Here is a 57671-nt window from a genome sequence, read left to right as displayed (position 1 = left end):
CGCGCTGGCGCTATGCTCGCTGTTGCTCGGCCTTCTGCCTTGGGAGGCGTATCTACCGATCGCGCAAGGCATCCCATCTTACCGGCTTGGCCCCGAGGCGGTATCCAAGACGCTGTCCAAGGTGCTGTTACCCATCCTGGGAGGCACGGTGGTCGCGACTTTGCTGGGTCGCTGGGGGCCTCCGCCTGCACATATAACCTCCTGGAAGCCTCCTCTCGCGGTAGTCGACCCAATCCGACGCATCGGCCTCGCCCTGGGCGACCTCATTGAAAGGAGTGATGGTTTTCTCCGCCAATGGCCTGTGGCAGGCGTGACCCTCCTTGTGCTGGTGCTGCTGTTCGGCGGCTGCAATGCTGATGGGCTCGTGATGCGAATGCAAGCGCGGCCAGCGTCAGGGCGCCACCAGCTCTTTGCGTAGCGGACCAGTTCAGCCGTCGACGACATCCGGAGCTCGCGCATTGCCGACACACGATGCGTTTCGACCGCCTTGACTCCCCTCGAGCAATGCCTCCGGAACCATGCTTGTCGGCCTGTTGAGGCCGACAACCGCACAAGGCCGTTCTGATCGGCTATGCCTCGCCGTTGTGGATACGCAACGAGGCAGCCCTCACGCCACAGCCACTTTCTCATGGTCCTGCCTGAGCTGATGAAACGGAAGCGTCGGCGGCTTCCTTCCCCCCGAACCAGGTGACATACAAGGTAGGTAGAAGCACCAGCGTCAGAATGGTCGCGACCAACAGGCCGCCCATGATCGCAAAGGCCATCGGCCCCCAGAACACCGTTGGAGCGATGGGTATCATGCCGAGGATCGTGGACAGGGCCGTCAGCATGATCGGACGGAACCGGGAGCTGCTGGCATCCACGGCAGCCTCCCACGGGCTTTTCCCCCCGGCGCGCTCCGCGTCGATCTGGCCGATCAGGATCACCGCGTTCTTGCTGATCATGCCGAGCAGTGCGAGGACGCCGAGAATTGCGACGAAGCCCAACGGGCGATTGGACACCAGCAGTGCCGCAACGACTCCAATCAGACCGAGAGGCGCCACGGTGGCGACCATGAACAATCGTGAGAAGCTTTGCAGTTGCGCCATGAGAATGGTGAACATGGCGAGCAACATCAGGGGGACCACGGCCATGACGGAGGCCTGCGACTTCCTGCTCTCCTCCACCGTCCCGCCGACGACCACATCGTACGATGCAGGAAGGGTCTTTTTGAGGTTCTCGATGGCCGGCGTGAGCGAGCCCACCACCGTGTCCGGCAGTGCGTCGCCGGCGAGAGCAGCCTGGACGGTCAGGGTCGGAACGCGGTCGCGCCGCCAGATCAGGGGAAATTCCTGTTCATATTCGAAGCTGGCAAACTGGCTGAGCGGAACCGTTTGCCCGCCCGGCAGCGGCACCTGCAGCGTACGCAGACCATCAAGCGAAACACGCTGTTCGTCGACTGCGCGCGCCACCACGTTGACCAGGTAGATATCATCGCGAACCTGAGTGATGGGTGTTCCGGATATTACGGTGTTCAGGACAGAGGCTATCGCCTGCGAGCTGAGACCGAGAAGGCGGGCTTCATCCTGATCAACACGAATGCGCACCTGGCGGTCGGGCTCCATCCAGTCGAAATTCACCTGCCTGGCCCTGGGGTCGGTGGCAACGATCTGCGCCACCTTGAGCGCGATTTCACGCACCCGCGCGAGGTCGGGACCGCTCACGCGATATTGCACCGGCCATCCAACCGGCGGCCCAAGCTCAAGCGGAGCAACGAACGCGATGGCGTTTGGGATTTCCTCCGCGAGGAATTTCTCCAGTTTCGCATGCAACCGTTCCCGTGCCGTGACATCCTTTGCAACGATGACCGCCTGCGTGAAAAAATCGTTTGGCAACTGGACATTGAGGGGCAGGTAGAAGCGAATTGCGCCGTGTCCCACATAGGTGCTCCACCGCGCGACATCCGGATCACCGGTCAACGCCGCGTCCAGGCGTTTTGCGGCCGTTTCGCTCGCATAGATCGATGAGTTCTGCGGCAGGCTGAGATCAGCGAGCAGTTCCGGTCGATCGGACGACGGAAAGAACTGCCGCGGGAGCAGAGGCATCGCGAGCATGGATGCGATGAAGAGCATGAGCGAGGCGAGGATCGTCAACCATTTTGCGCGCATCGCGAAGCTAAGGAAGCCTCGATATAGGAGGAAAACCCTGCCCGGAGCAGCGTCGCCCGTCTGTGTTGGCGGAGCGAGAATGAGAACTCCCAGCAGCGGCGTGAAGATGACCGCAACGAACCACGACACGAGCAGCGCGATGGCAACCACGGCAAACAGCGAGAATGTATATTCGCCCGCATTGCTGGCAGCAAAGCCGACCGGTATGAAGCCGGCGATCGTCACCAGCGTTCCCGCGAGCATGGCGAAGGCATGGGTCCGGTATGCGTAGGTCGCGGCCTCGACCTTGCTGTCGCCCTGCGCCAGCCTGTTGAGCGTGGCGTCAGTGGTCGTCATCGCATCATCGACGAGCAGGGCCAGGGCGATGATCAGTGCGCCGAGGGATACTCGCTGCATGTCGATGTTGCTGATTTGCATGACGGGAAATACGATCGCAAGCGTCAAGGGAATCGCGAGCGCGATGATGAGGCCCGGACGAACGCCGAGACTGATGAAGCTCACGGCAAGGATGATGGCGATCGCCTGCAGTAGCGACGTCATGAACTCGCCGATCGCCTTGTCTACGACGGCGGCCTGGTCCGCAACCAGTTTCGGCTCGATTCCGATCGGCAAATCCTCGGTGATCTGCGCCATCGCCTTCTTGATGTTTCTGCCGAGCGCAAGAATGTCGCCACCGTCCCGCATCGCAATCGCGAGCCCGATGGCCGGCTGGCCGTTGACGCGAAACATCGGCTCCGGCGGGTCGGAATAGCCGCGTCGCACCTGCGCAATGTCGCTCAGGCGCAGCATGCGGCCGCCGGCGGCGAAGTTGATGTTTGCGATGTCCTGTTCGGATTGAAAGCCTCCCGACACCTGCAGCGTAATGCGCTCGGTTCCGGTTTGGATCGCTCCCGATGGTCGCACGATGTTTTGTGCTTGCAGCGCTGCAATCAGCGCCGAGCGATCGATTCCAAGGGTGGCGAGCTGCTGCTTCGAGAACTCGATGAAGATGACTTCGTCTTGAGCGCCGAGTATTTCGATCTTTGACACGTCAGGCACAAGAAGCAGCCTAGAGCGAATATCCTCGACACGGTCGCGCAGTTCACGCTGCGTGAAGCCGTCGCTGGTAAAGCCATATATAATACCGAACGTGTCGCCGAAATCGTCATTGAAGCCGGGTCCGACGACCCCGGCAGGGAGCGTGTGACGGATATCGCCGATGTTTTTTCGAACCTGATACCAGGTATCTAAGACCTCCTTCGCGCTGGCGCTTCCTTTCAGGTTCACGAAGATCGTCGTGAGGCCTGCCCGGGTGAAGCTGCGCAGAAAGTCCAGATGAGGCGTATCCTGCAATTTACGTTCGAGCCGCTCCGTCAGCTGCTTCATCGTCTCTTCGACGGATGCGCCGGGCCAGGCGGCCTGAACGACCATAGTCTTGATGATGAAGGCAGGATCCTCGTTCCGGCCGAGCCGGAAATAGGAGAGAACGCCAGCGAGCACCGCAATGATCATGATATAGGCGACGAGCGAACGGCGCTTGAGCGCCCAGTCGGAAAGATTGACGCCGATCATGACCCTGACCCGAGCACGCGGACCTTCTGACCTGGATGAAGGGCCTGGACTCCGGCGGTGACGACAATTTCGCCGGTATCAAGTCCCTGGGAAATGACCGCCTGCGCCTCATCGAATCGCGCGACATCGACGTTGCGTATTGACGCAGTGCTGGTGGACGGATCGACAATCCAAACCGCAGGTTGTTGATTCATCCTGGTCAGGGCCGTCGATGGAATTTCGATCATCGGCCCCGCATTGGTCTGGACCTGCCCCACGACGGTCGCGCCGAGCCGCATTGCCGCGGGGGGATCGGTCAAGCCGACCTTGACCTCAAAGGTCCGGGTTACAGGGTTGGCTTGCTCGGCGACCTCGCGAATCCGCCCCTGCGCCGTGACCTTCGGATCATCCGTCAGGCGTACGGTAATCTGCGGATTGGGCGATGCGGACCTGATCAATTGGGCGGGGACATCGAACACCGCATCGCGACCGTCCTGCCGCGCAATCCTGGCTATCATTTGTCCGGCCTGGACGACTTCGCCGGCGCGGGGACCTGTCGCGGTTATGACACCCGGCGCGTCCGCCTGGAGCTCGGTGAAACTGACCAGGTCATGTGCGGATTTTAGCTGAGCCTCAGCCGCGTCTACCTGTGACTGAGCGGTTTGTTGCGCCTTTGATGCAACATCAAAATTGGCTTGTGTGGTCCATCCCTGTGCGAGCAGGGTCTGCTGACGATCGAAATGGTTGCGTGCTTGCGTCAGCTGGCCTTGCGCGGCGGCAAGGGCAGCCTGCGCCTGGCGCAGCCCGTTCATCTCGTTCTGGGACTCCAACTGCGCCAGAACCTGCCCGGCTTTGACCCGGTCGCCAAGCTTGGTGTCGTTCGCCAGGAGGCGTCCGGAAATCCGGAAAGCCACGCTCACCTCATCCTCGGCTTCGATGCGACCGGTAAACGTAAGCGGCGTACCCGTCTCGCGCTTTACGACGGTTATCGTCCGAACCGGGCGAGGCGTGGGTGCAGCTGCAGTTTCTGTTTCCCTCTCGCAGGCTGCTAGCACCAGGGAAGATGCCACTGCCGCAAGTGCCACAGTGAGCGTCGATCCTGGTAGCATTCGGCCGCCGCGCGTAGCCATGACCAGCCTTTTGAGTTTGAGTTCCGGAAGGCCCGCCGGACAGATCACGATCACAAAATCGACCCGCCCTCAAGACATCCGGCCAAGAGCGCGGTCCGGCGAACCATCGGAACACTCCCTTCCCTAGACTCTCCGCGGATGTCGGGATTGTAACGGAATGATCCTCCCTTTTGCTCAGGGTTTTGTCCGATGTCGCGTCATGCTCTGGCGACCCTCAATGAGGTCATCGCCCGTGGCAAGATGAGCTGGGTGGTCGGCAGTTCGGACGATAGCATAGAAAAAGGGTTCAGGCCACATCCGAGCAGCTCGCCCATCCCCAACCACTCGCCATCGCGCGTCGATCTCACGCGCTTCGATCGGTAAACAATGCTGTCACACGAAGCCGTCGCCGACATCAACGCGGGGCTCCCCCACATGCATAACGACAACAGTCATGTCGAAAGGAGCCGTGCATAGCATGCGGTCCATGCCGAGCTGGACGGAGTACCAGCTCCCCTATGCTGAGTTGACCCGCCGGGTGAATGCCGATGACCGACGGCGCGGTCTAGCGTCGGCGTCGGGCAATTCCGCACCGAGGATACGCGCTCCTGTCATTGCGAGCGCTCCGGCCTGACTGTATGCGAATGGAGATGTCGCCTTGGTGACATCTGCTTTGGTTGCGCACTCTGCCGAGGAGCCACTCCTGTACAGCACTCGGGATGGAACTTTGGTATGCCGACGGTCACCGCCATACTCATATCCGCCCACAAGACCAGCGGCAGAGCTATGGCAGCGACGTGAAGGATATGCTTCATGGTGCTGACCTTTCGGGTTTGTTGACGGTTGAACGCCTTGGCGCAGCGCGTCATTTTCCACTGGTTGCAACGTCGCATTGAGACTGCAGCCTTCGTGGTCCCTATCACAAGCCTTGAGAAGGGAGGATCAGTATATCGGGTACATCGCGGCAGCCATTTTAGCTTATTTGACTGAGCGAGGAATGTCGCCCAAAGCGGCGATCGCGGCCCGTACGCCAGATGTCTGCTTATCGCGGGTATCGGGCTGAAGTTCTCCGACCGTGGAGCGCACGAGCTCGAGGCCAGCTGAGGAATTGCAGGCACTGCAGGACGTCGTCGACACCTTGCAGCAACAGCGCGACATGGCCGAAGAGACGTTGACCAGTTTGATCGAAGCGATGCGACCTCTTTGCGGCGAGCGCACTTTATTCGGGTTTTTGTGAAGCGAGAACGCGCATTGGAAGGTCACGCAAATCGTGCGCGAGCGGCGTTGCCTGCGGCGCTAGGATCTCGAAGGTTCGCTCTTGGTGTGTCGGCGGCGCTGTTACCAAGCGACGGGCTACGGTTAGGAGGGCCAACAGCAGGCCGACGGCAGCCATAAAATAGAACACGCCGTCGATGCTGAACCTCGCCATCAAACTGGTGCCGATCAGCGGGCCAAGGATCGAGCCAAGCCCGCTGACCAGGATGAGCCGGCCGCTCACTGCAATAACCTGATCGGCTGGCATTTGGTCGTGCGCGTTGGCGACACAGACCGGGTAAAGGGTCGACATGAAGCCGCCGAGCAGCGCAGCGGCTGGCAAGATCACCGGGCGCGAGTGCGGCAAATAGACCACCGCGATCGCGGTGGCAGCAAAGCCGAAGCTCAGCATCGATAACACGATGCGCCGGTCGAATTGATCCGACAGTCGACCGATCGGAACTTGGAACGCGAGCCCGCCAAGCACAGCGATCAACATGAAGGTCGCTATCGTCTCGCGTGCGATGCCTTCATCCTGCATCCATGCGGGAACGAGCGAGTAGAAACTGGCGCTGATCAGCCCGCTCACCGTGCAGCCGGCGACGGCGACGGGCGCCGCGCGGAACAATTGGCCGAACGGCAGCGAAGCCGACGCGGTCCCGCGGGGCGGTTCGGCCCGCGTCGTGCTCACGATGACTAGAGCCACAGCGAACAGGACAGCGATTGCATTGAAAGGTTCTGCCGCTTCAACCTTGGCATGGCCGATCAGCAGTTGTCCTAACGCAAGAGCGAGGAACGTGCCGAACATGTAGGTTGAGAAAATCTGTCCGCGCTCAGTTGGCTCCGCCTTGGCGTTGAGCCAGCTCTCAGTGGCGATGAAAAGACCAGAGCAACCAAAGCCGATGACCGCACGCAGGATCAGCCACGACAGTGGGCTCGCCAGAAGCGGCATGGCTGCGGTCGCGGCGACGACCGTTCCTGCGAAGGCGGCATAGGCGCGGATGTGACCAACCGCTTCGATGATCCGTTCGCAACGCAACGCGCCCAGTGTGAAGCCGGCAAAATAGCTGCTGAGCACCAGGCCAGACATAGTCGGCCCAAAAACCTCGATTGCGACACGCAAGGAGATGAAGGTGCCGAAGAAACCGTTGGCGAGTTGGATGATGCTCGTTGCGAGGATCAGCATCCCGATCTGCGCTCGCGGCGACTTCGACAGCATCAGCCTTCTCCCTTGCAACAGTTTCCGACGACTCACGCGCTCAAGCTAGAGCGGTCTTCGGCGATCGGGCGGTGCCGTCGAGTTCGTCGTCGCGCCCGATGGGCCCGGTCCGAAGATCGACAAGAGGTCCAACTTTGCACTTCGCCGACATGACCGGCCAGCAAAGACAGTATTTCGACCATCGGCTCGCGAACCCGAGAGCCTCGAAATTTTCCGCGCGCAATTCCGCGCTTCAAGATAACACGCAGGCGCATTGACGGAGTGGTCAAGTCTGATGGAACCTTGATTATCGATCACGAGAGCGGCGATTTGAGCGCTGCAGCAAATTTGGTGGTTGAATGTCCCATTGGGGTCAAACTGAGAAAGACTCAGCCCGAGCAAATGTCTTCCGTGTTACTGCCGGAAGCGGACACTGCGCGATACAATCGGCGTGTCTCAAAGGGCCAATACGCAACCAACAGACATCGCAATATCATCGCGGCTGATAATGGGTCAGCACCTGTACCATTTCTATCTGCTATCCGCCGTTGAATGTGGGCGGATAAACTCTGCCCTTCCTTCAAACACATCAGGCAACAGCCTGATCATGGAGATAAGAAGCCGAAGGAGAAAAGCCGTGGAAAACAAGCCATCGCTATCCGCCCCCTTACGTCGCAGAGGCGAAGCCGCTGCGCCCGCATCCGCTTGATCTCCTCATCAAGCGCGTCCATCTCCTCATCATGACGATTAGACCGCGATACGGTCGCATCGTCGGCGCGCATCTTGCTGAGCGCCTTCTACGGAGAGTTTTTTTGTTTCGGCCAGGATTTCCGGTCCTCTAAAGCTGTTGGACGGGAATGCCTAGTTATCGAGGTTGGCAAACGCCGTCTCTAGAACGTCGCCAATCGGCTGCCAAGTGCGGCCGTCGAATTGAACCAATCGCATGTGCTTGATTGGCCGGAAATTCAATGGACCGGTGGTGATCTTGATGCCGGGCAAAAGGGCGGAGCTCTGATAGTCCTTTAGCGCTGCAGCCTGCTTCATGACATTCTCACGCGACAAGTCATTGCCAGACTGCCTGAGCACCTGCGCCAGCGTCTCGGCGGCGGCGTATCCGAACATGGCGGCGCTTTCGTCCCCGCCACCGATTCGTTGATATTTCTCCAGAAATGATTGCCAATCAGAGCCGGACTGTCCGACCTTCCAAGCCGGATCGTCAGCGTCCTTGAGGTATGCGGCGGTGATTACACCTACCGCATTGTCCAAGCCGGCAGGTTTTAGAGCCATTGCGATCGACGAGGCCATCTGGTTCAGGATGAAGGTGGGACGCCAATTAATGTCCGCTGCCAGGCGGATCACTTTCGCGGCGTTTGAGGCTACGCCCGCAAAGACAACGACTTCTGCACCTGATCGCTTCAGGATCGATACGTGTGTGTCTAGATGTTCGTCCCTAAGATCGTAGGCGATACCGACCCTGATCATTTGGGCGATCTCTCCTAGCCCATCCTCCAGACCCTTGATGATCTCACGACCGAAGTAGTCATTCTGCCAGAGAACCACGATCCTCTTTCCCGGGTAGAATGCCTGGATGTAATTCGCGTAGATGCGTCCCTCTTCTCGGAACGAAGGCTGCCAGCCCATTGTCCATGGGAACGAGCTTGGATCGCTGAGATGATCGTCGCCGGAAGCAACAAACAGCTGAGGGATCTGTTTTTCATTCAAGTATTTGCGAACGGCGAAATTGCCTGGTGTACCGAAGGAACCAAACATCAGGAGAACATTGTCCTGCTCGACAAGCGCACGCGTCAAGCTCAGGGAGGATGCCGCATCAGATTTATCGTCGTAGGAGATGAAGCGCACTTTGCGGCCATTGATGCCACCGCGCTCATTGAGCATCTCAAAATAGGCCGCCTCGGCCTTGCCGATTGCCCCAAAGATCTCAAGGTTTCCACTATACGGCATGAGATTGCCGATGCGGATTTCGTTGTCGGCCACCTCCTCACGCACGCGCTCCGAGATCGCGCCCAACGAGGCAACAGCAACAGCGATGGTCAGCAGGGTCCGGAGCAGCGTATCCATTGCAAAAACTCGACTAGATGGAGCGCGCTTGCCTAGATTTCAAGCCTGCCGGATTGATTACTTGATCTAGATCAATAGAGGGCTGCTTTGGCGGTGTCAGCGGCGCGGCTGCGGCCGCGAGGTTGTTGTCTTTACTGCGCGCAAAAGTGGCGGGTCAATTTAGCTGACGCAAAAACGATCGGCGTCGCAACGGTATATGTTCGCCCGGAGTGAGCGTCTGCCGGAGCGTGGGCATTTTGACCTTTGACTACAGTGTTCTCCAAGACTTCCATCGGGAAGCGCGTGCGATCTTCCATGCGGCCCCCGCCGTAACTGTCGGTGCACGTATTGAGCATCGAGTTCATGAACTGCTCGAACAGATAGCCGTTGGCTGCATGGAGTTCGACACCATCGAACCCGACCTTCCGTGCATTGGCGGCAGCTTTGGCAAAGGTGCCGACTATGGCCGACACTTCATCCGTGCTGAGGGGCCTCGGCGTCTCCGTAGGCATATAACCCAACCGGCCATCCGGGCCGTGGGCAAACACCGACGAGCCCCCTGCCCGTTGCTCGGTCACGCCCACCGGCGCCTGGCCGTTCGGCAGAATCGAGGAATGGGCCATCCTGCCGACGTGCCACAACTGCAGAAAGATCGTGCCGCCATGACGGTGAACCTCATCGGTCACCAGGCGCCAGCCCTGCATTTGGGCTTCCGAGTGGATTCCGGGTGTCCTTGCGTAACCGTGGCTGGACTGATCCACGTTGGCGGCCTCGGTGATGATCAGGCTCTGGATCTGGGTGGAGGCAAGCGTGACGATACCGCTTGACGTCTGCGCGTCGGTGCCGAGATAGGCGATGACTGCCTTGATAGGCGCGCCCGCAGCGGCGAGCTTCAGGATAGAGCCGTTGAAAGCGCCGCCGAAGTCGATGTCACCGTCACTGCCGCCTGGATGTCCTGAGGGCCACTAATTGTATTGCCGATCCAGTTGAGTTTGACGGGCGCGAGGTATCCGAGATCCTCAGCGAGCTCGGGGTAGAGCACGCGGCCCGACCAGCCCTGATATCGCAGCTCGAGCTTTTCCGGCGCCGGCCCCGGCTGCTTCGGCGCATCCTCCGCACGGAGAAGGCCCGGGGCCGAGACCAGCAGAAAGCAGAAGAGAGTGAAGAAACGCAACGCCTGTTCAGCAGCGAATTTCGGACATTCACAAGCTGCAGCCAGAGTTCGGCCGCCTCCGCTCCCGATCCGCAGATAACAAATACGCATCGACCGTCTCTCCTGGCTGGAGATTGCACGCCGGCGGACGTCTAGAATACGCCGTCATATTCCAATGTGAGGCGGTGGATGCGGCGCGGAGCCTTGCCGTAGTCACGAGTCGCGTAATGCTGGACCTGTCTGTTGTCCCAAATCGCGACGTCACCCTCCTGCCACTCGAAGCGAGCCTGCACTTCGGGCGTCTTGATGAGATCGTACAGATAGTTCAATAAGCTCTGGCTGGCGGTCTTGGAGACGCCGAGCAGATGGCTGGTGTGGGCCTCGTTGACGAAGATCAGCTTGCGGCCCGTCTCCGGGTGCGTCTTGACGACGGGCACTTCGATCGGCGGAAACTTGACGGCGGCATCCCTGACGCGCGCCAGCCCCTCTTCAGCCGTTTCTTGTCCTCCTGCTGCATAGCCCGAGAGAAGATCCGACAGCGCGGCCTTTTTCGGCGAAGCCCAGAAGGTGTTCACTGCCGTCAATTTCTCGAAATAGCGGGCTAGGTCGGGATCGAGCAGATCATAGACAGCGCCGGAAGAAGCCCAGATCGTATCACCGCCCCCGCCGGGAGGCACCTGCTTGATATGCAGCACCGTCGCCTTGGGAGGCTCGCGCTGCCATGAGACATCGACGTGCCAATTGTCGGTTCCGCCCGACTTGGTGTGTTCGTCATGGGCGATGACCTCGATCTCGGGAAACTCGTTCACCGACGGCAGATAGATATTCTTGCGGATGGGGCTGCCGAAGACGCGGGCAAGTTCGACATGCTGGCCGGAGTTCAGCGCCTGATTGCGGATGAAGATGACGCCGTGCTCGATCAACGCACGGTTTAGATCCTGCTTGTTGCGATCGCTGAGCGGCTTGGTCAAATCGACGTTCTCGATCACCGCTCCGATCAGTGGCTTATAGCGACGGACAGAAAGGTCTTGATGTTGCCCTGTATTCCCGACGGCTGACTCCGCCAGCGCAATGCTCATTGTTGATGGCCTCCCGGAAAATTAAAGCGATTAAAATCGTCAGTCTGCGCACAACCGGAGTCAAGCTTGATCGGAAAATAAGTAACTCTATTCGACAAACCGGCGAGCAACACCTCATCCATGTTTTCCTTCATGATCAAACGAAAATTTTGACCTATGGAACATCGGCGCAAGCAAACGAGTCCTGCGAAAATACGACCGTGCGCTCGATGCGGCCATGAATGAAGCCTACGCCCGCTCCCAAGCCAGCGGACCAGCGGATATTTGTTGCTGTTTGCAATGGAAATTTGGAATGGCGAGGTCCGTCCTTTTTTGTATTTTCCTTGTCGCCTCACGTTGGGTGATGCAATGGCTCAGTCACTTTCGATCATTCGACTTCCATAGCCACCACGTCCCGCCTCAATGGCAACTGACAACATTGCGGAATTTTGCGCCGAGCGAGCGCTCACGATGAGAGCGCATCAACACCCGCCTCGTCGATCCCGGCGCGCTGACCGCTGCGATCGATGACGGTGATATCGCCGGACGCGCGGTAAACATCCTGACCGCATTATCCTCGTTCGGGCGCGAGGTATCTGCCATTGACGTGTTAGACAATCGCAAGCGCAGACTTGGAGACGCGGCTGCTAATCCTGCCTCAATTTCCCGGCGTCAGGAAGATCGGCGACGTCCAGATTCTCGACTGGTCCCGCTGCCGCGCGGTGATGAACAGCGGATGCTCGATCCCCGATGTGAGATCGAAGCCGGAGAGATCGATCTCGCCGCTGACATCGCGCGGCAGCGCGACGTCAGAGACACGCTCAACGGCCACCTCCAGCTCGATTCCGCTGAGAGCGAGCGCGCGGCCGCCTGCAAGAAGGTCGGTGCCGGAGATCTCGAGGCTGAACTGCGGCGCATGTACGTGAGGCGACGGACTCAAGGGATCACCGACCTTCACATAGCCCGTAATGCCCCCTCGCACTTCGATCCTGGCACCCGCGAGACCCGACAGGGTCAATTCGATGGCATCCGTGTCTCCATGGGTCGCCGTGACAAATCCCACGGTGGTCGTGTCCTTGCGCCAGGCCCGCTGTTCCGGATGATCGAATCCGACGCCGCGGACATCAAGGATTGCGGCGCCGAGCACCGTGATCTCGCCGCTCCAGTTAGCGGCACGATAGCGATCCCTGATGCGCGCACCGGCGAGACGCACCCTCACCTTGCGCTCGGAGAGACCGGCTTCCGCATTCAGGTCCCGGCGCCAGATCAGGTGGCCGGCATCGAACAGTTCGACGCTTTCCCAGCCCTGATCGCCCAGCAGCCGGTAGGTCAACGGCTCATGCCGACTGACGGCGACAACCTCGCCCATCCAGGCCGCGCCGAGCCGCAGGCTCGCGAAGCTGCGCTCGCCGGTCGTTGCGAAGGTGCGCCGCGCGCGCAGCGCCTGCCCCACACTCGCGCGGTCGAGGCGCTCCGCGAGGACGCCCGTCAATCCACCGCGGGAGCCGAACACGGCCGTGGCCGGCGCACCGCCGCCGCATCGTCCCTGGTGTTCGTCACCCGCAGCGGACGCACCCACGCGATAGCCACGCGCCAACGCGTCGATATAGAACCAGTGGAACTGTCCCCAGGACGACCCCACCTCGACAAGGCGCTCGAGTTCAGGGTGATGCCAATCGAGGATGCAGCGTCGCCCGCCCACATGGGGAATGAGGAGATGCTCCTCCGGGCTATCGGCATACGCCGCATAAAGCTCGTCAACCGGCCACACGCCGGGACGAATGGTGCCGGCCGTCGTCTCGTTCCACTCGAACGAGCGCACTGAATGGCCTTCTGCATCAAACGGAAACCGCGGCTTGCCTTCCCCCAGAAACACAACGTTGCGGTCGCCGCCGGCGCTGGAGTTGCCGCACCACTCGGTCCCCGGATAGCAGACGAACCGGCCCGGCGCGTTCAGCCCGGCAATGATCTCGACCGCCCGCTCCCAGTCGGCCTGCTTGATGTTGAAGTCGTTGACGGTGTACCCGACGATGTCGAGCGCCGCCACGTCGCGGCCATAGGCAAGGTTGTAGAGCGTATCGTTGGTGCCCACGGTGTCATGGGAATGCACATGGAGATCCGCGTAAAGCGGACGCATGTCCTGCGCAAGCGGTTCGACCTGGACGAAGGCAACCGCCGGCGCGGCGAGACCTTCGACCTGCGCCTCCAACCGCCACTCGCCTCTGCGCTCCAATGCCAGTCCGTGGACGCGTGCGACGTTCCATCCCTCGGCAGCGAAGTTGAGTGGCTGCAATTGCACGTGCCCGGCGGGATCGATCAGGCGGAGCTCGCCACGCGCTGCACGGTCGCGACAGGTGTTGCCCCACAGATCGTCCAAGCGAACCACGATGTCGAACAGAGACTGCGGTGCCACCAGCCGCGGCGCCGTCAACACTGGCGACCGCGGCGGCCCGGGCACGATGTTGATGACACAGTCGCCGGGCGCCTCTGCGAATTTCGAGCTGCCGAGCGGGTCGATGAACAGGCGGAAACGAAAGTCCTTCTCGACGAAGCTCTGCACGCGGGTGCCACCGCCGCCCTGCCGGCGGTCGCCGAGCCGGATCACGATGCGGTCTCCAGGGTTGAGATAGCCGTCCACGATGTCGACGATGATCGCCTTCTGGAAGGGCCGCTCGTGCCCTTTCTGGTCGAAGCGCACCTTCAAGCCCTGCACCGTCGACGGGCTTTGCCCCGGCCGCAGCGGTCCGGCGTGATATTCGGCGGACACGTAGTTCGCACCGGCCGGATCGGAGGTCTGGAACAATGCCCAGTCGGAATAGAACTTGAACGCGAGCTTGAGCCAGGCGCCGTCGGCGAGGCCGACCGCGCCGACCTCATAGACCAGCTCGATCTCGGTCCATTCGCCGGCGACGAGCTGCTCGCGATTGCAGCTGACCCGCCCGAGGAACGGCAGGGCCTTGTTCTGCTCGTACAGGCCCTGTGGCGCGACGTAGCGGCCGGCGCGAATGCGCGGATCAGTCTCTGCGGTCATGCGATGCTTTCTATGAGGGCTGTTTCAAAATCATGGGGTGCGCCAGGCCTGGTAGCGGCGCTCGACGCGACGAAACACCAAGCTCTCTGCAAGCCATGCGATCAGGCCGATCAGCACAATTCCAAGCAGCACCTGGCTGGCATTGCCGACCTGGCCACCCATTGCGACCATCCAGCCGATGCCCTGCGACGCTCCGATCATTTCCGCGGCGACGAGTGCGCGCCAGGCCTGGCTGAAGCCGATCCGCAGCGCCGCAGTGACGAAGGGAAGCGATGCCGGCAGATAGACGTGACGCAGCAGTTGCACAGGGCTTGCGCCGAGCGTGCGCGCGGCGCGCACCTGGCCGGCAACAATGCCGAGCACGCCTTCCTGGATGGTGACCGCCATCGGGAATACGGCGGCGACGAAGATGACTACCGCAATGGCGAGATAGCCGAGCCCAAAGAAGATCAGGCAAAGCGGCGCCCAAGCGATCGGTGGAATGGCCATGAACAAGCTGACCAGCGGCGACGCGAAGGCGCGGAACCGCTGCGACAGCCCGCCGGCAGTGCCGATCGCCAGCGCGACGAGCACCGCCATGGCAAAGCCGCCGGCTTCGCGCGCGAGGCTTGCACCCACCTGCCGGCCGAGATCGCCGCTCCGGATCCAGCGCAACGCTTCAATCGCGACATCCCAGGGCTGCGGCAGCACGTAAGGAGGTACCCGGCTCGCGGCCATGCACCGGACCAGCAGCAGAGCCGGCAGCGACGCCCAGCCCCAGGACGGTTTCGGCATACGCATTGAGGACGTCAATTCTGCTCGACCGCGCGCGTCCATGGACCGTCATCGACGAGCTGCTCCACCTTCAGCGGCCGCGCGAGCAGACCTTGATCACGCGAATAGTCCATCAGCCGCTGGATGAAGGCGCGGTCTGACACGGTCAGCTCGTCAGACCAGCCCAGGCGCTTGCGCGCCTCGGCGACAATCGCCTCCGGCAGGATCGTGCTGCCGTCCCGAGCCGTGACCGCCTCCAGCTTGAATTCGCGGGCGATGATCTGATCGGCCTCCGCGGCATGATCGCGCAGAAAAGCGATTGCCCGGCGATGTGCGCGCAACAATTTCACCAGATCGTCAGGACGATCCTTGAGCGTCTTCGCCGGCGCCATCACGACATACCATGGATATCCTGGAATGGCCGCGTTGACGTCGAACACGAGCCGGCCGCTGCCGCGCAGCAGCGCCTGGCTGACGAACGGCTCCCAGGAAAACACCGCATCCACCGTGCCGGTGTCCAGCGCCGCGTTCATGCTGCCGACGGGCAGCTGCGACAGCGCCAGATCGGCCTCGGGATTGAGAGCCGCGGTGTCCTTCAGCACGTAGCCGCGTAGCAGCACATCCATGCCGCTGCCGCGCGCCACGCCAGCGAGTCTGCGGCCACGCAGGTCATCGAGACTGCGGACCGGTCCATCAGCCCGGGCCACGACCGCGGCCTGGCCGTAGTTCACCTTCGCAAGGATGCGGCTGTCGAGGCCACGAGAAAACCACTGATAGACCGGCGGCGCGCCGATATAGCCGACATCGAGCTCGCCGCTGGCCATCGCCTGCTGAATCAACGGGCCGTCGCCAAACGGCTTCAGGTCCACCTTGAGACCTTCCTGGGCATAGAATCCCTTCTGATCGGCGATCAGCGCCGGCGCATTGGCCATGGCAGCAACCCATCCGATGCGCAGCGGAGCCGGTTGGCTCTGCGCCGACGACGGCCCGCTCGCCGCGAGCATCGCGACCATCGCACACAACAGAGATCTGATCATTGGACTGACTCTTGTTCGACAAAGGAAGCGGGCGTCGACCGCGCCTGCATCACACCGGCGATCCGCTGCAACAGCGTGTCGCAAAGCTCGGCGAACCCGGGCAGCACGCGGGTGCGGCGGAGGTCGCGCGGCCGCGGCAGATCGATCGTGACCTCGCTGTCCAGGCCATGGGGAGGGAAGCCGAGGACGAGCACACGATCGGCAAGAAAGACCGCCTCCTCCACATCATGGGTGATGAAGAGAATGGTCTGGCCGAGCGTGGACCACAGCCGCAGCAGCTCCGCGTTCATTGCGCTGCGCGTGATCGCGTCCAGCGCGGCGAACGGTTCGTCCATCAGCAGCAGGCTTGGTTCGAGCACGAGCGCGCGTGCGAGGGCGACACGCTGCTGCATGCCCCCCGAGAGCCGATTTGGCAGCTCATCGGCCACATCAGAAAGGCCGACCAGGTCCAGATACTGCAGCGCCTTGCGCCGCTGCTCGTCAGGATCAAGCTGCCCTGCCATGCGCAGGCCGAACCGCACGTTCTCGCGCACGCTCAGCCACGGAAACAGGTTCGGCGCCTGGAACACGTACCCGAGCTCGCTCATCTCGGGCCTGACCGCGCGGCCGTCGATCGTCACCGTGCCGGCATGCGGCGCAAGAAAGCCTGAAAGCAAGTTGAGCAGAGTCGTTTTGCCGCAGCCTGAAGGACCGAGCAGCGCGACGAACTCGCCGGGCCTCGCCTTCAGTGTGACATTCCGGAAGATGTCCCTCCCCGGCCGGTAGCCAAAACCCATGCCATCAACCATGAACGAGGCGCCGCGACGGGTGGTCGGCGCTGCGGCGCGCGCAAACTGAAAAGGCTCGGTGGCGCGGGCGCTGGTGTCGGAGGCAAGCATGTAATACATTATGATACAAGTTGACGCTGCCGCAACCGGCGCGCAGCGGCCGACCGCAAAACGAAAGATCCGCCCCTGCTTCCGGCTGGAATGAGCACAGAATGTCTCTCGTGAGAGAAAACGCGACAGCTCTCTACCAACAGATCGCCAATCGGCTGCGCCAGGAGATCGCGGCCGGCCGGTTCGAACCCTCCGGCCGCCTGCCCTCGGAAGCCGAGATCGGCGCGCGCTTCGACGTCAGCCGGGTCACCGTACGCCTCGCCCTCGACGATCTGGACAAGGACGGCCTGATTGACCGGAGAAAGGGCAAGGGCACTTTCGTCGCCGGCAAACAGGTGCGCCACGAGCTCAACGTCCTGCGCAGCTTCCACGAGACGTTGCGGCGCCAGGGACTGGAAGCCACCATGCGCGTAACGGCCCTGCGCATGGTCGCAACGCCAACCGGCCTGCGTCCCCTGTTCGGCAAGGCACGCCGCGATTGCCTGCTGCTTCAACGGCTGCACCTGATCGACGCGGAGCCGATCGCGTTCGGCCGCAGCTACCTTCCCGTGGACATCGGCAGCCTCACGCGCGCGGAGGTGGAGCAACAGCCGACCTACTCGGTCATCTCGACCCTTGCCGGCGCCCCCGTGATCCAGGCGAGGATGGAGCTCGGCGCACAGATCGCCAGCAAGGAGCTCGCCGGCAGTCTGCACACGACACCGGGCGCAGCTCTGCTGACGATGGAGCGGACCTCGTACTTCAGGGACGGCAAGTGCGCCGAGCACTCGACCTTCTTCATCAAGCCGGAGCGCTACAAATTCGTGCTGAACGGAATCTTCAGTGAAACGGCATCATGAGGTGCATTGCGAACGGCGTATGAAAACTAGAGTTCCGCGGGCGGGGCAATGGGCGGCCGGCCGGAGACAATCGCCTGCTCCAGCAGATCGAGGCGATCCTGGCCCCAGAACGGTTCGCCGCGATAGAAATTGCCGCAGCTGCGTGGTCACAAGCAGCGACGCCTCGTCGAGCTGAGCACTTCGACATCTCGGACACCGCCGGACTTTGCGAGCCATATCTGCATCGCGATGCGATAGCTGCCGAGATCCGTAGAAGTGGCTTCCCGCTCCGCGCAAAAGCGGCGTACCGCCGCGCGTTGCAGGAGCACGGTGTAGCGCTTTTACGCCGGAACGCTGGACGGCTCCCCCGCCGCTGCATCATGCTCCGCCAAACCACACATGCACATGTAAAGCGAAGCGGCGGCGATCGAAAGCGACATGAGCGCGAGCGTGACCCCGTCAACAGCCGGATATTGCTCCAATTGATCGACATCCAAGCCATCTAAGAAGGGGCGACCTACTAAGGTCCAGGAAATCAGTACCGCAAATCTTATGTCGAGAACATTGCCATAGCGGAGCGCAACCGGCAGCCGCAAGCGTGGGACCACATCGTTGCGCCCGTGATTCCGGAGGGATCGAAATGCAGACCGGCGGCGTACTGACGTTCGAACACAGGACAACGGAAAGCTTGCTCAGCGCCCGGTATAGATTCTGAATGGAGAACCGGAGGGCGAAGTCCGGTGGATGCTACGGCTACCCGTCCACCACCTTACTTCAATTCTGGTCATGGACGAAGAAGGAGCTCGCGACATCAATAAATGCGCTGGAATGGGCCGCCCAGGCCGGACTTGTCGACGCCATCTGGGGCCAAACCGGCCGGGCCTTGCGACCGGCTCCGCACTGAGGCCATCTCGCTCGAAGTGTGATTTGCCCTGCGCGGCGGCCGGGGGTTCGAGTCAGTGGAGCGCTACCGCCTTTCCCCACACGCACCAAACCTACGATATTGCATCCAATCCTTCGCGTGAGGCGGCTCGCGAGCACTATGCAAGAGTGTCTTTAGACGCTTGACGACAGGTGTTGAACGGTCGTGAACCGCAGACCGCGCGAAAGCGGACGATCTCGTAGGAAATAGAAGCGAGCCCCGCCTTTCGATGCATCGTCGTCTCCATTCTAGATTTGCGTCTCAAGCACAAGCTCAGGCGCTTCGTGAGCAACCGTCCGTTCGGCGCCAGTTTCGTACGTGGGAGCTTTGCGTTCGTGGGGAAGCGATCCATCCTCATGGCTTGGATGGATCCTGAACCACGCGACATAAAGCGCCGGCAGGAACAGCAGGGTCAGCAGCGTGCCGACGATGATGCCGCCCATCATGGCGTAGGCCATCGGGCCCCAGAAAATCTCGCGCGCGATTGGAATGAGCGCGAGACTTGCGGCAGCGGCCGTCAGAAGGATCGGGCGCATGCGGTGCTCGGTTGCCTCTACCACGGCATCCCAGGCGGGCCTGCCTTCCTTCTTGAGATTTTCAATCTGCACGATCAGGATCACGGAGTTTCGGACCAGGATGCCGATGAGGGCGAGCACGCCGAGCATGGCGACGAAGCCCAGCGGCGCGCCGCTCGGCAGCATAGCCATGACGACGCCGATCAACGCGAGCGGCGCGACCGCAAACACCAGGAACAGGCGCGAAAAGCTCTGCAGCTGTACCATCAGCACGGTCGCCATCACGAACAGCATCAACGGTACGACCGCGATGATCGGCCCCTGGCTCTTGGCGCTCTCTTCCACTGAGCCGCCGATCTTGATCGAGTAGCCCGCGGGCAGCTGCTTTGTAAATTCCGCCACCCTCGGCGCGAGCTGGTCGACGATCGTCTTCGGCTGAACGTTGCTGATAACGCCGGCCTTCAGTGTGATCGTCGGAATCCGCGCGCGCCGCCAGATCGTGGGCTGTTCCAGCTCGTAGCGCAAATTGGCGACGGCCCCGAGCGGCACCGATTGGCCGCCGAGCCCGGTCATCTGCAAGTCGCGCAGCGTGTCGATCGAGGCGCGTTCCGGTGCGGTCGCTCGTCCCGTGACATTGACGAGATAGATGCTGTCACGCACCTGCGTGATCGGCGAGCCCTGGAGCACCGAGTTCAGAGTGGTGGCAATGTCTTCCGAGGTCACGCCGAGCTGGCGCGCCTTGTCCTGGAGCACATCGACTTTGACGACGCGAGCTGGCTCCATCCAGTCGAACACCACGTTGCCGAGGTCAGGACTGCTGCGAATGACGCCGGCAAGCTTCTGCGAGAGGTCGCGGACCTTGGCAATGTCGGGACCGCTCAGGCGGTATTGCACCGGACGGCCGACGGGAGGGCCGACCTCGAGCAGCTTGACGTAGGTGTCGGTGCCCGGGAAGGTCTTCCTCAAATAGTCGTCGAACTGCGACTTGAGCTTGTCGCGCGCGGCGATGCCGCCTTTGGTCACGATCACCTGCTGGCCGAACCAGGTGTTGGCGGTCTGCAGGTCGAACGACAGCACGAAGCGCGGCGCACCGGTGCCGACATAGGTGGACCAGTGCTCGACCGAATTATTGCCCTGCAACTGCTCGCGCTCGAAGCGCGCCATCTGCGTGTTGGTCTCGGTGATCGAAGCGTTCTGCGGCAGGTTCCAGTCGATCACCAGCTCGGCACGGTCGGACGAGGGGAAGAACTGCTGTTGCACGAACTGCAAGCCGAACAGGGCGAGAAGGAACGCGCCGGCCGTCACGGCGACGGTGCTCCAGCGGTGATACATGCAGAACAGGAGCAGGCGTGCGAACATCTGCGCCAGGCGGCCCTTCTGCTCGTGATGTCCCTTCATTTTGGCCGGCAGGATGGTGACACCGAGAAGCGGCGTGAACAAGACGGCCACGATCCAAGAGACGATCAGAGATACCGCGATCACCACGAATAAGGTGAAGGTGAACTCGCCGGCGTTGCTGCTGTTGAGCCCGATCGGGATGAAGCCGGCCACGGTGACAAGCGTTCCAGTCAGCATCGGGAATGCGGTCGAGGTATAGACGTGGGTTGCCGCCTTCTCCGAGGGATCGCCGATCTCAAGCCGCGCCACCATCATCTCGACCGCGATCATGGCGTCGTCGACCAAGAGGCCAAGCGCGATGATCAGGGCCCCCAGCGAAATGCGTTGCAGCGAGATGCCGCAATAGGCCATCACGACGAAGGTGATCGCGAGCACGAGCGGAATAGCGATGGCGACCACGAGCCCCGCCCGCAAGCCCAGGCTCAGGAAGCTGATACCGAGCACGATGATCACGGCCTCGAACAGCGCTTCGGTAAAGCCCGAAACGGCATGCTCGACCACGACGGGCTGGTCGGCAACGAGGTGGACCCCGACGCCGATCGGCAGGTCGGCGACGATCTTCGTCATCTCCTCTTTCAGCGCCTCGCCGAACTGGAGCAGGTTGGCACCGGACTTCATGCCGATCGCGAGCGCAATGGCGGGCTGAGCGTTGTATCTGAACAGCGTCGACGGCGGATCGGCGTAACCGCGCGTGATGGTCGCAACATCGGTCAGCGGGAAGAAGCGGTCGTTGATGCGGAGATTGACCGCCTTGAGACTCGCCTCGGAGGCGAACTGGCCATTCACGCGGACGCTGATCCGCTCCGGCCCCTCCTGGAACACGCCGGAGGACGCAACCGCGTTCTGCCCTTGCAGCGAATTCATGATGGCGTGGATATCGAGGCCGAGCGCCGCGATCTTGCGGGTGGAGAATTCGAGATAGATCACCTCGTCCTGCGCGCCGAGAATGTCGACCTTGCCGACATTGGGCACCGTCAGCACCTTGGCGCGAATATCCTCGACCTGATCACGGAGCTGTCGCTGGCTCAAGCCGTCGCTCGTGAAGGCATAGACATTGCCGAACACGTCGCCAAAACGGTCGTTGAAGCCGGGTCCGATCACACCTTGCGGGAAATCGCCTTTGATGTCTGCAATCATGTTGCGGACGCGCACCCAGGTCGGCTTGACGTCGGCCGCCTTGGTCGAATCGCGCAGGTACACGAAGACGGTGGTCTGGCCCGCGACCGTCACGCTCTTGGTGTAGTCGAGCGATTCGAGTTCCTCCAGCTTCTTCTCGATCCGATCGGTGACCTGGCGCGTCATCTCCTCGGCGGAGGCGCCCGGCCACTGTGCCTGAATCACCATGGTCTTGATGGTGAAGTCAGGATCCTCCTGTCGCCCCAGCTGGAGATAGGCAAACAGGCCGGCCGCCATGAAGGCGATCATGAAATACCAGACGAGGGAGCGATGGCCGAGCGCCCAGTCAGAAAGGTTGAACGACTTCATGGCTCTTGATCCTGTTCGATGCGGACGTGCTGTCCCGGCTTGAGGCTGTGAACTCCGGCAGTGACGACGCGGGTGCCCGCGGCAAGCCCGCCAGTGACGCGAATGCCGACCGGCTCGGCGACGCTATCAATCTTCTGCAAGGAGACGGTGCCGGCGGATTGATCAACCACCCAGACGAAATCGGCGCCGTCCTTGGCGAGCACAGCTGATGCGGGCAGGCGCAAGTCCTTGCTCTGGTCCTTGCCGAGCTTTGCCGTGACGGTCGCGCCGAGACGGAAGCTTTCTGGCGGGTTGTCGAGCGCAATCCGGACGCGTCGCAGCCGTGTCGCCGGATCGGCTTGCGGCGCGATTTCGCGAATCCTGCCCTCGACCTGAACGGCGGGAAGAAGCTGCAGGCTGACGCTGAACGGAAGACCGGCTTCGAGAGGGACAGGGAGGTCTTCCCCGATATCGACGACCGCCTCGCGAATGTCCGGCCGCGCGACTGTCACCACGGTTTGACCGGGCGAGACCACCTGGCCGACTTCCGCGCCGACGGCGGTGACGACGCCGCCAAAGTCGGCCTTGATCTGGGCATAGCCGAGTTGCTCGATCGCCTTGGTCAGGTTCGCCTGCTCCTGCGCGACGCTTGCTTCGGCGCCGGCGCGGGCCTGCTCGGCGTTGTCCAGCGTCTGCCTGGTGGTCGCATCGCTGGTGATGAGCGTGCGTTGCCGCTCCTCCGTGGCCTTGGCCGTCGCAAGCTGCGCCTCGGCCTTCGCAAGCTGGGCTTTGGCCGCGCGAACGGCGAGATCGAGTGCGGTAGGATCAATCGTCCCGATGATTTGTCCTTCGCTGACGATGTCGCCAACGTAGACCGGACGCGAAGTCAGCCGTCCCAGTACGCGAAAGCCAAGGTTGGTTTTATAGCGCGGCTCGACGACGCCCACGGCAATCGTGCTGTCACCGCTATTCGGCTTGGCCACCATTGAGAGCACGGGGCGCACGGGCTCCGGCGCGTTCGTCTCCTGCTGACAGCCGGTGAGCAACGAAGCCGCCGCGAGCGTGCCGGCGATCATCATGACCTGTCGCTTCATGACCGACCTCCCTCCTCAGTGACCGACTGGCCCAGACTCAGAAGCTTGCCGCCGTCGACGACGACGCGCTCGCCGGGCTTGAGGCCCTCCTTGATCAGCACCTGACCGGCTTCATAGGCGCCGACCGTGACCGGCTTCAGCGACGCTGTCTGCGTTTTCGGGTCGACGGTCCAGACGGCAGGCCTCCTGCCCGCGGCCATCAGCGCGCTCCAGGGCAAGGTGATCTCCTTCTGAGCTTTCGCCTTGACCGTTCCCGAGACGGCGCTCCCCAGCGTCAACGCAGCCGGCGGGTTCTCGATGGACACCTTGACGCGGATCGTGGAGCTCTTCGCGTCGATGGCCGGTGAAATCTCCCTCACCTCACCCGTTGCTGCCACGCTGGGATCGGAGACCAGCGCCAGCGTCACGCGGCGGCTGTCGGTCTGGCCAAGGAAAACTGATTCGTAGACCTCGAAGACCGCATCCCGCTGCCCGTCCTGAGCAAGCGAGAACACGGGTTGGGCAGCCGGAACGACCTGGCCGACCTCGATACTTCGCGCGGTAATGACGCCGTCCGCTTCAGCACGCAGGATGGTATATCCGAGCGCATCTCGCGAGGTACCCAGCTGAGCCTTGGCCGCCTCCAGCACACCCTCTGCGGTTCGCAGACCTTCCTGGGCCTGGTCGTAAACGGTCCGGGTGGTGAAGCCGCTTGCGATCAGCGCTTTCTGCCGCTCGAACGTTGCCTTCGCCACGCGCAGCTGGGCTTCCGCGGAAGCCACTGCCGCCGTCGCAGCATCGACATCAGCCTGTTGCTCGGCGGGATCGAGACGGGCGAGGACGTCGCCCTTGTTGACGTGATCACCGACGTCAACGGTACGAGCGATCACACGTCCGCTGACACGGAACGAAAGATCGGCACGGAAGCGCGCCTGAACCTCGCCCGTCAACGTGATGGCGGCTTGCCGGTCGCGCGGCTGCACGATCGTGGTCCGGACCAGCGTGGCCCGTGTGGCCGTCTGCGCCGCATGATCGTTGCAACCGGTCAACACAATGCTGACGAGCACGGTCGTTGCGGCGAGGGCCTTCCCCACATAAGCCGTTCGAACGGGGCTGGAGAATTGGCTTGTCATGGCGCGTCCGTATGATGGGAAGGTGACAACAGCCCGCCAAGCGCATCGGCGGATTGGCGGGGGACGACCATTTCGTGTTCTTGCTGGCGCAGGAGTCTCGCAAGGGGGTCGGCCTCGACAGCGGGCTCGTGGTGATCGGCCGCCGCGCTTGCGGTGAGCACTGCGTCGTTTGAAGCAATGGCTCTCGTGCGGCGCGGTGCCTTCATCTGGCGCGTCGCAATGGTCCAGTTTGCACCGCGCTCACGCTCGGTCAGCGGGAACGAGAGGACAATCGAGGTGAATTCCGCGCCGAAACCCTGCTCGATCCGGCCGCCGAGCGCCCTCGCGATATCCCTGGCAATTCGCAACTCGCGATCCGAGGCATCCCGGGCGGGACGCGAGCCGTTGTCCAGGATCACGCAGTTCACCAGCGCACCGGTACGCGTCAGCTTGATCCTGATCCGCCCGGCCCGCGCGTCGAAGCAGGCGTGCCGTGCCGCGTGCATCACGAGTTCATGGACGATCAGGCTCAGATGCCAGCATCGCTCCGGCTGAAGCGCGATGAACTGGGTCACGAATGCCAGTTGAATGTCCATCCGGTCCCGCAGCGCCCGGCGCATGCCACAGCCCAATTTGCGAATGTAGGTCGCGGCATGGATCAGCGTGTCGCCCGTTGGCATGGCCAGCGCACGATGCACGTCGGCGTAGCCATGCAGCAGCTCGACGATATCGCTGAGAGCGCACTTGGCTTCCGTCCCCTCGACCCGGATGGCCGCGGCGGAGACAAGGTCGATGGCCAAGGTAACACCGTTGGTGACCCTGCGATTCACCTCGCGCAGCAGCACGCCTTCCTGCAAGCCGGACGGGGCTGGGCTCAAAACAGTCACGACTTTCTCCTATTCGACGCGAACGATCGGGGACGGACGCCCCCACCTTTGCTCCCCCGATCTTTCGGGAGCATTCGCCAAGCCCGTGAAGCGTTGCGGGCTGACGATTTAATAAACTATACCGTATATTTTCTTTTTATTGCCTTTCTTTGCCCGTCGTGTCAAGTCGGAAAGCAATGCGCACAGACTCGTGAATTCGGAGGTCCAAAATGAAGAAGACGAAGCGTGGCAGACCGCCCAAGGATCTTGCCGGCGACGCACAGGCGCGCATTCTCGATGCAGCCCAGCAGCTGTTTCTGGAGAAGGGCTTCCGCAGCGCCAGCATCGACGACATTTCCGAGCTCGCTCCTGCGAGCAAGCCGACGATCTACGCTCATTTCCCCGGCAAGGAAGCGCTGTTCGCAGCCGTGGTCGCCCGTACCATCGAGGGCTTGGCGGACTTCGAGGGCTTCTCGCCCGAGGGCCGCACCATCGAGGACAAATTGCTGAGCCTCGGGACAGCCATCGTCGAGAGAGTGGTCGAGGAATCGCTCGGCATGGTGCGCGCGACGATCGCGGAATCGCAGCGGTTCCCCGAACTGAGCCGCAACGTTCACGATGCTGCGCGTGATCGCTCCCTAAATGCGGTGTCCCAGCTGCTGGACGACGCCACGCAGAAGCTCGCTCGCAACCCGAAGGGCCCTTTCAGCTCCAAACGAAGCCGCGCCACCGCGCAGATCTTTCTCGACCTGATTCTGCTACCGATGCTGTTTCGGTCGCTCGTCGGAGAAACTCAGAAGGACCTGAAGAAGGAGCTTCCCGGCTTCGTGCGCGAGCGCGTCGGCTTTTTCCTGGCAGCCTGCGAGACAGATTGGTCGTACTAGCTGTCTTTTTTAGACGGTTGCCTTAGAAGCATTCGCATTAACCGGCGGCTTTGAGCTGCACGTGAGCTGCCATCTCGGCCGGCTGGAGTGGCGTGCGGCGCAAAGCGCCGGTACAAAATCTCAACATCTCGTCGAAGCTTGGCCGCAGCGTCGCAGCGCCGACCCGCGATGGGTTGATATAGACATCCATGGCTTCCAGCAGGCAGCAGGTCAGCGCCATCGGACTGCCACCCTGCAGTTCGCCCCGTGCTTGCCCGTTGCCGATGATCGGTCGCACCAGCCCTCGGATCCTGTCGTCGTAGGCGAGGACGACCGTCCAGTTCTGCCGGACGGCCAGGGTTACCAAGTCTTGCAATCGTCGATGCTTGGCCGGTCGAGCTTCATTGCAGTCGGCGATGGCCTTCAGGATTGCGGCCAGGCGCCGTAGCACTGGCCCACTGGCGCGGGCCGCTTCGGCCGCGGCACTGACCGTCTCCTCGAGCACCTCCTGCACCACAGCCTCCTCGATCGCCCCCCTCGAGGGAAAGAATCGATAGACGCTTGCCGAAGACATCGACAGGCTCCGCGCGATGTCGGCGACGGTGGTCTTGTTGTGTCCCATCTCGCCATAGAGATGGATGGCGGCCTGCACGATCCTGCGGCGGGCGCTCCTCATTCGGTCGTCAATCTGATCGCTCATAACGTCTCCCACTGCGCCGGAAGGTTCACCAACTCGCGGCGGCAGGCCTCTCCGAAATCGCGCAAGGGATCCATTTCCTCGATGAATTTGGGGAGATCGACGAATGTGCGATTTGGCGAGAGATACGCTTCGATGATCAAGTGCCCGGTTCTCTCGGCGGCCTGAACGACCTCGTTGCTCGACAAGATCCGCATGCGTCCGACCAGCGTATAGAAGCTGACCAGTTGCGGTATTTCGGCCTGATCATTGACCAGCGCGTCGGCATAGAGGCGTGATGCCTCCTCGATGAAGCTATGGTACAATTGTTCGCGCTTCGAAAACGAGCGGGCATGATGACGCTCGCGACGCCTTCGGCGTCCGCTAAACCATCCACTGACGATGGTCGAGACCGCGCCGAACGCAGAGCCGCCGAAGGCAGCCAAGGCCGGGATGTATACCGTGCTCATAAGATCGCTCCTGTCTCCTGTCGCAGTGCGGATGTGGTTCAAGGCAGTGCCTGGTCACATCACGCCGCAACGTCGTTCGTTATCTGCCCCTGACTGATCCGGTGGATGCCTGCTCGAACACAGCCTTACAGCCTTCGCTCAGATCCGATTTCCTGAGGCGCAGACACGCTTCGACTCCCGATGGATCGGGAATGTAGGCACTGCACAGGCGAAAGGCGTCGGGGGTGCAAGCCGCTCGCTGCTCGAGTGTGCCCCGGTTCTCCTGGGCAAAACCTGCTGCGCTGCCAAGCGCGACTACGGCCGCTGCGAATAACGCCGGCATCAATCTCGTCATGTCAGATCCCTTCTCTGCTCGAGGCTTCTGGTTGAACCTGGCGGAGCCTCGCCGCCTTGATCCTGCACACGCGCTTGTGACGCACTCGTCTTGACTCAGGCACTGGCGCGTGATTTATATGAACTATACGGTATATTTTATTAAGGAGGCGCGGAATGTCAACACTGCTGTTCGCGTTGATGCGCGAAAATCCGTTGCCCGGCCTCGCCGCCGCTTCGCTGAACTTCTTTGTCGCGCTCTGCCTCGTGGCCCTGAGCCTGCTGCTTGGCATCACGGTCGCGATGATCGCGTGGGCTCATTGGCTTGCCGCGCGCCAGCCGACCACTATCCGGCTGGAGCGGAGGACGGTCGCATGACACCGGCGCTGCTGATCGCCCGCGACTGCATCATCTACTGGGTCAACGTCTGGACCGCGCCGGTCGAATGCGTGTTCGATTTTATCGAGTGCGAGCTCGCGCGCAGAGGCGTTCACCTCACGAAGTCGACCGCCTCACACACACGGCGTGAGCGAGCACCAGCGTCCTGACATGCTGAACTTCATCGAAGTCTTTGACGGGATGAAAGTGGACCCGACCAGCAGCGAGGTCGTGCGGACTGGTATGACCGGAACACGGAGAGCGCTCCAGCGTGACGGACTCATGATCGATCCAAAGGCCGCAGCCTATTGTCCAACCGAATGGCTCGACGAGCGTGGCTATCTCGACGCCAAACGTGCGCGCCGGCATCTGCGCCCGTGGAGTATCTGACGATGCGACAGAGTAATGCCGTTGTCGGGAGCCGCGTGCCGTGAGCCGACGATCCGTCATGTCAATGCACGCGAGCCGATCGAACGGGACCGCCCTTCCCTTGCGCGACTATTTTCTGTCGGTCGGCGGCGCTCTGCTCTGCTTGCTTTGGGCGAGCGGCTGGGTGCTCCCGGCCCAACCGCCAAGCCGCTTCGCAAAGCCGGATACTGCGCCGCCTCCGATCCGCATCGACTCGGACGTGAAGGGGCCGGAGCGCGTCGTGATCGATACCAGTCACTCGCTGCCCACGCTCTCCGACAAGGAGATCGTCGTCGCTCACACGCCCGTCGCAAACGATTGACCAACCACACCGAGATTGATCCGATGACGAAGAAGCATTTGTTTGCCCTGATCATGTGGTCCGCCACGCTCGCCGCGACAGCCGCCGTCGCTGACGTTCAAAAATCTGCAGATGCAGACAGCCGAAGCACGAGCGCGCAAAGCCAGGCCGAGGAGGCCGCTATCCAGCGCGTTCTCTCGGAATTCCGCACGATACGCGTCCCGCTCAGCCGGGCGATCGCGATCGCGGAGCGCCTGCATGACGGTTCGAAGACCGCCGACATCAGCTTCGAGATCGACAGCCAGCCCGTCTACCGCGTTCGCACGACCCGGAATGAGCACGTTTGGGAGAACGCCATCGACGCAAATACCGAGAGCATTACCGGGAAGGAGATGACGTCGTCGCTGCAGGAACTCGATCGGGAGGACCTCGCCAACATCCTTGCCTTGAAGGGGATCAAGCCCGAATTGTCCGATGCCGTGCAGGTCGCCGAGAAAGCCGCGGCCGGCAGCGCGCTGGCCGGTGGACTGATACGACAGGATGGCAAACTCAACTTCGTGATCGTCGTCGCCTCCGGGGACCATTTGAAGGAGGTGCTGCTCGAGCCTCCCAAGATCGGAAAGCAAGACACGAGCCGCCACTAACACGAGCATGTTCATCAGCACTCAAAGAGCACACAAGCCATGAACTTCCAGCCTCGATCACAGCTATCATCGGCACAACGGCAGCTTCCTTTCGACTGCATCGCGCTGCTGCTGCAAGGCGGAGGTGCGCTTGGCGCGTACCAGGCGGGCGTGTACGAAGCCTTGGCCGAAGCCAGCATTCATCCCGACTGGGTTGCTGGCATATCGATCGGGGCCATCAATGCCGCCATCATCGCCGGCAACCCGCCCGAGTCCCGTGTTGACCGCCTGCGCGATTTTTGGACCCAAGTCACCTCGACCGCGCCCTGGGATTGGTCCGGCAATCCCTTCCTGGATTGGACGCGGAGCGACAATACGCGAAACCTCATTAACCAGATGAGCGCCGGTCTGGCGGCCACGTGTGGCGCTACCGGATTCTTCTCTGCCCGTCCCGTTCTGCCCTGGCTGCAGCCCGGCGGAGCCAGCGATGCGACCAGCATCTATGACACGCGCGCGCTCAAGACCACGCTGGAGCGCCTGGTTGACTTCGATCGTATCAATGCCGGTCTGACGCGCTTCAGCGCCGGCGCGGTCAACGTCCGAACGGGTAATTTCGTCTATTTCGACAATACCACCCATACGATTCGACCCGAGCACATCATGGCGAGCGGCGCGTTGCCGCCAGGCTTTCCGGCGGTGGAGATCGAGGGCGAGCACTATTGGGACGGCGGTCTCGTCTCAAACACGCCGCTGCAATGGGTAATCGAATCTGATGCTCCGCAGGACATGCTCGCATTCCAGGTCGACCTCTGGAGCGCGCGCGGTCAACTTCCGCGCAACATGGCTGAGGTCGTCACGCGGCACAAGGAAATCCAGTATTCGAGCCGCACGCGCGCCAGCACCGACCAGTTCAAGCATGTGCAGCGCCTGCGGCGCGCACTAACGGATCTACTGGGGAGGCTGCCCGACGATCTCAGTCAGCATGAGACCGTGAAACTGCTCAACACGGCGGTCTCGCGGAACGTCTACAATATCGTCCACCTGATCTATCGCGCGCGTAATCACGAGGGGCACTCCAAGGATTACGAGTTCTCGCGCCTGTCAATGCAGGACCATTGGCAAGCCGGCTACCACGACGCTCTGCGCACTCTGCGCCATCCCGAGGTGCTCGCTCGGCCTTCGAGCCCGGACGGAGTCTTTACCTTCGATCTCGAACACGACGGCCGCGAGTAACCCAACCTCATCGCCTGGAGATAACCCAAATGCGCGAGACTGATGTGAAACGACGGGCTTTTGCCATGCCGCTGACCAGCCCGGCTTACCCGCCCGGGCCATACCGGTTCGTCGATCGCGAATACCTGATCATCACCTATCGTACTGATCCGACAAAGCTCCGGGCAGTGGTTCCGGATCCGCTCGAGGTCGACGAGCGAGAAGCTCTCGTCAAATACGAGTTCATCCGCATGCCCGATTCCAACGGCTTTGGCGACTACACGGAAAGCGGACAGGTCATCCCCGTCTCCTTCCGTGGACGCAAGGGCGGCTACACACATTGCATGTTTCTCAACGACGAAGGACCGATTGCGGGCGGACGCGAGCTCTGGGGCTTTCCGAAGAAGCTTGCGCAACCGACCCTGCGAACCGAGATCGATACGTTGATCGGCACGCTGGATTACGGCCCCGTGCGGGTCGCGACTGGGACGATGGGCTACAAGCACTGCGAGGCCGATCTGGCGAAGGTCAAGGCTGCGCTTAACGAGCCGAACTTCCTGCTCAAGATCATCCCGCACGTCGACGGCAGCCCGCGGATCTGCGAGATCGTTCAATACCGGCTCGAGGACATCGTGCTGAAGGGCGCGTGGACCGGACCGGCGGCGCTTGCCCTGACGCCACATGCGTTGGCGCCGGTTGCCGAACTGCCGGTCCTTGAGATCGTCTCCGCCGTCCACATCTGCGCCGACCTCACGCTCGGCCTCGGGACCGTGGTACACGACTATCTGCACCAGCCGGCTCGCGGCTCGATACGAGCAGGTGAAAGAGCTCTGGCCTTTTAACTTCAACTGCGCGTCGCATCGAGCCGGAGCGCCGATCCTATTCGCATGTTACGAGGAAGTGTACGATGGGAACTCTGAACGGCAAGACCGCAATCGTCACGGGCTCGACCAGCGGCATTGGCCTCGCTTGCGTGCAGGCCTACGCCAGCGACGGCGCGAACGTGGTGATCAACGGCATGGGCGCGCCCGGCGATGTCGAGAAAACGCGTGCTGCGATCGAGCGCGATTTTTTTGTCAAGGCGATCTACTCGCCTGCGGACATGACGAAACCGAGCGAGATCGTCTAGCTCATCGCTCTTGGCCAAAGGACCTTCGGTGGCGTTGACATTCTGGTCAACAACGCCGGCATCCAACACGTTTCGCCGGTCGAGGACTTCCCTGCCGAGACGTGGGATGCGATCATCGCGATCAACTTGTCCGCCGCCTTCCATGCCATCCGTGCGGCGGTACCAGGCATGAAGACGCGCGGCTGGGGCCGCATCATCACAACGGCTTCGGCGCATTCGCTGGTCGCCTCGCCTTTCAAGTCCACCGATGTCGCGGCCAAGCACGGTATTGCGGGCCTCACCAAGACGGTCGCGCGGGAACTCGCCCGCTCGAAGATCACCTGCAACTGTATCGGCTCCGGCTACGTCTGGACGCCGCTCGTGGAAAGGCAAATTCCAAACACGATGGCGGCTCGTCGCATGCGGAGGGACGAGGTCATCAGCGACGTCCTACTCGCTGCGCAGCCGACCAAGGAATTCGTCACCGTCGAGCAGGTTGCTTCACTCGCTCTGTTCCTCTGCAGCGACGATGCCGCTCAGATCACGGGAGCCAACCTCTCGATGGATTGAGGCTGGACGGCGGCATAGGCGGTTCAATTCACGGAGCCTTATCATGTCTTTCTCTCAAAGAGGCCGCAAGACCAGCCGCCCTTTCCAGCTCGATCTCGCGGACGGCAACAGCCAGGCCAACGCCCTGCGTAGACGCGAGGAGACTTTCAATGCGGATGTGATGCCCAGTAATGCCGAGCTGATGGGGCTCCGAGCGACTTCTATGCAACGACTGCTTTCGGGCCATCGCGCGGTCGGAAGCAGAGCCGAGGGTCAAATGGCAAGACTATTTCCCTATCGGCCTGAGAGACGCGGCATTACGACGAGGGCGGTTGACCCAAGTCAACACGAGCAAAGCCGAGTTCGAAGAATATCCAATTCGGACAGCCAACGGAGACGGTCATGTCGGAGCAGAGCAGTATGCATTGTTACCTGAATTCGGCCAAGGAGCGCATCGACGAAATGGATGCCGCTCCTCGCCTCGTTCGAGGTCAAGGCCGGCGAGGCCAAGGCCGAATCCAAGGTCAAAGCCGAGCAGATCATCGCCGATCTGAAGAAGCGTCGCGACGAATTCAAGGCGCAACTCAAGACACAAGCCGAAGCCGGCGAAGCGGCCTGGGCACGCAACAGGACGGAACTCGAGAAGCAGTGGAACGGCTTCGAAGCGCAGATGCAGACCTATTTCGAAAGCGCCGGCAGACAGATCGAACAGCAACAAGCGACCTTCAAGGACATCGCCGCCGCGCAGGCAAAGGCCTGGCGCGAGGCCGTCGACAAGTTCCGTGAAGCCGCGGGCAAAGTTGCCGCAACGCATACCGGGGATTTCGATGCCGCACTCAAGCAGCTGAAGTCCGACGCAACGGAGGCCGAAGCGCGCTTGCAGAAGCTGGAGCAGGCTGGCGGCGAGTCCTGGTCGGTGCTGAGCGGAGCGCTCGCGGAGTCCCGCAAGGCGTTCGATCTGGCCAATCAGGCGGCCTGGAATGCTCTTAGAGGTTCTGGCGCGAAGAGCTGAAGGTTTCTGACAAGCCCCGCCTCAGGCGAAATGCGCTGGGGAAGATTCGCTCAGTTCTCAACGGAGGTCGAGCGCTTGCGGCACAGCGTTTTGACCGCGGAGTCGATCACCTTGGTGAAGCAGGGGAGCGGCAAATCTCTCTGGGAGACAATTCCGGCCCCTGCAATAGCCCGTTACCATCAAGGGCGCGAAATCGTACAAGATCGTAGCTTGGCGGGTAAAATCGCAGGATTGGTAGCGGGGGTCCGCTACATCGCTAAACCCACTATTTCGGAGGCCCTGTTTTGTATCGGCGCGCAGCGTAACTGGCTTAGCGGCGCGTTGATTGTCCCCCAAATGCCGCCTTTTGTGCGCGAAGTACCGCTTCGAAAACTCCCGAGCAGGTTCAAATCTTGGACGCGCAACACCCGATTATTGCGTTTCTTACCGTAGGCGCACCTAGGATCCCACCGATTGCATCGGTTCGGCGCCAAACGTGAAGGGGACGAATGGCCTCGGTTCTGCAGTTATCGATTCCGCTTCTTCATGTGGGGCGCACCTTCAGCTCATGACGGCCGCGGCCGCTCGCTCGGCGATCAGGATCGTCGGTGTCTGAATGTTGCCCGAGATCATGATAGGAATCACCGAAGCGTCGGCGACGCGAAGCCCGTCGAGACCGTGAACCTTGAAGCTCTTAGGATCGACGACCGCCATCTTGTCAGTGCCCATGCGGCAGGTTGACGAGGCATGATACAGCGTCGTGCAATGGCCCCGCACATACTCGGCGATCTCGGCATCGCTTTCCGCCTCCGCGCTGGGCGTAACTTCACACTCGATCAGCTCCTTCAAGGGCGATTGTGCGGCGATGCGACGATTGATTCGGACGCCCTCGATCATGGTCCGCAGATCCTGACCGGTCGGATCGGATGAAAAGTAGCGCGGATCGATCGAGGGATACTCGAGCGGATCGGCCGAGCGCAACGTCAACTCGCCACGGCTATTTGGCCGCTGCAACGTTGAATGCAGCGTGATGCCAGGCTTCGAGGATAGGAAGCGCACGTAGTCGCGATGCGGGCTGATTGCGCCATAGAGCTGAAGATCGGGCTCGACTTCCGGACGGCTGCGCACGTGGGCGCCAGCGGCGACCCATGGAGAGGATCGCGGGCCGGTCCGGCTTTCCTGCCATTCCTTCAAGCTTGCCTCCAGACTCTCTTCGGTCCAAGCGCCGACGCCGATCCTTTCCTTGCTGTAGAACGTGATCGGAATGTTGATGTGATCTTGAAGGTCCTTTCCCACGCCGGGCAGGTCATGCACAGGCCTCACGCCAACGGTCTTGAGCTCGTCGGCCGGACCGATGCCCGAGAGCAGCAATTGCTGCGCGGAGCCGATCGCACCGGAAGACATCACGACATCGCCGGCCGCGTGTGCCGTGTTGATCTGTCCGTTTTCAAGATACTCGACGCCGGTCGCGCGGCCTTTCTCGATGACGACGCGGATCACACGGACACCGGTCTTGACCGTCAGGTTGGAGCGTTCCAGAGTGGGCCGCAAATAGGCCTTCCCGGTTCCGAACCGTTCGCCCTGCTTGATCACGAATTGGAAGAAACCTGCGCCTTCCTGGCTCTCGCCGTTGAAGTCGAGATTATGCTTGTAGCCAGCGGCCTTCGCAGCTTCAAGCCACAGCCGCTCATTGGGATCGATGAAGGGAACACTGGCGACGTATAGCGGACCGCTGGTGCCATGCAGCGGACTATCCGTGAAATCGGCGTTGTTCTCGAACGCTATGAAATCCGGCAGCACGTGGCGCCAGCCCCAGCCGGCGCAGCCGGCCTTTTCCCAGCCGTCATAGTCGGACGGCAGGCCGCGAATGTAGATCATCGCATTCATCGCGCCCGAGCCGCCCACCATCTTGCCGCGCGGCCAGAACACGCGGCGGCCCCGGCAACCTGCCTGAGGCTCCGTGTAGTAGCCCCAATCAACCGCCGTGTTGAACATCGTCGGCCAGTCCGACGGGATATCGGAAGCGAGCGGGGCCGCGCGGCCGGCCTCCAGCACCAGCACCTTGCGGCCCGGATCAGCGGACAGCCGGTTGGCCAGCACGCAGCCGGCCGAACCGGCGCCCACGATGATCGTATCGTACATCTCTCACTCCATCGGTCTAAAGCCTCTGCGCCGTGAAGCTCGCAGCTTGGCGCAGCGGGCGAAGTCGTTATTTCCTTACGCCGGCGTGTCGCCGGACACCTCGGTGGCGAGCGCGGGACCGCGCGTGCGCAGCCGGCGCAGTCTGTCCCAAATGTTCTCGCACAGGCCGATCAGGCCGTTCGGCATCAGCACCATGACGGCGGCGATGATGACCCCGAGCCCGAGCGAGCGGAATTCGCCGATCTCCCGCATCGCCTCATCGGCGGCGACGAGCACGATGGCGCCGACCAGCGGCCCCCATAGCCGTCCGATGCCGCCCACGACCACCATCGCGATGATGAAAAACAGTTGCGAGAACGACAGGACGCCGGGGCCGATCGCGTTGAAATGCGCGGCATAGAGTCCGCCGGCCAGTCCCGTGAAGAACGCCGAAAGACCGAACACGAGTAGCTGCATCTGGAAGCGGCTGATGCCGCGGGCCATTGCGCAGCCGGGATTGTCGCGCAGCGCGCGGAAGGCCAGCCCGATCGGGCCACGGATGATGGCCCAGGTGAACAGCATGGTCGCCGTGAACAAGATCACCACCAGCGCATAGTTGGCGACCAGGTATTTGGCCTTGAACATCGCGCGCGTGCCGAGGTCGCCGAAGCGCGCGAAGCCGACCGCACCGCCGGTGAACTGCCGACACTGCGTGCCGACCATGATGAAGCAATCGGTGTCGGTGACGATCAAGAGATACATCACCTGTGCGACCGCAAGGGTCAGAAGCGCGGTATAGGCGCCGCTCAGGCGCAAGCATGCCGCACCGATGACGAGGCCGAACACCACGGTCGCGGCCGCCGCGAGCGGCATCGCGGCCCAGACATTCATGCCGAAATAGAAGCACAGCATCGCGGTGGCGTAACCGCCGAAGCCGAACAGGGCCATCTGCGCCAGCGAAAAGACGCCGGCGAAACCAAACAGCAGGTTCCACTGCGAGGCGACGATTGCATAGAACAGGCCGAGCGTGACCTGGCCGATGACGTAGCGGCTGTCGACATAGAACGGGAGTGCGACGGCCGCGGCAAGAACAACGAGGCCGATCATGAGGTGAGCGAGATCCTGGCGTTTCACATTGACCTCACAGACGCCGCATTTCGACCCGGCCGAACAGTCCGCCGGGCCGGCGAATGAGCACCAGGATGACGATGGCGAGCAAGGCAGGGAAACCCCATCGGGCGCCGGCCAGGAACTGGACCACGGCTTCGACGATGGCGAGAGCGAAGGAGGTGATAATTGCGCCGGGCAGATTGCCGAGCCCGGCCACCACGCACATGATGAAGGCCTTCAGCATCGGATCTGCGCCGAGCGAGGGCGAGAGCTGGGTGATCGACGACACCAGCACTCCGCAAACACCGGCGAGTATTCCAGACAGGATCAGGACCTGCAGGTAGACACGCGCGACCGGCACGCCCAGCAGCTTCGCGGCATCCGGGTTCTGCGCCGTGGCGCGAATGGCCCGGCCGGCCTTGGTCCGAGCGAGAAACAGGGCGGTTGCGGCCATCAGCGCGATAGCGGCGATGATGATGACGAGGTTTTGCCAGGGCAGCACAAAGCGGCCGAGGCTGATCGAGCCTCCAACCGAGAGCGGTTGCCCCAGCGGCTGGCCGCCATAGAGCCGCAGCACGATATTCTCCAACGTCAGCGCGACGCCGAAGGTCGCGATCATGATGGTCGTTTCGAACGTCTCGGGGCTGCGGCGCGACAGCGGATAGGCGACCAGCATGAAGATCAGCGCACCGATCAGGCCTCCGACTGCGGCGGCAGCGAGCACCGCGACCGGAACGGGCCAGCCGAGCTGGCTCGCAGCCGTGAAAGCGGCGTAGCCGCCCAGTGTCAGCAGCGTGCCATGCGCCATGTTGAGCATACCGAGAGATCCCCAGACCAGCGAAAGGCCGAGGGTCGCCAGCGCATACAATGCGCCGGTGGTCATCCCGGCGACCAGCACGGGTCCTATGATGTCCACGTCGTCAGCCTCCGAGATAGGTTGCGAGGAGTTCGTCGCCCTGGAGCAGGACGGCAGGTTCGCCTGACCAGACGAAGGCGCCGTTGTCGAGCAGATGAATGCGATCGGCGATATCGGCGACGCGGGCGGGATTTTCTTCGACCAGCAAGATCGTGCGGCCGCTGGCCTTCAGCCGCGCGATCACCTCATAGATCTGCTCGATGACGATCGGCGCGAGGCCCAGTGACGGCTCGTCGATCAGCATCACGGAGCCCTTCATCATCAGGCCGCGGCCGATGCCGACCATCCGCCGTTCGCCGCCGGAAAGGCTCGCCGCGATCTGCGTCCGCCGTTCCGCCAGCTTCGGCAGCAGACTGAACACTTCATCGAGACGCCGAGCCACCGCCACCTGGTCGGAATCGAGATAGGCGCCCATCAGGAGATTCTCGAGCACGCTCATGCCGGCGAACAACAGATCCCCCTGCGGCACATGGATCACGCCATTGGCCGCGACGCGATGCGCCGGCAGGCCTGATATCGCGCGACCATTCAGCGACACCGATCCTTTGCGGACCGGAAGCAGGCCCGAGATTGCGCGTAGCAACGTCGTCTTGCCATGCCCGTTCGGGCCGACGACAGTGACAAGCTCGCCTGAATTCAGCGACAGCGATACGCCGGTGAGGACGTTGCGGGCGTCGTAGCCGGTCACGAGCCCGTTGACGGCCAGGCAGGAGGAGCCGATCGGTTCAGCCATGAGTGCTCATCTCCGACTGCTTGACGAAATAGGCCTTGAGCCGCCTGGTCGCGGCCTTGCCGAGATAGGTCTCCACCACGGTCTGGTCGTCGGCCACCGCCGAGGGCGCGCCCTCGAAGATCGATTTGCCATGGTGCATGATCACGACGCGCGTCGACAGGGAAAGCAAGAAGCGCATGACGTGCTCGATCAGCAGGATTGCGATCCCCGCTGCCGACAACCGTTTCACCACATTGGCAATACGGTCGACTTCCGACGGGCTGAGCCCGCCGACTGGCTCGTCGAGCAGCAGCAACTGCGGCGAAGTCGCAACCGCGCCTGCGATCATCAGCAATTTGCGGTCCAATACGGGCAGGTCGCGCGCGACGCGGTCCCGACCGGCGAGGCCGACGAGATCGAGCGCTGCTGCGGCGCGCTGCCGGGCGGCGCGGCCGATCGCAAAGCCGGGGAAGCGGCGGTCGGCATAGCCGAAATGGGCAGCAACCTCGATGTTCTCCTGGACCGACAGGCTGTCGAACGCCGCGTTGAGCTGAAAGGTGCGGGCAATACCGGCGCGGCATACTTCATGCGCCGCGAGTCCGGTGATATCGCGGCTTGCAAACAGGATGCGGCCGGCGCTGATGGAGGTGACGGCGGTGACGACGTCGAAGAACGTCGTCTTGCCGGCGCCGTTCGGCCCACCGAGACCGACCACCTCGCCGGGACGAACGGTCAATGAGAGACCGTCCACCGCACGGAGCGACCCAAAGGTCTTGGTCACGCTCTCGCAGACGAGTAGCGGATCGTTCGTCTGGCCGGAAGAGCTCACCTCGTCGGCCTCTCACGCCTTGATCCAGGGCGGCAGCTTCATCGCGTCGGTCGCGTAGAGCGAGGGCGCGATCAACTTCGGATCGATGCGGTAGTCCTGATGCTGCAGGAACTGATGCGCCATGCCGAGCGAAGGATCCTTGACCTGGGTCGGATAGCAGAAGGCGGACTGGCCTTTGGGATCGGCGTGGTAGATGCCGTTGACGCCGCGATAGATCAGCCGCTTCATCGCTTCCGACACCTTGCGGGTCTGCTCCTTGTTGCCGGATTCTCCCGCGCCGCCGGCGATCGCCGCCGACAGCGCGTAGTGCCAGAGCCCGTCATAGGTCTGCGATCCCGTGATGAAGGCGGCGTTGGCGCCGAACTTCTCGCGGTAGGTCTTGCGATAGCTGGCGGAGAAGTCATCGGGCAGGCAGCCGATCACGGTCGAATAGATCACCCCGTTGATCGCTTCCTTGCCGATCTCGCGGAATGCCGGAAGCGAGGGACCATATTGCATATAGACGAGGCTTTGCGTGGGCTCCGGCAGGAACTGGACCATGAATTGCGCCAGATCCTGCGGCAGGAAGTGCGTCACCGCGATCGCGGCCGGAGGGTCCTGCCGCAGCTTGGCGAGCGTCGGTCCCCATTGATTGGTTGGGAACGGGACGGTCTCGTAGAGCCCGAGCTCGAAGCCAAACTCCTTGACGCGGTCGCGGATCGCGTTGGCGATCACGATCGAATATTCGTTCGCCGATGGGATGATCGCGATCTTCCTGTTCGGCGGCGACCACTGCTTGGTGTCGATCAGCGACTTCAGGAACAGCAGGAAGCCCGGACCATAATAGAACTCGGGCGGGTCGCCCTGGAAGCAGGAATAGTAGCGCTGAGGGTCGCTGAGAAACTTGGTGTTGTGCGAGATCAGCGTGTTGTAATGCACGAAGATGACGTCGTTGTCGGCGGCGACATCCATCTCAACCATGTTGGTGCCGACGTTGTATCCGTTGATAATCGCAGTTGCCGAGTGGCGATCGATCAGGCGCTGCATCGCTTGCGTTACGATATCGGCCCCCATCTCCTTCGTATCTTCGACCTCGATCTGGATCGGACGTCCGAGAATGCCTCCGGCGGCGTTGATCTCCTCGGCTGCAAGCATGAGGCCATTCTTGAACTCGATGCCGTCAGCGGCGGCGAAGCCGGACATCGGCAGCGCCGAGCCAACCTTGATCGGGCTGCCCGCAGCGCGGGCACCATGGTTCAGGCTCGCCAGCAGTGCGATTGAGCCTGCGCCAGCGGCAACGCCGCCGAGAAGTGAACGTCGGTCAAGCATGATCGTCTGTCCCCTCGTTTATGGCGCGGACAATCCGGCGCCGAAGAAAGCGAGCGATGCATGGCGGCGGTCGTTGCAGGAACCATGCCATGGCATCCGGTAAACGCGATCCGCGAACCGCATCGCCAACTCAACCCACAGCGGGGAGCCTGGCTACGAGCTTTGCCGCCGCATCGACCACCGCGGCCTGATGCGGCTGCAGTTCGTTGCCGCCCCACCCTGCCATCAGCGGTTTCCACGGGTCCGCGATATGTGTCTTGACGCCGGAGAGCTCCTCGAGAACGGCAAGCCCGCAATAGGGGGCATACATCTCCGAATAACCGCCTTCATGCGTCATCAGGATGCGGCCGCCGCACAGCGACCTGGCGGCTGCGAGCAGCATGCGTGTCATCTCGCGATAGGCGGCCGACGACAGCATCATGCGGCCGAGCGGGTCGACACCCGACGCATCGAAGCCGGACGCCACCACGATCATGTCCGGCCGAAAGCGATCGAGCGCGGGAAGCACGACGCGTTCAAATGCCGCGCGATAGGCGCCAATGCCTGATCCTGGCGGCAGCGGGATATTGACGTTGTAGCCTTCGCCAGCATCCGCGCCGTTCTCGTCAAGTGAGCCGGAGTTCGGCGGAAACAGATTGTCCTGATGCAGCGAGATCGTCAGCACGCTGGGGTCCTCGTAGAACACGGCCTGGGTACCGTTGCCGTGATGCACGTCCCAGTCGACAATGGCGATGCGCGAGACGTGACCGGCCGCCTGGAGATGGCGGATCGCGATTGCTGCGTTGGAAAACAGGCAGAAGCCCATGCCGAGCTCCGGCCGGGCGTGATGTCCCGGCGGCCGGATCAGCGCATAGGCTGTCTCGACTGCGCCCGATGCCACCGCTTCGGCCGCGGCGATGGCGCCGCCAGCCGCCAGCAGCGCAATCTCGTAGCTGCCGGCGCCGAGCGGCGTCAGCTCGCTGGCGTCGCCGCCGCCGGCGTCGCTGAGTCGCCTGATATGGGCGATATGATCAGCGGTGTGGACGCGGGCGACCTCTGAAACCGTCGCCGGACGCGGCTTGATCTGCACAAGATGATCGAGCAGGCCGCTCACCTCGACCAGATTGCGGAAACGACGCTTGGTCTCCGAATTTTCCGCATGCGTACCAGGCTGGATTGTCAATCCGGGAGGAAACACCTGTGCCCAATTGCCGGTGTTATGCCACATGTAAAGTTCATGGCAGACGAACCCGGTAGCCATGCGAGCAATCCCTTCTAAAGAGCGCGCCGACTTTGTGCCAATCTACTCGACCGCGCTGATCGCCTCGTCAAAGGTATCCGCGATCTTGTCGGCGTGTTCCGTCGTGAAGGTCAGCGGCGGTGAGATGATGAACGTATCGGCGAGATTGCGGATCAGGATGCCCTTGGCGACGCAACGGTCCCAGATCCGCGCGCCGAAGTTCTCCGCGAGATCGAACGGCCGCTTGGTCTCGGGATCTGCGACCAGTTCGATCCCGACCATCAGCCCCTTGCCCCGTACGTCTCCCATGTTGGGATGGCGCTTCTGGATGTCCTTCAGTCGCGCCAGCAAATAGCCGCCCACCCTGCCGGCGTTGGCGGGAAGGTCCTCCTCCTCGACGATGCGCAGGTTCGCGAGCGCGGCGGCGCAGGCAAGAGGATGGCCGGCATAGGTGTTGCCGTGCATGAACGCGCGCGGCGTGAACTGCGACTTGTCGTCCGACTGGAACGCCGCCGCCACCTTCGCATTGATCAGCGTGGCACCGAGCGGGACATAGCCGCTGTTGATCCCTTTGGCGAAGACCATGATGTCAGGCTTGACGGCCCAGGCGCGGCTGCCGAACATGCTGCCGGAACGGCCGAAGCCGGTGACGACCTCGTCTGCGATCAGCAACACATTGTGCCGGTCGCAGACCTCGCGCACCAGCGGCCAGAAGTTCGCCGGCGGCACGATCACTCCGCCGGCACCCTGCACCGGCTCGGCCATGAAGGCCGCAACGCTGCCCGGCCCCTGGTAGATGATCTCACGCTCGAGTAACTCGGCGCAGAGACGGCCAAGCGCCTCCGGATCCGACGTAAACGGGTTGCGATAGACGTGCGGCGCCTCGACCTGGAAGAAGCCCGGCAGCAGCGGCGTGAACTGTTCCTTGTAGACGTTCACGCCGCCGGCCGAAAGCGCGCCCAGCGTCACGCCATGATAGGCACCACGCAGCGAGATGATCTTGGTACGCAGCGGTTCGCCGGCGAGCCGCCAGTATTGCTTGGCGAGCTTGATCGCGGCTTCGTTCGCTTCCGAGCCGCCGGACGAGAAGAACGCGCGAACCATGCCTTCCGGCTCGGCGAGCCGGCAGAGCTCGTCCGCCAGGGCTACTGACGGGCTGTTTGTGGTGTTGCCGAAGGTTGAATAGAAGCTCAGCCGATCGAGTTGCTCGATGATCGCCTGTTTGATCTCACGACGGCCATGTCCGACATTGACATTCCAAAGCCCCGCCTGTCCGTCGAGATAGCGGCCGCCCTGGCCGTCCGAGACATAGACACCGTCACCGCCCTCGATGCAGATTGGGGGGTTCTCGGCGAGGAAGTTGGCGTTTGCGAACGGGTAGACGACGTGACGAGTTAGCGTGTCGTTATTTCGAGCGGCTGCAACGGACATTCTTCGTTCCTCCGATCTTGGTTACCTCCAGGGGCATCGCGCTCATTCGCTCAGCTTAGACAGAGGGATAAATTTGGTCAAATGACCAATTTTGTGCAACATGCAAATTTGTGCGGCACGGAATCGACATGCCTTGCGCGCATGTGGAGAGAGCGAGAGAGCAATGACAACTGCAGGACGTGAGCAGACTGGCGCCAAGGGCGAACGAACGCGACGCCAGATCATCGAGGGGGCCTTGCACGCGCTGCAGACCGGAGGCGTCGCTGCGACAACGACGCGGGACATCGCGGCCGGTGCCGGCGTTCGCCTCGCCACACTGCACTATCACTTCGAAAGCAAAAGCGCGCTCCTGCTGGCTGTCCTCGAACATCTGATCGACGAAACGACCGCGGCGTTGCGCGCGGAAGCCGGCGACAGTGCAGATGTCGCAGGTTGTATCCGCGAATCCTTGCGCGCCGGCTGGCGCTTCCTCACGCGGACCCTCGATCTGCAGATCGTGCAGTATGAGCTCACTTTGTATGCGCTGCGGCGTGACGATGCGGCTGGGCTCGCCGCCTACCAGTATGACGCCTACGTCAAGGTCTATCAGGACCTCCTGCAAGGCGTCGCGGCGCGAACCGGCGAGCTCGATGCCGCTGGATGTGCCAATGTCGCACGTTTCATGCTGGCCGGCATCGACGGGTTGCTCCTGCAGGAGTTGGCGAAACCCAACAAGGCCCGGTCGTCGCGGGCGATCGAGGCGCTGATTGCGGCGACGCAGGCGTTCGCGGCCGGTCTGTCCGGCACCCGTAGGAAGCCGCGGGAACGTAAGCGAGTAACAGATTAGTCGCGACTGTATCAGGAGGGCGCGCTATAGCTCGGCGATCCGCAGCAATGACGTTCATTGCGAAGCTGCGCCTGCAAGAGCGCAGCGATGTGACGCAACGTGGGCATTTCGCAATTGATAAACTTCGCCACTTCAAGCGGAACCGCCGCGAGCGCGTCGAGTTCCGGCTCGCGACCGGCTCTGATGTCTTGCAACATCGATGTCGCGAACGGACCGGCTCGCCTGATTTCATCGATGAACTCCGCCATGTCGACTTCAGCCGGGCAGCCGACATGGTGGGACAGACTGACCACCTCCCGGGCGATGGCACAGGCAACCTCGAGGAGCTCCGAGTCCTGCCCGATTTGCTCGAGTGTGGCACCGGTCAGACCCGACACGAGGTTCGTGGAGGCATTGCGCACCATCTTGCGCCAGACCTCGCGGCGGATGTTCTCCTCAAGACTGACGGCGATGCCCGCCTCAGCCAGTTGCGCTGCAAGCGCTTCGGGTTGAGGCGCAGGGCCAATCGATCCGATCTTGAGCCTCTGTCGGCCAAAGATCTCGACCTCACCGTCGTCGCGCATTGACGCACGGCTGTAGACAACGCATCCGATCACCCGATCTGCGGGCAACAGGGCCTGCAGGTGCGCGCCGGGATGGATTGGCAGCATCGTCGCTGACAACGATCCTTCATTCTGGAAATACCACCAGGGGAGGCCGTTGACTGCAGGCATCACCCGCGCCATCGGCGCGAGAACTGAGGTGACCTGCGGCAATAGATCGGGCAGTGCCGTCGCCTTGGTTGCGATGATGACGACGTCACGATCTGCGAGCTCGTGCATCTCCCCGATTTTCGGAACGACGGTACGGACCTCGTCATTCTCGCGCCAGCGCAGACCATGCCTGAGGATGACATCTCGCCGTGCGCCGCGCGCGACTACCATGACCGGTTGGCCCGCCAGCATGAGACTGCCCGCTAGGGCAGTTCCAATAGCACCTGCGCCGACGATGCCGATCTTGAGCTGCACCGGGTCCACCCGACCGATCCGCAGCCAATCTCAAAACGGCTTGCCGCCTGCCGCGATCATGCGGCGGACGGCGGCGTCGAAGAACAGGCGGGCGAATTCGGCCTGCTCGATCAGCTTCTTCGAATTGGTGACGCACTGGTCCCGCACGGCCTGCGACAGGGTCGTGTCGGAGTCCGGGATCATGCCGGCCTGGCACTGGATCTCGCAGGCGCGCTGCACGGTCCAGAGCAGCATGAAGGCGCGTGGAATATCCGGCGCGCCGACGGCCACGCCGTGATTGCGCAGGATCAGGACGTCGCCATCGCCCAAGCTCTTGAGCATCCGCTCGCGCTCGTCGTCGAACAGCGTGATGCCCTCAAAGGCGTGATAGCCGACACGGCCGGCGAGCTGCGCACCGTAAAAATTGTCGTGACTGAGGCCGACTTCCTTCTGCGCGACCGCGGACATCGGCGTGGTGTGGGCGTGGATCACGCAATGCATGTCCGGCCGCGCCGAATGGATCGCGCCGTGCAACGCAAAGCCCGCCGGGTTCGGCTTGTAGTTGGACGTGCCGATGAGATGGCCGGAGACGTCGACGGTGAGCAGATTGTCCGGGGTGACCTCGTTGTAGTTGAGACCGAACGGATTGACGAGATAGCTGCGCCCGCCTGGCAGCCGCACCGAGATATGATTGAAGATCATCTCGGTCCAGCCGAAGAAGTCGACCAGCCGATAGCATAATGCGAGCTCGGACCTGAGCTCGTTCTCCTGCGACAGTTCCAGCGTTTCAACAGCCTGCATGACTAGCGCCCTCTCTGTTTCGAACCTCACACTTCCAATCACGAAGCCGCGGACCGCACGCCGAGATAGGCGTTGATCACGCTGGCGTTCCTTGCGACTTCGGCAGCCGGCCCCTCGAGAACGATCGCGCCGGATTCCATCACATAGGCGTAGTCGGCGATGCGCAGCGCCGCACGCGCGTTCTGCTCCACCAGCAGGCACGACACGCCGCGGTCGCGCAGCTCGGCGACCGACTTCAGGATGTCGCGCGTGATCAGCGGCGCAAGCCCGAGGCTCGGCTCGTCCAGCATCAGAAGCTGCGGCTTCGACATCATTGCACGCCCCATCGCCAGCATCTGCCGCTCGCCGCCGGACAATGTGCTGGCAAGCTGCATGCGGCGCTCCTTGAGGCGCGGCAGCAATGCGTAGACCTCCGCCAATGTTCCGAGATAGGTCTTGTCGCCGCGGCGATAGCGCATGAAGGCGCCGAGCAGGAGATTGTCCTCGACGCTCATCGCGCCGAACAATTCGCGTGTCTCCGGGATCAGCGTCATGCCGCGCTCCACCAGCGCCTCGACGCTCGGCTGCTCGGTTGCGGTCTCGCCGAAGAAGCTGAGCCGGCCACGCACCGGAAGCTGCCCCATCAGCCCGCTCAACAGCGTGGTCTTGCCGGCGCCGTTCGGTCCGATGATGGAGACGATCTGGCCGCGGCGGATGGAAAGGCTGACGTTGCGAACGACTTCCACCCGGCCGTAGCCGATATTGATGTCGTCAGCCGCAAGCAGGACGTCCCTGTCGGGTACGAGGTTCATTCCGCGCCCCCGAGATAGGCGTCGATCACCTTTGGATTGGCCTGGATCTCCTTCGGCAATCCCTCGGCGAGCTTCTCGCCGAACTGCATCACGACGACGCGGTCGGCGAGATTCATCACGAAATCCATATCGTGCTCGACGATCATAATCGCCACGCCTTCTGCCTTGAGCTGCAGCAGGAGCTCCGCCAGCGCCTTCTTTTCGAGGTGACGGAGGCCCGCGGCAGGTTCATCGAGCAGCAGCAGGCACGGATCGGTGCAGAGCGCGCGGGCAATCTCGAGCACGCGCTGCTGCCCGAGCGCGAGGCTGCCGGCGCTGCGATCGGCGAGCGCGCCAAGCCCGACGCGCGCAAGCTGCCGCTGCGCCTCAGCGATCAGCCGCGCCTCTTCGGCGCGGTCGAGCCGGAGGCTTGCGGCGAGGAGGCCCGACGTGCTGCGCGCGTGCGCACCGAGCGCGACGTTCTCGAGGACCGTCATGTCGGGGATGATGCGGACGTGCTGGAAGGTGCGGCCCATACCGCCGAGCGAGAGCGCGCGGGTCGAATAGCGGCTCTCATTGCCAAGGAAGTTGACCGAGCCCGACGTTGGCGGCTGCACGCCGCTGATGACGTCGAACAAGGTGCTCTTGCCGGCGCCGTTCGGACCGATCAAAGCGAGGATCTCGCCAGCGGAGACATCGAGGCTGATGTCGCGGTTGGCCGCCACCGCGCCGAACAGCTTGTGGACGTTGCAGACCGAGAGGATGGCCCGGCCGCGCGGCGGCTTCTCGCGTTCCGGCAGCGGCTTTGCTTCGACCGCGACGCGCGCGGCGGGAACATCGAGACGCAATAGCCGCATCAAGGCCGGCCAGATGCCTTCGGGCAGGAACTGCAGCATCGCCACCGCCGCGACGCCGAATACCACGATCTCGAAATCACCCTCGATCCCGATCAGCGATGGCAGATGCGACTGCAGCCATTGATTGCTCAGGACCACGATGGCCGCACCCGTCACCGCGCCGGCGATGCTGGCCGCGCCGCCGATCACCACCATGAACAGATACTCGATGCCCTGGCCGAACGAGAACGGCGACGGATTGAGGAAGCGCTGGAAATGCGCGTAGAGCCAGCCGGCCAGCGCCGCCGTCAGGCAGGCGATCACGAAGCTCGCGATCTTGAAACTATGCGTATCGACACCGACGCTCTCGGCCATGATCGTGCTGTAGCGCAGCGAGCGGATCGCGCGACCGGGGCGCGAATCCAGAAGGTTGCGTAGCCCGAGCATCGACAGCAGCAGCGCGCCCCAGATGCCGACATAGAAGGATTTGGGGTCGCGCACCTGGTAGCCAGCGATCGAGATTGCGGGGATATCGGTCATCCCCGCCTGTCCGCCGAGGCCGGGCAGGCTGCCGAACAGATAATAGGCGATGATCGCGATCGCGAGCGTCGCAAGCGGCAGATAGTGACCTGAGAGCCGGACCGTCACCAGCGAATTCAACAGCGCCAGCAGGAAGGCGACGATGAGCACGGCGAATAATGTCAGCCAGGGCGAGACGCCGTGCACCGAGGTGAGATAGCCCGTGACATAGGCGCCGACGCCGACATAGGCGGCCTGCGAGAACGAGGTCAGGCCGGCGACGCCCGTGAGCAGCACCAGCCCGAGGCCGACGATCGCGGCCAGCCCGACATAGTCGAGCAGCGCGATGTCATAGTCGGACAGCAGGAAAGGCGCGGCGATGGCGGCGAGGACGAAGCCGATTTCGATCAACTTCTTGATCTGCTGCTTGCGCCGCAACTCGCGCGGATCGAAGTCGTCGAAGGTCTTGGTGTGCGCATCCTCAGCGGCCTCTTCCTTCTCGTGCCGCGTCATCCGCAGCGAGCGGAACAGGAGGATCGGGATCACCAGGCTGAAGACGATGACTTCCTTATAGGTGCTCGCGGCGAAGGCGGAGTAGCTCTCAAGCGAGCCAATCAGGATGGCGCCGACGGCGGACAGCGGGAAACTGACGAGACCGCCGAGAATGGCAGCAACAAAGCCCTTCAGGCCGAGTAGGAAGCCGGTATCATAGAGAATAGTCGTTGTCGGCGCGATCAGGACGCCGCAGACCGCGCCGATCGCGGCCGCAACCAGAAAGGAAATGCGGCCGGCGAGTTCGGTCGAGATGCCCATCAGCCGCGCGCCGGAGCGGTTGATGGCGACCGCGAGCATTGCCTTGCCGTAGAGCGTGCGCTGCGAGGCGTAATACAGCGCTGCGATGGTCAGCAGCGTGACGGCCAGGATCAGGAAGGTCTGGCCGCCGACCGGCACGTTCATGATCCTGACTGCGCCATCGACCAGCGGCGCCGAACGCTGGCCGCTCGGCCCGAACATATACAGGCCGAAGCCGACCATCACGAAGTGCAGCGCGACCGAGACGATCATCAAGACCAGTACGGAAGCGCCGGCGATCGGCTGATAGACGAGGCGATAAAGCAACGGCCCGATCCCGCTGACGACTGCGATCGCGATCACCGCGCGCGCCAGCAGCGGCAGCTCGTATTTCGATCCGATGAAGGCGAGGATGACAACGATCAGCGGGATCGCCACCCGGCTGAGCGAGGCGCGCAACAACGGCACCAAGCGCGTGCCGCGGTAGCCGCTGAGGAGATCGACCGCGAGGTGGAGGACGAGTAGCGCGAGCAAAAAGCCGATCGTGCCGGGCGTCCGGCCATCCTGCAGCATCGTGAAGGTCAGCGCGCTGAAGGAGACGAACTCGCCTTGCGGGATGAAGATGATGCGGGTGACGCTGAACAGCAGCACAATCGACATTGCGAGCAGGCCATAGACGAGCCCGTTCGCGATGCCGTCCTGCGCGAGATAGAGCGCGACGAACGCGTTCACGAGGTTTGCTCCGGATGCCGCGGCATGCGCCTGCCTACCGTCCGCGCGCGCCGGGCTTCGCCCCAACCGCGCGGCGGCAGACGAGCTCTCACTTCACCAGCGACCAGTTGCCGTTCTTCACTGCGACCATGACGATGCTGCGGCCATCGAAGCCGCTGTGGTCCTGCGGCGTCATGTTGTAGACGCCCTGCGCACCGACCAGCTCTTTCACGCCTTCAAGCGAGTCGCGCAGCGCCGCGCGGAACTCCGGCGTGCCAGGCTTGGCCTGCTTCGTCGCGAGCGGGATGGTCCGCTCGAGCAGGAGACCGGCGTCATAGATGTTGGCGCCGAAGGTGCCGGGCTCGACATTGTAGAGCTTCTTGTAGGCGTCGATATAGGCGCGCGCGACCTTCTGCGACGGCACGTCGTCGCCGATCTCCGAGATCACCAGCATCGGGCTTGCGGCGAGGAAGGTGCCCTCGACCTTTTTGCCGCCGACCTTCAGGAATTCCGGCGTCGCCGCGCCGTGGGTCTGATAAATCTTCCCCTTGAAACCCTGGTCGACCAGCGTCACTTCCGGCAGCACGGTGGAAGCGCCGGCGGTGCCGATCAGCACGGCATCGGGGGAAGCGGCGCCGATCTTGAGGATCTGGCCGGTCACTGACGTGTCGGTGCGCGCGAAGCGCTCCTCCTGCAGGATCTTGAGGCCGGCCGGTGCTGCGGCCGCCTTGAAGGACGCAGCGAAATTGTCGCCGAGCGGATCGCTGGTGCCGATGAAGGCGACAGTGCTGACGCCATTCTTCTTCATGTGAGCGACGATCGCGTCCATCACAATATTGTCGTTCTGCGTGGTCTTGAACACCCAGCGCTTCTTGTCGTCCATCGGAAGCACCACCGCGGTGGTGCCAACCGGCGCCAGCATCGGCGTCTTGGAATCCGCGATGAACGGCAGCACGGCCACCGCGTTCGGTGAGCCGGAGGGACCGATGATGGCGTCGACCTTGTCCTCGATCAGCATCTTCTGCACGTTCTTGGTCGACTGCGTCGGATCGCTGTTGTCGTCCATGTAGATGTATTCGACGGCGAGATCGCCGATCTGCTTCGGCAGCAGCGCCGCGGTGTTCTTCTGCTGGATGCCGACCACGGAGATCGGGCCGGTCGAGGAAGCGATCACGCCGATCTTGACTTGGGCGTTGGCCGGGGCACTGGCGGTCGCAGCCAGCAAGGCTGCCGTGACGATCAATCTGAGCATGACGATCCCCTCTTGCTGGTTCTTTCGCGAATGTCGCGGCCGCAGTCCGCGTCGCATCATCTGCGGCTGCGCGATCGGCGCTATCCAAGTAACAAGCAAATTACTCGCGACTTCACTGGAATAGTCAAGCAATTAACTTCGGCGAAAGCCGCCCCTTATCGCGGCATCCTGCATGTTTCGCAGTCAATAGTGACTGCCGCTGCGACGCCCGTAAGTTACGGCGAAAGGTTCTCGAAGATCCGCGCCGACAGCGAATTGAGCAACTGGATCTCGGTCTTGGACAGGCCGCGCAGCGCTTCCTTGAACACGTAATTGACCTTCTCGCGCGTGCGATCGATCAGCGCGCGGCCTTCCGCCGTGATCAAGACCTCGGTGGAGCGCGCGTCAGCGCTGGAGGTGCGCACCGTGACCAGCCCCTCGCCGGCCATCCGCGTGATGGTCTTGGCCATGGTCGAAATGTGGACCACGCATTCCTCGGCGATCTCGGACACCGTGATCGGTTCCCGCTCGACCAAGAGGCTCAATACCCGCCAGCGCGCGACGTCGATGCCGATTGGTTTCAGGACCGTGTTCATGCGCGCATAATAGCGCGCAAGCATGCGAACTGTCTGGTAGAATGGCGAGCGGCTGACGACGAAGCGGCTATCCTCGCTCTTTACGTGGAGCTTGATCTTGTCCAAGTCGCTCTTCCGCATGTCCTTCCCGGGTCAATGCCGTTCGCCGGCACGTGACCGGCGCCGACACCACTCCATTAAGATAAAGAATCGTCGAATGCGAGAGCTTTGATGATTGAACCGCGCCATGCGCCAGTCATTCGTATGGCGACGCATACGGCCGAACGCCGCTTTACGCGGCGCACAATGGGCGATCTTTGTGCAGAGATGCTAGATTTTTCGCTGGAATATTCCAGTAATTCTGCTTTCATCAACTTGCGCCGGGGTGACTTCGCCCGGCCAATAAACGGAGAGAAGACAGATGACCCCTCCGCTGAAGACAGTCGCCCGCGACAGCGGCTCCACCGCTCCTGCGCCGGACAGCCGGCATGACAGCCTGTCGGCGCTGCTCGCCGACATCCGCGCACGGCGATCCGAATTCGTTGCAGCGCAAAAGATTCCAGCCGACATCATCGAGGGCTTCAAGCGGCTCGGAGTCTATCGCGCGATGGTGGCGAAGCGCTTCGGCGGCGAGGAGCGGACGCCGGCGGAGTTCTGCCGCCTGATCGAGACGATCTCGGAGGCTGACGGATCGGCGGGCTGGGTCGCAAGCTTCGGCAGCGCCGCCTGCTATCTCGCCGCCCTGCCGGAGCCGACGTTGCGCAAGGTCTACGCCAAAGGGCCGGACGTGGTGTTCGCCGGTGGCCTGTTCCCGCTGCAGCCGGCCAGGCGCAGCGCGGATGGCTTCGTGCTCAACGGCGTCTGGAAATTCTGCAGCGGCGCCAGCGGCGCGGAACTGATCGGCGCCGGCATCATGGTGGAGAATGACTCCACCGGCGGCCTGCCGCGCGTCGCCGTGATGCCGGCGGAGAAGGTGACGATCCGTCCCAACTGGGACGTGATCGGCCTGGAAGGCACCGGCAGCCACGACATCATCGTCAAGGACGTGGTGGTGCCGGAAGAATGGACCCTGATCCGCGGTGGTCCGGCAAGCCTCGATGCGCCGATCTACCGCTATCCCTCGCTTTGTTTCGCAGCGCAGGTGCTGGCGATCGTCGGCATCGGCGTGGCGCGTTCGGCGCTGGACGACGTGATCGCGATGGCCGGCAGCCGCGCCTCGATCACCGGCGCGCCCGTGATGGCCGATCGCGGCTATGTCCAGCTCGAAGTTGCACGAGCCGAGGCGATGCTGCGCTCGGCGCGCAGCTTCTTCTATGACGCAACCGACGCGCTGTGGAGCGAAGTGCTCGCAGGCGCGCCGACGCAAAAGACGATGACGCTGATGCGGCTTGCGGCCACCAACGCCGCGCGCTGCGGTGCAGAGGTGGCGCGCATCGCCTGCGGCCTCGCCGGCACTACCTCGATCTACACGACGCACAATCTCGCGCGCGCGATGTGCGACAGCCTCGTGGTCGCCCAGCACGCCTTCCTCAGCGAAGGCACGATGCAAAGCGCCGGCCGAATCCTGCTCGGCCTGCCGGCGCAGCCCGGTTTCCCATAACGCACAGCCGCCATTGCCCGTGACCCGCCGCAACAAGGACTCTCTCCGATGACCCTGACCGCGCAAGCCGATCCCGACATTCGTCCACTGATCCAGCCCGACCGCGCCAAGACCACGCTCTACACCGATCCGGAGATCTTCTCCGCCGAGATGCGCAAAATCTTTGAAAACACCTGGGTCTGGGTCGCGCATGCGAGCGAGATCCCGAACCCCGGCGACTTCAAGACCGGACAGGTCGGCCCGCATCCCGTCATCATCGTGCGCGATCGCAAGGGCGCCGTGCATGTCCACGTCAATCGGTGCCGCCATCGCGCCGCGACCGTCTGCGAGGTGAGCAAGGGCAGGACCAACAGTTTCGTCTGTCCCTATCATGGCTGGAGCTACGCGCTCGACGGCAGCTTGCGCGGCGTGCCCTACGAGAAGGGCTACGAGGGCTCGCTCGACAAGAGCCAGTTCCCGCTGCGCTCGCTTCGGGTCGAGGAGTATCACGGCATGATCTTCGCGACCTTCCGCAAGGACATCGGGCCGCTCGTCGATTTCCTGGGGCCGGCGAAGAAGTGGATCGACCTGTTCATGAAACAGGGTGCCGGCTATCCCGTCACCACACTCGGCGAGCACAAGTTCCGTTTCCCCGGCAACTGGAAGATCCAGCTCGAGAACACCACCGACGCGTATCACTTCCCGTTGGTGCACAAGTCGTTCCTGACCGCGACCGACAAGGAGACGCAGGCCAGCCTCGACATGCTGAACAAGGGCGGCTTCGTCGAAGATCTCGGCAACGGCCACAGCGTGATGGTGATGATCCCCGAACTGATCGACCTCGAGGACAACCTCGATGCGCCGATTCCGGAGAAATTCAAAGACCTCGCAGCCGAGCTCGCCAAGGATCACGGTGACATCGAGGTGCGGCGGATCGTGCGCGCGGTCGGCGGCTCCGGCTTCAATCTGAACCTGTTCCCCAACGTCGCCTGCTCGATGGCGTTCTTCCGCGTGCTGCAGCCGATCTCGGTCGAGGAAACCGAGATCCGCCACATCGCGATCGGCATGAAGGGCGGTCCTGCAGCCGGCAACCGCGCCCGCATGCGGCTGCACGAATTCTTCCAGGGCCCGATGGGCTTCGGCAGCCCCGACGACGCCGAAGTCTGGGACCGCGTGCAACACGGTGCCCAAGGCGATCATGATCTCTGGGTGATGCTCAACCGCGGCCTCGCCACTGAGAGCGCGACGGCGGAGGGCCATCGCCGCAGCGACGTCTCGGCCGAGACCGGCATGCGCGCCGCCTACGCGCAATGGGCGCGGATGATGGCTGTGTGATCAGGAGAAATTGATGACGACCCAACCGATCACGCTCGACGAGGCGATGGCCTTCACCTGGTATGAGGCCGACCTGCTCGACAGCGCGCAATATGATGAATGGCTGACGCTGTGGACCGCGGATGCACACTACGTTGTACCGATCGAGCCCGGCGCGACCGATTTCGAGAATTCGCTGAACTACGCCTATGACGACCACACGATGCGCGAGAAGCGCGTATCGCGATTGCGCAGCGGCCTCTCGATCTCCGCCTCCCCGGTCCCGCGCACCATCCGCATCCAGTCGCGCTTCCGGCTTCTGAAGTCCGATGCTGACGGTTGCGACCTGCGCTGCGCCCAGATCCTCACCGAATTCCGCCGCGGCCGCGAGCGCAATTACACCGCCGATGTCGAATTCCGCCTGGTGCGCGATGACGAGAAGCTGAAGATCGCGCAGAAGGTGGTGCGGCTGATCAACTCGACGGAAGCTCTCACCGGCATCGGGTACATCCTATGAGTGGTGCTACCGAACAGAGCCGCATTGCGGTCGTCACCGGCGCCGGCAACGGCCTCGGTGAGGCGATCGCGAAGGCGCTGCATGGCGGCGGCTATCGCGTCATGGTCGCCGACATCGACGAGACGGCCGCGCAGCGTGTCGCCACCGCGCTCGATGCTTCCGGCGCAAGTGCGATCGCGCGGCGATTGGACGTGCGCGAGAAGGCGCAGTTCGCGGCGACACTTGATGCCGCGGTCGAGCGCTGGGGAACCGTGCATGCGCTGGTCAACAATGCAGCGGTGACCGTGGCGCGGCCGGTGATGGAGATCTCGCCGGACGAGTTCGACGCGGTGATCGCGGTCAACCTGCGCGGCACATTCCTGGGCTGCCAGGTGTTCGGCGCTTATTTCCGTGACCGCGGCCACGGCCGCATCATCAACATGGCTTCGCTCGCCGGCCAGAACGGCGGCACCGCGACCGGCGCGCATTATGCAGCCTCCAAGGGCGGCATCGTCACGCTGACAAAAGTGTTCGCGCGCGATCTCGGCCCTTCCGGCGTGACGGTGAACGCGATCGCGCCGGGGCCGATGGATACGCCGATGGTCCATCGCACACTGACGCCGGAACGGCTCGCAGGCTTGAAGGCGACGATCCCCGGCGGCGAGATCGGCGATCCCGTTTTCATCGGACAGCTCGTGCTGCAACTGGCGGCGCCCGCGGCGGCCTTTGCGAATGGCGCGACATGGGACGTCAACGGCGGACTGTATTTGCGATGAAATTGGATCAAGTCGCATCCGCAAGCGAGCTGCACTCCCTCTCCTGCTTGCGGGCGAGGGTCGGGGTAAGGGCGCCTCCGCGATTGACACTCTTTGAGCGGAGAGAGCCCCCGCCCGGCGCCGCGTGCCGACATCCTCCGCAAGCGGGAGAGGTGAAAGGCAGCGAGGGCGCGCCATGGTGAGCGAGGCAACCGTGGAAGTTCTCGTCGCGCGGCGCAGCGAGCCGGCGGATGGGATCATCGTGCTCGATCTGGTGGCGGAGGCGGGCACGACGCTTCCGGATTTCGAGCCGGGCGCGCATGTCGATGTCCATCTTGGCGATGGTCTCATCAGGCAATATTCGCTGTGCAGCAATCCGTCGGACCGCTCGCGCTATCAGCTCGGGATTCTGCTCGCCGACGGTTCCCGCGGCGGCTCCGCGGCAGTGCATCGTTCCGTGCACACCGGGGACAGGCTCCGGATCGGGCTGCCGCGCAATCACTTCCCGCTGGCGCCGGAAGCGCGTCAGACCCTGCTGATCGGCGGCGGCATCGGCATCACGCCCCTGCTCGCCATGGCCCATCACTGCGTCGGCAACGGCAAGGCATTCACCCTGCACTACTGTGCGCGCTCACGCAGCAAGGCGGCATTCCTTGAGGAGCTCGAGAAGGAACCGCTGCGCGACGCGACCCATCTGCATTTCGACGACGATGACCCGGCGCAGCGCTTCGACCCGGCGCGGGACCTGCCGAAGCCCGCGCCCGGCACGCATCTCTATATCTGCGGCCCGGTCGGCTTCATGGAATGGGTGATCGGCGAGGCACGCCGACTGGGTTATACCGAGACGCAGATCCATCGTGAATATTTCGAAGCCGAAGTGGACATTGCGGGCGACGGCTTCGAGGTGGCACTAGCACAATCGGGACGGACCGTGACGGTGCCGGCGGGTGTCACCATCGTGCAGGCGCTGGCGGACGCCGGCGTCAAGATCGAGGTATCCTGCGAGCAGGGCATTTGCGGCACCTGCCTATGCACGGTGATCGAGGGCATTCCCGATCACCGCGACCATTATCTTACCGACGAGGAGAAGGCGGCGAACGACCAGATCCTGCCATGCTGCTCGCGCGCGAAGACGCCGACGCTTGTGCTCGATCTCTAGCCGGAGACCCTCCATGACAACCACCATCGGCAAAGGCGATTACCGCGACGCGATGAGCCGGCTCGGCGCGGCCGTCAACGTGATCACGACCGACGGACCTGCCGGTCGCCACGGGCTGACGGCCTCTGCCGTCTGCAGCGTCACCGATGCGCCACCGACGCTCTTGGTCTGCGTCAACCGCACGGCAAGCGCGCATGCTAGCCTCGCCAGCAACGGCGTGCTGTGCGTCAACGTGCTGAGCGGTCGGCATCGCGACCTCTCCAGTGCTTTCGGCACTCATGGGCTCGGCGTGGCCGCGCGCTTTGCCGCGGGCTCATGGCGCGTGCTCACGACCGGCGCGCCCGTGCTGACCGACGCGTCTGTCAACCTCGACTGCCGCATCGTACGCACTGAGGAGATCGGCACCCACAGCGTGTTCTTCTGCGAAGTGGTTGACCTTGCCATGGCGCCGGATCCCGAAGCGCTGATCTATTTCAACCGCACCTACCATCATCTGCAGACCCGCCTGAGCAAAGGAGATCGTCTCCAATGAACCTCGAAGACCTTTCGGCACGGCTCGACGCGCTCGAAAAAGAGATCGATGCGTTGCGCGCGGAAGCCGACATTCGCCGCTTGCAGGCGCGCTACATGTTCCTGTGCGACACGCCCTGCCCCGAGACCGGCGTCGACGATGATGCCGAGCGCATCAACCGCATCATGGACCTCTACACCGAGGATGCGATCTGGGAAGGCGTCGGCAGCTACTACGACAACCAGTTCGGCCGCAGCGTCGGCAAGGCCGCGATCCGCAAGCATTTCGAGGGTTTTTGGGGCGCCAAGCGCGATCCTGCGCTGGTGCTCAACGTGCACTATCTGACGTCCGAACAGATCCACGTGCAGGGCGACCAGGCCGACGGCCAGTGGGTGCACTGCCAGCCCTGGATCTTCAGCGACGGCTCATCGCTGTTGCGCTCGAGCCGGCTCAACAACAGGTTCCGCAAGGTCGACGGCGTCTGGAAAGTATCGCGCACGCGCACCGAGAACGTCTTCGTGGCGCCGCTAAGCCCCGGTTGGGCCGAGAGCATTCCCGAACGTTCCGTGCTGATGCGGGTATAAGATCAGGAGTTCGTTTCGAGCCCCTCTCCATAACACCGCAGGGCTGTCCGGGGAATGAATCGCTATGTCGCAGTGCATGCTCGGCAAAACCGAGGCAAACCGGTCTTTTCTGGTTGTCGAGACACAGAAGGCCGAGCATGCGATTTCGCGGTAGCATTTTTGGGAAGCTCCTTGAACCGATCAGTCGACGGCGGTTTCAGACAGTTGTGGATGGTCTGGACGGGGATGGCTACGACAAGTCCTTCAAGAGCTGGGATCACCTGGTGGCGCTGATCTATGCGCAACTGAGCGGTCACGACAGTCTGCGCGGGGTGG

At 62.7% G+C, this 57671-nt stretch carries 52 protein-coding genes and 1 pseudogene (1 of these 53 running past the window's edge); 21 read left to right on the top strand and 32 right to left on the bottom strand.

Going from position 1 to position 57671, the window contains the following annotated elements; translation table 11 throughout:
- Nucleotides 1–418, top strand: partial view of a complex I subunit 5 family protein gene (locus YY7_RS50095; protein ID WP_051396398.1) — the end only. The gene continues 1424 nt to the left of window position 1, outside the view; 418 of the gene's 1842 nt are visible here — the last part of the coding sequence; the start codon falls outside the window, past its left edge; it ends in the stop codon at nucleotides 416–418.
- Between the two features lie 208 nt (nucleotides 419–626).
- Here YY7_RS50095 and YY7_RS0100290 read toward each other — a convergent pair whose 3' ends face one another.
- The 11 genes from YY7_RS0100290 to YY7_RS50080 all read right to left on the bottom strand — a co-directional run bounded on the left by YY7_RS0100290 (nucleotide 627) and on the right by YY7_RS50080 (nucleotide 17206).
- A complete protein-coding gene (locus tag YY7_RS0100290; RefSeq protein WP_028161483.1) occupies nucleotides 627–3698 on the bottom strand; it encodes an efflux RND transporter permease subunit in 3072 nt (1023 codons plus the stop codon).
- Nucleotides 3695–4786 (bottom strand): efflux RND transporter periplasmic adaptor subunit, encoded by a 1092-nt coding sequence (locus tag YY7_RS0100285; RefSeq protein WP_051396441.1) that lies wholly within the window; start codon nucleotides 4784–4786, stop codon nucleotides 3695–3697. The genes YY7_RS0100290 and YY7_RS0100285 overlap by 4 nt, the downstream gene beginning before the upstream one ends.
- A gap of 1219 nt (nucleotides 4787–6005) precedes the next feature.
- Entirely contained in the window at nucleotides 6006–7259 is a 1254-nt protein-coding gene (locus tag YY7_RS50090; protein ID WP_051396397.1) for an MFS transporter, read from the bottom strand.
- An 840-nt stretch (nucleotides 7260–8099) separates the two neighbouring features.
- Nucleotides 8100–9317 carry an ABC transporter substrate-binding protein gene (locus tag YY7_RS0100265; RefSeq protein ID WP_028161481.1) on the bottom strand — a complete coding sequence of 406 codons (1218 nt, stop codon included), beginning with the start codon at nucleotides 9315–9317 and terminating at the stop codon, nucleotides 8100–8102.
- Nucleotides 9318–9448: 131 nt separating this feature from the next.
- Complete coding sequence (locus YY7_RS57630; protein WP_245287133.1) at nucleotides 9449–10057, bottom strand: hypothetical protein; 609 nt, start codon at nucleotides 10055–10057, stop codon at nucleotides 9449–9451.
- Nucleotides 10058–10188: 131 nt separating this feature from the next.
- Nucleotides 10189–10560 (bottom strand): hypothetical protein, encoded by a 372-nt coding sequence (locus YY7_RS61735; protein ID WP_196237206.1) that lies wholly within the window; start codon nucleotides 10558–10560, stop codon nucleotides 10189–10191.
- A gap of 41 nt (nucleotides 10561–10601) precedes the next feature.
- A complete protein-coding gene (locus tag YY7_RS0100250) occupies nucleotides 10602–11528 on the bottom strand; it encodes a TauD/TfdA dioxygenase family protein (protein WP_028161479.1) in 927 nt (308 codons plus the stop codon).
- Between the two features lie 637 nt (nucleotides 11529–12165).
- On the bottom strand, nucleotides 12166–14538 hold the full coding sequence (locus YY7_RS0100245; RefSeq protein ID WP_028161478.1) for a hypothetical protein: 2373 nt from the start codon (nucleotides 14536–14538) through the stop codon (nucleotides 12166–12168).
- A gap of 30 nt (nucleotides 14539–14568) precedes the next feature.
- The gene (locus YY7_RS0100240; RefSeq protein ID WP_028161477.1) at nucleotides 14569–15318 is read right to left on the bottom strand and encodes an ABC transporter permease; all 750 of its coding nucleotides are present in this window, start codon (nucleotides 15316–15318) and stop codon (nucleotides 14569–14571) included.
- An 8-nt stretch (nucleotides 15319–15326) separates the two neighbouring features.
- Nucleotides 15327–16328 (bottom strand): ABC transporter substrate-binding protein, encoded by a 1002-nt coding sequence (locus YY7_RS0100235; RefSeq protein WP_028161476.1) that lies wholly within the window; start codon nucleotides 16326–16328, stop codon nucleotides 15327–15329.
- On the bottom strand, nucleotides 16325–17206 hold the full coding sequence (locus YY7_RS50080) for an ABC transporter ATP-binding protein (protein ID WP_245287132.1): 882 nt from the start codon (nucleotides 17204–17206) through the stop codon (nucleotides 16325–16327). Before YY7_RS50080 ends, YY7_RS0100235 begins: the two co-directional genes overlap by 4 nt.
- Nucleotides 17207–17226: 20 nt before the next feature.
- Here YY7_RS50080 and YY7_RS0100225 point away from each other — a divergent pair, with 20 nt between their 5' ends.
- Nucleotides 17227–18045 (top strand): GntR family transcriptional regulator, encoded by an 819-nt coding sequence (locus YY7_RS0100225; RefSeq protein WP_245287131.1) that lies wholly within the window; start codon nucleotides 17227–17229, stop codon nucleotides 18043–18045.
- A gap of 320 nt (nucleotides 18046–18365) precedes the next feature.
- On the opposite strand, the gene YY7_RS0100220 is transcribed toward YY7_RS0100225, so the two are convergent.
- From YY7_RS0100220 to YY7_RS0100195, 5 genes are all read right to left on the bottom strand, one after another.
- Nucleotides 18366–18620, bottom strand: coding sequence for a hypothetical protein (locus YY7_RS0100220; protein WP_155254969.1), 255 nt, complete (start codon nucleotides 18618–18620; stop codon nucleotides 18366–18368).
- A 574-nt stretch (nucleotides 18621–19194) separates the two neighbouring features.
- Complete coding sequence (locus tag YY7_RS0100210) at nucleotides 19195–22344, bottom strand: efflux RND transporter permease subunit (protein ID WP_028161472.1); 3150 nt, start codon at nucleotides 22342–22344, stop codon at nucleotides 19195–19197.
- Nucleotides 22341–23417 (bottom strand): efflux RND transporter periplasmic adaptor subunit, encoded by a 1077-nt coding sequence (locus YY7_RS0100205; RefSeq protein ID WP_028161471.1) that lies wholly within the window; start codon nucleotides 23415–23417, stop codon nucleotides 22341–22343. The genes YY7_RS0100210 and YY7_RS0100205 overlap by 4 nt, the downstream gene beginning before the upstream one ends.
- A complete protein-coding gene (locus tag YY7_RS0100200; RefSeq protein WP_028161470.1) occupies nucleotides 23414–24529 on the bottom strand; it encodes an efflux RND transporter periplasmic adaptor subunit in 1116 nt (371 codons plus the stop codon). Before YY7_RS0100200 ends, YY7_RS0100205 begins: the two co-directional genes overlap by 4 nt.
- The gene (locus YY7_RS0100195; protein ID WP_245287130.1) at nucleotides 24526–25395 is read right to left on the bottom strand and encodes an ATP-binding protein; all 870 of its coding nucleotides are present in this window, start codon (nucleotides 25393–25395) and stop codon (nucleotides 24526–24528) included. Before YY7_RS0100195 ends, YY7_RS0100200 begins: the two co-directional genes overlap by 4 nt.
- Nucleotides 25396–25604: 209 nt before the next feature.
- Between YY7_RS0100195 and YY7_RS0100190 the strand changes: the two genes are divergently transcribed.
- A complete protein-coding gene (locus YY7_RS0100190; protein WP_035688701.1) occupies nucleotides 25605–26258 on the top strand; it encodes a TetR/AcrR family transcriptional regulator in 654 nt (217 codons plus the stop codon).
- Nucleotides 26259–26295: 37 nt separating this feature from the next.
- Here YY7_RS0100190 and YY7_RS0100185 read toward each other — a convergent pair whose 3' ends face one another.
- Together YY7_RS0100185 and YY7_RS50075 are read right to left on the bottom strand one after the other, a co-directional pair.
- On the bottom strand, nucleotides 26296–26937 hold the full coding sequence (locus YY7_RS0100185; protein WP_035688698.1) for a TetR/AcrR family transcriptional regulator: 642 nt from the start codon (nucleotides 26935–26937) through the stop codon (nucleotides 26296–26298).
- The gene (locus YY7_RS50075) at nucleotides 26934–27383 is read right to left on the bottom strand and encodes a hypothetical protein (protein WP_035688695.1); all 450 of its coding nucleotides are present in this window, start codon (nucleotides 27381–27383) and stop codon (nucleotides 26934–26936) included. The genes YY7_RS0100185 and YY7_RS50075 overlap by 4 nt, the downstream gene beginning before the upstream one ends.
- A gap of 489 nt (nucleotides 27384–27872) precedes the next feature.
- On the opposite strand from YY7_RS50075, the gene YY7_RS0100175 reads away from it, so the two are divergent.
- From YY7_RS0100175 to YY7_RS50060, 9 genes and pseudogenes are all read left to right on the top strand, one after another.
- Nucleotides 27873–28073: a hypothetical protein gene (locus YY7_RS0100175; protein WP_028161466.1), complete on the top strand. Its 201-nt coding sequence runs from the start codon at nucleotides 27873–27875 to the stop codon at nucleotides 28071–28073.
- A complete protein-coding gene (locus YY7_RS61730; RefSeq protein ID WP_196237191.1) occupies nucleotides 28070–28243 on the top strand; it encodes a hypothetical protein in 174 nt (57 codons plus the stop codon). Before YY7_RS0100175 ends, YY7_RS61730 begins: the two co-directional genes overlap by 4 nt.
- Before the next feature lies 1 nt (nucleotide 28244).
- Nucleotides 28245–28463, top strand: coding sequence for a hypothetical protein (locus YY7_RS0100165; protein WP_028161465.1), 219 nt, complete (start codon nucleotides 28245–28247; stop codon nucleotides 28461–28463).
- Between the two features lie 58 nt (nucleotides 28464–28521).
- Entirely contained in the window at nucleotides 28522–28803 is a 282-nt protein-coding gene (locus YY7_RS50070; RefSeq protein ID WP_155254968.1) for a hypothetical protein, read from the top strand.
- Between the two features lie 23 nt (nucleotides 28804–28826).
- Nucleotides 28827–29426: a PepSY domain-containing protein gene (locus YY7_RS0100155; protein WP_028161464.1), complete on the top strand. Its 600-nt coding sequence runs from the start codon at nucleotides 28827–28829 to the stop codon at nucleotides 29424–29426.
- A 39-nt stretch (nucleotides 29427–29465) separates the two neighbouring features.
- Nucleotides 29466–30638: a DUF3734 domain-containing protein gene (locus YY7_RS0100150; protein WP_028161463.1), complete on the top strand. Its 1173-nt coding sequence runs from the start codon at nucleotides 29466–29468 to the stop codon at nucleotides 30636–30638.
- A 29-nt stretch (nucleotides 30639–30667) separates the two neighbouring features.
- Nucleotides 30668–31459, top strand: coding sequence for an acetoacetate decarboxylase (locus YY7_RS0100145; RefSeq protein ID WP_028161462.1), 792 nt, complete (start codon nucleotides 30668–30670; stop codon nucleotides 31457–31459).
- 65 nt (nucleotides 31460–31524) lie between these two features.
- Nucleotides 31525–32295, top strand: a pseudogene (locus tag YY7_RS50065) (3-hydroxybutyrate dehydrogenase).
- A gap of 445 nt (nucleotides 32296–32740) precedes the next feature.
- Entirely contained in the window at nucleotides 32741–33286 is a 546-nt protein-coding gene (locus YY7_RS50060) for a hypothetical protein (protein ID WP_349642642.1), read from the top strand.
- 540 nt (nucleotides 33287–33826) lie between these two features.
- On the opposite strand, the gene YY7_RS0100120 is transcribed toward YY7_RS50060, so the two are convergent.
- The 8 genes from YY7_RS0100120 to YY7_RS0100085 form a co-directional block, all read right to left on the bottom strand.
- Complete coding sequence (locus YY7_RS0100120; protein WP_028161460.1) at nucleotides 33827–35407, bottom strand: GMC family oxidoreductase; 1581 nt, start codon at nucleotides 35405–35407, stop codon at nucleotides 33827–33829.
- Between the two features lie 75 nt (nucleotides 35408–35482).
- Nucleotides 35483–36520 (bottom strand): branched-chain amino acid ABC transporter permease, encoded by a 1038-nt coding sequence (locus YY7_RS50055; protein ID WP_245287129.1) that lies wholly within the window; start codon nucleotides 36518–36520, stop codon nucleotides 35483–35485.
- A 7-nt stretch (nucleotides 36521–36527) separates the two neighbouring features.
- Nucleotides 36528–37412, bottom strand: coding sequence for a branched-chain amino acid ABC transporter permease (locus tag YY7_RS0100110; protein WP_028161459.1), 885 nt, complete (start codon nucleotides 37410–37412; stop codon nucleotides 36528–36530).
- Nucleotides 37413–37416: 4 nt separating this feature from the next.
- Nucleotides 37417–38145: an ABC transporter ATP-binding protein gene (locus YY7_RS0100105; RefSeq protein WP_028161458.1), complete on the bottom strand. Its 729-nt coding sequence runs from the start codon at nucleotides 38143–38145 to the stop codon at nucleotides 37417–37419.
- Entirely contained in the window at nucleotides 38138–38953 is an 816-nt protein-coding gene (locus tag YY7_RS50050) for an ABC transporter ATP-binding protein (protein WP_035688692.1), read from the bottom strand. The genes YY7_RS0100105 and YY7_RS50050 overlap by 8 nt, the downstream gene beginning before the upstream one ends.
- 12 nt (nucleotides 38954–38965) lie before the next feature.
- Nucleotides 38966–40261, bottom strand: a complete 1296-nt coding sequence (locus YY7_RS0100095; RefSeq protein WP_028161457.1) for an ABC transporter substrate-binding protein — start codon at nucleotides 40259–40261, stop codon at nucleotides 38966–38968.
- 130 nt (nucleotides 40262–40391) lie between these two features.
- A complete protein-coding gene (locus YY7_RS0100090; RefSeq protein ID WP_028161456.1) occupies nucleotides 40392–41501 on the bottom strand; it encodes a class II histone deacetylase in 1110 nt (369 codons plus the stop codon).
- Between the two features lie 42 nt (nucleotides 41502–41543).
- Complete coding sequence (locus tag YY7_RS0100085) at nucleotides 41544–42911, bottom strand: aminotransferase class III-fold pyridoxal phosphate-dependent enzyme (protein ID WP_028161455.1); 1368 nt, start codon at nucleotides 42909–42911, stop codon at nucleotides 41544–41546.
- A 163-nt stretch (nucleotides 42912–43074) separates the two neighbouring features.
- Here YY7_RS0100085 and YY7_RS50045 point away from each other — a divergent pair, with 163 nt between their 5' ends.
- Nucleotides 43075–43737 carry a TetR/AcrR family transcriptional regulator gene (locus YY7_RS50045; protein ID WP_051396394.1) on the top strand — a complete coding sequence of 221 codons (663 nt, stop codon included), beginning with the start codon at nucleotides 43075–43077 and terminating at the stop codon, nucleotides 43735–43737.
- 11 nt (nucleotides 43738–43748) lie between these two features.
- On the opposite strand, the gene YY7_RS0100075 is transcribed toward YY7_RS50045, so the two are convergent.
- The 6 genes from YY7_RS0100075 to YY7_RS50040 form a co-directional block, all read right to left on the bottom strand.
- Nucleotides 43749–44744, bottom strand: coding sequence for a ketopantoate reductase family protein (locus tag YY7_RS0100075; protein WP_196237190.1), 996 nt, complete (start codon nucleotides 44742–44744; stop codon nucleotides 43749–43751).
- Nucleotides 44745–44774: 30 nt separating this feature from the next.
- Nucleotides 44775–45524: a class II aldolase/adducin family protein gene (locus YY7_RS0100070; RefSeq protein WP_028161453.1), complete on the bottom strand. Its 750-nt coding sequence runs from the start codon at nucleotides 45522–45524 to the stop codon at nucleotides 44775–44777.
- 38 nt (nucleotides 45525–45562) lie between these two features.
- On the bottom strand, nucleotides 45563–46315 hold the full coding sequence (locus YY7_RS0100065; RefSeq protein ID WP_028161452.1) for an ABC transporter ATP-binding protein: 753 nt from the start codon (nucleotides 46313–46315) through the stop codon (nucleotides 45563–45565).
- Nucleotides 46312–49173 (bottom strand): ABC transporter permease subunit, encoded by a 2862-nt coding sequence (locus YY7_RS64725; RefSeq protein ID WP_028161451.1) that lies wholly within the window; start codon nucleotides 49171–49173, stop codon nucleotides 46312–46314. The genes YY7_RS0100065 and YY7_RS64725 overlap by 4 nt, the downstream gene beginning before the upstream one ends.
- 88 nt (nucleotides 49174–49261) lie before the next feature.
- A complete protein-coding gene (locus YY7_RS0100055; RefSeq protein WP_245287128.1) occupies nucleotides 49262–50404 on the bottom strand; it encodes an ABC transporter substrate-binding protein in 1143 nt (380 codons plus the stop codon).
- Between the two features lie 215 nt (nucleotides 50405–50619).
- A complete protein-coding gene (locus YY7_RS50040; protein WP_196237189.1) occupies nucleotides 50620–51084 on the bottom strand; it encodes a MarR family winged helix-turn-helix transcriptional regulator in 465 nt (154 codons plus the stop codon).
- Between the two features lie 295 nt (nucleotides 51085–51379).
- On the opposite strand from YY7_RS50040, the gene YY7_RS0100045 reads away from it, so the two are divergent.
- From YY7_RS0100045 to YY7_RS59985, 8 genes are all read left to right on the top strand, one after another.
- Nucleotides 51380–52558, top strand: coding sequence for an acyl-CoA dehydrogenase family protein (locus YY7_RS0100045; RefSeq protein WP_051396392.1), 1179 nt, complete (start codon nucleotides 51380–51382; stop codon nucleotides 52556–52558).
- Nucleotides 52559–52606: 48 nt separating this feature from the next.
- The gene (locus YY7_RS0100040; RefSeq protein ID WP_051396391.1) at nucleotides 52607–53872 is read left to right on the top strand and encodes an aromatic ring-hydroxylating oxygenase subunit alpha; all 1266 of its coding nucleotides are present in this window, start codon (nucleotides 52607–52609) and stop codon (nucleotides 53870–53872) included.
- 13 nt (nucleotides 53873–53885) lie between these two features.
- The gene (locus YY7_RS0100035) at nucleotides 53886–54368 is read left to right on the top strand and encodes an aromatic-ring-hydroxylating dioxygenase subunit beta (protein ID WP_028161447.1); all 483 of its coding nucleotides are present in this window, start codon (nucleotides 53886–53888) and stop codon (nucleotides 54366–54368) included.
- A complete protein-coding gene (locus YY7_RS0100030) occupies nucleotides 54365–55123 on the top strand; it encodes an SDR family NAD(P)-dependent oxidoreductase (RefSeq protein WP_028161446.1) in 759 nt (252 codons plus the stop codon). Before YY7_RS0100035 ends, YY7_RS0100030 begins: the two co-directional genes overlap by 4 nt.
- A 175-nt stretch (nucleotides 55124–55298) precedes the next feature.
- Nucleotides 55299–56261 (top strand): PDR/VanB family oxidoreductase, encoded by a 963-nt coding sequence (locus tag YY7_RS0100025; protein ID WP_210164672.1) that lies wholly within the window; start codon nucleotides 55299–55301, stop codon nucleotides 56259–56261.
- A gap of 13 nt (nucleotides 56262–56274) precedes the next feature.
- Nucleotides 56275–56793, top strand: coding sequence for a flavin reductase (locus YY7_RS0100020; protein ID WP_028161444.1), 519 nt, complete (start codon nucleotides 56275–56277; stop codon nucleotides 56791–56793).
- Nucleotides 56790–57356, top strand: a complete 567-nt coding sequence (locus tag YY7_RS0100015) for a nuclear transport factor 2 family protein (RefSeq protein ID WP_028161443.1) — start codon at nucleotides 56790–56792, stop codon at nucleotides 57354–57356. Before YY7_RS0100020 ends, YY7_RS0100015 begins: the two co-directional genes overlap by 4 nt.
- 137 nt (nucleotides 57357–57493) lie before the next feature.
- Nucleotides 57494–57671: DUF4372 domain-containing protein (locus YY7_RS59985; protein WP_155254967.1), on the top strand; the 178-nt coding region annotated here is incomplete at its 3' end.

The sequence above is a fragment of the Bradyrhizobium elkanii WSM2783 genome (assembly GCF_000472865.1).
Classification (GTDB): Bacteria; Pseudomonadota; Alphaproteobacteria; order Rhizobiales; family Xanthobacteraceae; genus Bradyrhizobium; species Bradyrhizobium elkanii_A.
This window is presented reverse-complemented; position numbering and strand designations above follow the sequence as displayed.

What these genes read in the sequence shown, in the direction of transcription:
- YY7_RS0100290 (WP_028161483.1), bottom strand. Translation starts at nt 3,698, where the DNA reads ATGATCGGCGTCAATCTTTCCGACTGGGCGCTCAAGCGCCGTTCGCTC.
- YY7_RS0100285 (WP_051396441.1), bottom strand. Translation starts at nt 4,786, where the DNA reads ATGCTACCAGGATCGACGCTCACTGTGGCACTTGCGGCAGTGGCATCT.
- YY7_RS50090 (WP_051396397.1), bottom strand. Translation starts at nt 7,259, where the DNA reads ATGCTGTCGAAGTCGCCGCGAGCGCAGATCGGGATGCTGATCCTCGCA.
- YY7_RS0100265 (WP_028161481.1), bottom strand. Translation starts at nt 9,317, where the DNA reads ATGGATACGCTGCTCCGGACCCTGCTGACCATCGCTGTTGCTGTTGCC.
- YY7_RS61735 (WP_196237206.1), bottom strand. Translation starts at nt 10,560, where the DNA reads ATGCGTATTTGTTATCTGCGGATCGGGAGCGGAGGCGGCCGAACTCTG.
- YY7_RS0100250 (WP_028161479.1), bottom strand. Translation starts at nt 11,528, where the DNA reads ATGAGCATTGCGCTGGCGGAGTCAGCCGTCGGGAATACAGGGCAACAT.
- YY7_RS0100245 (WP_028161478.1), bottom strand. Translation starts at nt 14,538, where the DNA reads ATGACCGCAGAGACTGATCCGCGCATTCGCGCCGGCCGCTACGTCGCG.
- YY7_RS0100240 (WP_028161477.1), bottom strand. Translation starts at nt 15,318, where the DNA reads ATGCGTATGCCGAAACCGTCCTGGGGCTGGGCGTCGCTGCCGGCTCTG.
- YY7_RS0100235 (WP_028161476.1), bottom strand. Translation starts at nt 16,328, where the DNA reads ATGATCAGATCTCTGTTGTGTGCGATGGTCGCGATGCTCGCGGCGAGC.
- YY7_RS50080 (WP_245287132.1), bottom strand. Translation starts at nt 17,206, where the DNA reads ATGCTTGCCTCCGACACCAGCGCCCGCGCCACCGAGCCTTTTCAGTTT.
- YY7_RS0100210 (WP_028161472.1), bottom strand. Translation starts at nt 22,344, where the DNA reads ATGAAGTCGTTCAACCTTTCTGACTGGGCGCTCGGCCATCGCTCCCTC.
- YY7_RS0100205 (WP_028161471.1), bottom strand. Translation starts at nt 23,417, where the DNA reads ATGAAGCGACAGGTCATGATGATCGCCGGCACGCTCGCGGCGGCTTCG.
- YY7_RS0100200 (WP_028161470.1), bottom strand. Translation starts at nt 24,529, where the DNA reads ATGACAAGCCAATTCTCCAGCCCCGTTCGAACGGCTTATGTGGGGAAG.
- YY7_RS0100190 (WP_035688701.1), top strand. Translation starts at nt 25,605, where the DNA reads ATGAAGAAGACGAAGCGTGGCAGACCGCCCAAGGATCTTGCCGGCGAC.
- YY7_RS0100185 (WP_035688698.1), bottom strand. Translation starts at nt 26,937, where the DNA reads ATGAGCGATCAGATTGACGACCGAATGAGGAGCGCCCGCCGCAGGATC.
- YY7_RS50075 (WP_035688695.1), bottom strand. Translation starts at nt 27,383, where the DNA reads ATGAGCACGGTATACATCCCGGCCTTGGCTGCCTTCGGCGGCTCTGCG.
- YY7_RS0100175 (WP_028161466.1), top strand. Translation starts at nt 27,873, where the DNA reads ATGTCAACACTGCTGTTCGCGTTGATGCGCGAAAATCCGTTGCCCGGC.
- YY7_RS61730 (WP_196237191.1), top strand. Translation starts at nt 28,070, where the DNA reads ATGACACCGGCGCTGCTGATCGCCCGCGACTGCATCATCTACTGGGTC.
- YY7_RS0100165 (WP_028161465.1), top strand. Translation starts at nt 28,245, where the DNA reads ATGCTGAACTTCATCGAAGTCTTTGACGGGATGAAAGTGGACCCGACC.
- YY7_RS50070 (WP_155254968.1), top strand. Translation starts at nt 28,522, where the DNA reads ATGTCAATGCACGCGAGCCGATCGAACGGGACCGCCCTTCCCTTGCGC.
- YY7_RS0100155 (WP_028161464.1), top strand. Translation starts at nt 28,827, where the DNA reads ATGACGAAGAAGCATTTGTTTGCCCTGATCATGTGGTCCGCCACGCTC.
- YY7_RS0100150 (WP_028161463.1), top strand. Translation starts at nt 29,466, where the DNA reads ATGAACTTCCAGCCTCGATCACAGCTATCATCGGCACAACGGCAGCTT.
- YY7_RS0100145 (WP_028161462.1), top strand. Translation starts at nt 30,668, where the DNA reads ATGCGCGAGACTGATGTGAAACGACGGGCTTTTGCCATGCCGCTGACC.
- YY7_RS50060 (WP_349642642.1), top strand. Translation starts at nt 32,741, where the DNA reads ATGCCGCTCCTCGCCTCGTTCGAGGTCAAGGCCGGCGAGGCCAAGGCC.
- YY7_RS0100120 (WP_028161460.1), bottom strand. Translation starts at nt 35,407, where the DNA reads ATGTACGATACGATCATCGTGGGCGCCGGTTCGGCCGGCTGCGTGCTG.
- YY7_RS0100105 (WP_028161458.1), bottom strand. Translation starts at nt 38,145, where the DNA reads ATGGCTGAACCGATCGGCTCCTCCTGCCTGGCCGTCAACGGGCTCGTG.
- YY7_RS0100095 (WP_028161457.1), bottom strand. Translation starts at nt 40,261, where the DNA reads ATGCTTGACCGACGTTCACTTCTCGGCGGCGTTGCCGCTGGCGCAGGC.
- YY7_RS0100090 (WP_028161456.1), bottom strand. Translation starts at nt 41,501, where the DNA reads ATGGCTACCGGGTTCGTCTGCCATGAACTTTACATGTGGCATAACACC.
- YY7_RS0100085 (WP_028161455.1), bottom strand. Translation starts at nt 42,911, where the DNA reads ATGTCCGTTGCAGCCGCTCGAAATAACGACACGCTAACTCGTCACGTC.
- YY7_RS50045 (WP_051396394.1), top strand. Translation starts at nt 43,075, where the DNA reads ATGACAACTGCAGGACGTGAGCAGACTGGCGCCAAGGGCGAACGAACG.
- YY7_RS0100070 (WP_028161453.1), bottom strand. Translation starts at nt 45,524, where the DNA reads ATGCAGGCTGTTGAAACGCTGGAACTGTCGCAGGAGAACGAGCTCAGG.
- YY7_RS0100065 (WP_028161452.1), bottom strand. Translation starts at nt 46,315, where the DNA reads ATGAACCTCGTACCCGACAGGGACGTCCTGCTTGCGGCTGACGACATC.
- YY7_RS0100055 (WP_245287128.1), bottom strand. Translation starts at nt 50,404, where the DNA reads ATGCTCAGATTGATCGTCACGGCAGCCTTGCTGGCTGCGACCGCCAGT.
- YY7_RS0100045 (WP_051396392.1), top strand. Translation starts at nt 51,380, where the DNA reads ATGACCCCTCCGCTGAAGACAGTCGCCCGCGACAGCGGCTCCACCGCT.
- YY7_RS0100040 (WP_051396391.1), top strand. Translation starts at nt 52,607, where the DNA reads ATGACCCTGACCGCGCAAGCCGATCCCGACATTCGTCCACTGATCCAG.
- YY7_RS0100035 (WP_028161447.1), top strand. Translation starts at nt 53,886, where the DNA reads ATGACGACCCAACCGATCACGCTCGACGAGGCGATGGCCTTCACCTGG.
- YY7_RS0100030 (WP_028161446.1), top strand. Translation starts at nt 54,365, where the DNA reads ATGAGTGGTGCTACCGAACAGAGCCGCATTGCGGTCGTCACCGGCGCC.
- YY7_RS0100025 (WP_210164672.1), top strand. Translation starts at nt 55,299, where the DNA reads ATGGTGAGCGAGGCAACCGTGGAAGTTCTCGTCGCGCGGCGCAGCGAG.
- YY7_RS0100020 (WP_028161444.1), top strand. Translation starts at nt 56,275, where the DNA reads ATGACAACCACCATCGGCAAAGGCGATTACCGCGACGCGATGAGCCGG.
- YY7_RS0100015 (WP_028161443.1), top strand. Translation starts at nt 56,790, where the DNA reads ATGAACCTCGAAGACCTTTCGGCACGGCTCGACGCGCTCGAAAAAGAG.